Genomic DNA, 55,634 nt, shown 5'->3' on the forward strand with positions numbered 1-55,634 from the left:
TGCGGATCGCGGCGCATGCGCTGCCAGAGACTGTGAAGACCCCACATCGCAAAGAGCGCGATGACCACGACAATCGCGATCACGCGCGCTTCGGCGGAAGCGAACGGTTTCGCTTCGCCGAAGCTCAGCAGAGGCGCGGCATGCCATATCAACAGACACAGCAGCGCGCCAAAGACGATCGCCGTCGACCAACCGTTGATCCACAGCAACGCGCCGCACAGCAACAAGGCGATGAGCACGACCCTTAACGCGATGCTTTCCAGGGGCCTCAATCCACCGAACGCGACGTAGGGGCCGAGGAACCATACGCCCAGCACGGCCAGGATGAACGCGACGGCCGCAAGAAACCAGCGCGAGCGCAGAAACGACAACAACTTCTTCATTCTTCAAGTTCCGTTCGGCGAAAGGGGGCGCTAGGAGAGGGCGAAAGGCAGACAACGCGCGCTAAGGCGTCACGTTGATGGCGACGCGACGGTTCAGCGCCCGGCCTTGCGCGGTGGCGTTGTCTCCGATGGGATCGGCCTCGCCCTTGCCGACGGCTTCCAGGCGGCCGGCCGGAACACCCGACATCTGCAGCATCTGCATCACCTGCGTGGCTCGTTCCAGAGAAAGGGCATCGTTGGAAGCGAACTGGCGGCTCTTGATGGGCACGTTGTCCGTATAGCCCGTGATCGACACTTTGCCCGGCACCTTCGCCAGTTCGCGCGCGATCTTCGCGATGAGCGGTGCCATCGATGCATTGACGCTGACGCCGCCCGGCGGGAACATCGCGTCGCCGCGAAAGGTGACGGCGCTGTGTCGGGCGTCTTCATCGACACTGACTGTGCCCACGGCGATCTCGTCTTTCAGGAGTTCGAGCAAGCGCGGCAGGCGCGGAGCGGGCGGCGGCGCCATCCTGCCGATATCGACGATCTGCTTCTCGACGTTCGTGCCCTGCGCGAGCAGGTGATATTTGAACCAGCCGAACAATACAAGCAGAACAACGCCGGACAACGCGAATGAAATCCACACCGGAAAGTCGTAGAACGACAGGCGCTTGCCCCGCGCATCGGAGTGCGCGTGCGGCGACAACGCAACGGGAACCGCTTGTCGGTTGGCCTGGATTTCATGGTAGAGGCGCTGTCGCACGGCGTCATGCTTGCGTGCGCCGTCCGCCTCTTGTCGATAGCGGCCCATGAAGCCGAGGCTCAGGATGCGGAAGATCACTTCGAGCAGATCGAGATGCTCATGCGATTGACTCATCAGCCGGCCGATCAGCATGTAGATTTTTTCGCCGCCCTTCGGGTCTTCATGAAACTGGATGGCGAGGCTATTCTTGATCCATGCGGCACCCGAATCGCCTTTGCCCCATGCGGATTGCATGGCCGCTTCATCGAGCGCCGTACATAGGCAATAGCGCGCACCGAGCATATGTTCGCGTCGCAAGTTGGCTTGCTCGCACAAGCGCTGGAAGTTTCCGACTTCTTCCTCGAGCAGCGCGTGCAGCGCGTCGATCTGCTTGTTCGACAACGTGTCAGGCATCTCGGCGAGCGCGCGCAAGAGGGGGCGCGCCGCTTCAAGCAGCGGATTGCGTGCCTGCTTGATGGCGCTCAGGCGCGCGAAAGCCTGTTCGCCCGGCGGAATCTGGCTGAGCAATGCCGCACCGCGCCCGGGTTGCGCTGTGTCTTCCGTGTTCAACGGCGTGATCGCCGGTGCATCCATATTCACGTTCGTCCCCCGACTTCATCGTGATGTCTTTGCTCAACCACGTACGCCCCACAGTTGCAGCTGTAACGACGGGAACTCGCCCGCGACGTGCAATCCGATGCCACCGTGCTTCGTCACCATGTCCCAAAGCGGTCCGCCTTGCGCAATTTCGTAATAGACGAACCCAGCATTGAATGGAATCTGACGCGGCGGAACTGGCATGGACTGAATCGGAATGCCAGGCAAATGCCCGCGCACGAGATCCGGAAGGCGTTCCGACGGACCCACCTTGGCCTTGTTGACGAACTGTTGCGCTAGTGCATCGAGCGGCATCTGCGCCGACGCCGCAAGCACCAGCGCCGAAAAACTCCGCAACTCGGCGGGTTCGATGGAAGCGTTCTTTACGCCGTAACCCGCATCGACCAATGCGATGCCTTGCGCGCTGCGTACGAGCACCGCATTGAGCAGCCATTGCGTATCGTCGAAGAGCGGGCGAAGACAAACGTGCGGCTGCTCGTGCTGATACGGCGGATGCGAGTCGAGCGGACGGCGCGTACTGGGCCGTACATACGTCGATAGCTCACCGGCCATGCTCAGCAGCACCGCGTAAAGTTCGGCGGGAGAGGTCGTCGGGATGCGACGCAGATGTTGCAACAAAGGCTCGTAGCGATTGAGTGTTTGCAGAAGCAGGTAATCCGATGCTTCCGCCACCGATCCCGCTTTTCCGTCGCTGCCGGTGAGTCGTTCGGCGAGCCGATTCGCGCGCATGCGCGCAAGCTCGTGGATGTCGCCGAGCCAGTTGCTGAGCAACGGACTCGCACCATAACCCGAGACGGGCGGTATGAGCGTCGTGTCGAGTTCGACGCTGCCGTCCGCGCGCAAGGCTTTGATCCTGGTGAGCGGCAAGCCGATCCACGCGTCCGTCAGTTCCTTGCGCGGCAGCAGCCGCAAGCGAAGGTTCGACAACTGCACGGTCTTGAATCCCTGTCCGATGGAGTTGGCGTCGCGTACTTCGGTATCGAAGACGGCATAGCGGGCGAGCGAATCGGCGGCGTTCTCGAACGTCGTTTCTTCGCCGTTCGGCACGCGGATCGGCACGGCGAGATAGATGACCTGGTCGAGATGTTCCTGGCGAATGGTCAGCGGCGCGGGCGGCGGCGTGCTGCCCGGCATATCGAAAGGCGTGCCATCGGCGAACACGCCGCTCGCCGACTTGACGATGACCTTGCCCAGGGCGAGCGCTTCCTCATCGATCTCGTAACGCGAGAAGCCGAAGAAGAAGGGCGAAAGCGGCGCGGCCCGCTTGTGTGCGAAATGCTCCAGATAGCGCTCTTGCTGCTGGAACAACTGCGGGCGCAGAAACAGGCCTTCGCTCCAGGTGATTTTGTTATGCCAGCTCATACGGAGAGTACTTATCGGGTTTGTGATTGCGCATCGCTGATGGCGATCGCATTGGCGCCGACATCGACGATGAGTTTGAGTTTCGGCGCGCGGCGATACCACGCGGCCGTAGGAGTCGCAGGCAGCGGCCAGGTGGCGCGCCATACGGAGTTGGGCAAATCCCGATAGCTTGCGATGACGCCGAGCGCCGTGCTGGTATCGCTCGCGTTGCGGGCGATCGTCTTGCTCTCACCGGGACGCAGCAGGAACTGGTCGCGCGCGACGAGGTCGTCGGCGAGCACGGTCTTATCCTTGTCTTGCAGAGAATAGAAGTCGGCTTGATCGAATGTGTCCGCGTTCTTCAGTTCGTACACGCGCACGAGAATGGGTGCAGGCCGCTTTTGGTCGTCGGGGTTGACGATCGAGACGGCGTTGATCGATACGGTCAGTCTCAGCGGTTCGCGCAATACGGGCGCGCTGCTCGTGCAGGCGGCAAGCATCGACAAAGACAGATAAAGAGAAGGGCGGATCGACAGAAGGCGCATGGAAAGATTGCGGGCGCTGAACCCCGCGAAGGTGCTGAAACGGGGCTCAGCCAAGAAACGGCGACGAAACGAGGAATTAAACGTCCATGTTGCCCTTGATATCGAACGCCGCGGTCACCGCACCGCCGCTGCCGCCTTGCGCATTCTGCACGATGTACTCCTGCTTGACCTTGGAGAAGGAGAGGCGGACTTGCTCGTTAAGGGCCGTATCGCTACGGCTTCCGGACGGTTGGACGTGGGTGACGATCACGTCGCTCATGGTGATCTTCAGATACTCGAGCGGACTGCCGCCCGCCTTGCGCACGGTCAGCACGGCCTGATCGATGTGCTTGCCTGTCAGGCAGTACTTCATCAGATTCGGACTGGCCCGGTCGACGAAGTGTTCAAACGCGAGATCTTCGACTGTCGCCTTGCCCGCACCGCCCCCGCTGCCGGAGTGCATCGAGGAATTCTGCGATGCGGCCCATCCCCAGTGGGTTACTTCGATTTCGCCCTTGTGCGACGCGTCTTGCGATTCGCCGTCGATTCCGTTGATCTTCAGAAAGAAGTCCATGGTCATGGTTTATTGCTCCATTAGTGTGTGAGCGGGTTGGTGAAATCAAACCTTGGATGCCGCAGCAAATGAAATAGCGGCATCCTTTTTTCCGAGCCATCAGGTGCCTGAGCGTCCGATCATCAGCTTCATGGAAGAATTGCGAAGCGTTCGATCGGAACGGACCAAATTCAGTTGTCGCAGCATCTCGCCATACAGGGTGAAGCGCTCATGCGCGAGCCTCCGCGGCGATCAACGTTCCAATCAAGCGGTGTCTTTCACGGACGGCAAGCGCGCCACCAGTCGCAACGACACCGTCAAACCTTCGAGCTGGAAATGCGGGCGCAGGAAGAACTTGGCCGAGTAATAGCCTGGGTTGCCTTCGACCTCTTCCACCACCACCTCAGCGGCCGCGAGCGGACGGCTCGCTTTGGTGTCTTGTGACGAATTGGCCGGATCGGCGTCGACGTAATTCATGATCCAGCCGTTGAGCCACTGCTGCATCTCCTCGCGCTCGCGGAAGCTGCCGATCTTGTCGCGCACGATGCACTTGAGGTAATGCGCAAAGCGCGAGCACGCAAAAAGATAAGGCAGACGCGCCGAAAGATTCGCATTGGCGGTCGCATCCGCGTCGTAGTATTCGGCGGGTCGCTGCAACGACTGCGCGCCGATGAAGGTCGCGTGATCGGTGTTCTTGCGATGAATCAGCGGAATGAAGCCGTTCTTCGAGAGTTCCGCTTCACGGCGGTCCGAGATGGCGATCTCGGTCGGGCACTTCATGTCGATGCCCCCGTCGTCGGTGGGGAAGGAGTGGCACGGCAAGTTTTCCACCGTGCCGCCCGATTCCACGCCGCGAATCAGCGAACACCAACCGTACTGCTTGAACGAACGGTTGATGTTCACGCCCATCGCGTATGCGGCGTTCGCCCACGCATAATTGCCATGATCGGCGCCGTTGGTCTCTTCCTCGAAGTCGAATTCATCGACCGGATTGGTTTTCGCGCCATAAGGCAGCCGCGAAAGGAAGCGCGGCATGGCAAGTCCGATGTAGCGCGCATCTTCGGTGCTGCGCAACGAATTCCAGGGCGCGTATTCCAGGTTCTGCGCAAAAATCTTGGTCAGATCGCGCGGATTGGCGAGTTCCTGCCATGATTCCATTTGCAACACCGAAGGCGATGCGCCCGAAATGAACGGCGTATGCGCGGCCGCCGCCACCTTGGCGATAGAACCGAGCAAATCGACGTCGCGCGGCGTGTGGTCGAAGTAGTAATCAGCGACGAGACAGCCATAGGGTTCACCACCGAGCTGTCCGTACTCTTCCTCGTAGATCTGCTTGAAGAGCGGACTCTGGTCCCACGCGATGCCCTTGTAGCGCTTCATCGTGCGACGAAGTTCGTCCTTCGCGACGTCCATGAAGCGAATTTTCAGGCGCTCGTCAGTCTCCGTGTTCGAGACCAGATGGTGCAGCCCGCGCCATGCCGACTCGAGCTTCTGAAAATCCCCGTTATGGATAATCAGGTTAATCTGTTCGGATAACTTATGATCTATCTGAGCGATAATGGCTTCGATGCTCTTGTAAGCGTCGTCGCTCACGACGATCGACTGCTCCAGCGCCTGCTCGGCGAGCGTCCGCACCGCCAGTTCAACGGATTCGCGCGCATGCTCGGTCTTGGGGCGGAATTCCTGTTCGAGCAGTTGCGCGAACTCGTTGTGCGTGGCGTGTGCCTGAGTCTGTGTGACTGCTGTGCGTGCTTGTGCCTGGTTGGCTGCCATAGGTATCCTCTTGTTCGTTCGATCCGGTCAAACCGCGGAACTGCCGTAGCAGTCGCGATTAGTTGAGCGTGGGCCCGGCGTCTTCGCCGTCCGCTATGGCCTTGGGCTTGGGTGCCGCAGCCAGCGATTTGAGCAGCGCCGGATCGGCAAGCAGCGAGCTGACGAGGGATTCGGCACCCGACTTGCCGTCCATGTAAGTCTGCAAGTTGGCAAGCTGCGTGCGCGCTTCGAGCAATTGACGCAGCGAATCCACCTTCTGCGCAACCGCCGCGGGAGAGAAGTCCTCGATACTTTCGAAAGTCATATCGACCATCAGCTGACCCTCTCCCGTGAGCGTGTTCGGCACCGAGAATGCGACGCGTGGCTTGATTGCCTTCATGCGTTCATCGAAATTATCGATATCGATGTCGAGAAAACGCCGATCCGACACCGCGGGCAGTGGTTCGACGGGCTTGCCGGAGAGATCGGCGAGAACGCCCATTACAAAGGGCAGTTCGATCTTCTTCTCGGAACCATAGACCTCGACGTCGTATTCGATCTGCACGCGCGGCGCGCGGTTTCTAGCAATGAACTTCTGCGAACTGTTGTTGCTGGACTGGGACATGCGTGTCTCCGTGAAAGAGGAAATGTTAGTGAACCGCGTGTGTCGCAGCGATTGCGAGCTCGATTACGAGCTCGATTGCACTCGATGGCGCCGCCTGCGCATCTGAAATTGCGATGTCGATTCGCCTGATCGAACGCTTTTGCGTGACGGCATCGAGCCAGACTGCGGAAAGGCGCGGCAGCACATGCTGTTCGATGAAGCCGATCAGCACGCGCGCGCCGGTCTCCTGCACGAGACACCGTGAGACGATGTAGTCGACGAGGCTGTCGCCATAGGCGAGGACGATACCGTGCGCGTCGACCATGCGATGCGCGACACGCTCCAGATGCAGCCGCACGATGCTCGCAAGCGATTCGTGCGCGAGCGGGCGATACGGCACGGTCGTCACGCGGCCGAGAAACGCCGCGGGAAATGTCTTGAGCAACTCGGGCGCGATCGCGGCGCGCAAGGCGTCTTGATCGGGGGCTAGCGCCGCGTCGGCGCACAGGCTGACCGTGAGATCGGCGGCGGCGTTGGTGGTCAGCAGGATCGTCGTGTTACGGAAGTCGATGTAGCGGCCATCGCCGTCTTCCATGTAGCCCTTGTCGAAGACCTGAAAGAAGACTTCGTGCACGTCGCGGTGCGCCTTTTCGATCTCGTCGAGCAAGACGACCGAGTAGGGACGACGCCGCACCGCTTCGGTCAGGACGCCGCCTTCGCCATAACCGACATAGCCTGGCGGCGCACCCTTGAGGCCGGAGACAGTATGGGCCTCCTGATACTCGCTCATGTTGATCGTGATGAGATTCTGCTCGCCGCCATAGAGCGCTTCGGCGAGGGCGAGCGCCGTCTCCGTCTTTCCGATAACCTCGGACGCAGCACGCGCTTCACGCACGATGCGCGCGGCAACCTGCTGTGCCGTGAATCGCCGGGAGAGGAGCCGACGAAGTACGTCTGGGATGCCAAGGACCGCTTGCTGCGCTGTGCGTTACCGGGCGCGCGTGACGTGAGTTGCGAGTATGACGGCGAAGACAATCTCATCGGTTACGTGGACGAGGCCGGTCGAAAGACAAGCTTCACGTACTACGGGCAAGGCCAACTGCACACGCGCACCGATCCGGACGGCACCGTCACGCGCTATCACTACGACACCGAAGAGCAGTTGATCGGCGTGAGCAATCCGCTCGGGCAGAAGTGGCAACTCAGGCGAGACGCTGTGGGGCGGCTTGTCGAGGAAGTGGATTACTGGGGGCAATCGCGACATTACGGTTACGATGCCGCGGGGCATCTGAGGCAATGCATCGATCCACTGGGACGGGTGCTGGCTATCGAATGCGATGCGCTCGGGCGTATCACACGCAGGAGCACACGCGAGGACGAAGCGGAACAGTACGTCTACAACCGCCGCGGCCAACTGATCGAGGCGAGCAACGCGCACGGCAAGGTTGAACGAAGCTACGACGCCGATGGTCGGCTCATGCGCGAAATGCAAGGCCAGGGCGAGATGCTCGGCACGATTGCGTGCGAATACGATGCCATGGGTCAACTTCAGACGCAGCAGCGCGAGATGTTGTTGTCGGCTGCGTCGGCCTATCGGCAAACACTCAGCTATGAGTACGACGCGCTGGGCCAATCGAAGACGCTGCAAATCGATGATCACGAGCCGATCCGATTCACGCGCGATCTAGCACAGCGGCTGGGCGGCATCAGTTTCGCGCCGGGGCTGGAGAGCGTGTTCGAGTACGACCGCGCGGGGCGGCTCGCGCGACAGGCGACGCGACGCGCGGGGCATCGCGAGCAACAGGTCGCGTATGGCTATGACGTCAGCGGCAATTTAGTCACGCGCAGCGATGCGCGGTTGGGCGAGGACCGTTATCGCTACGATCCGCTGGGCCGCATCATCGCGCATACGGACCCGGCGGGGCGCCTGCAGATCTTTGCCTACGATGCGCAAGGCGACCGTTTCAGGACCGAGCGCGAGGATGCGCAAGGCAGGCAGTTGCAACACGCCGATGGCGCGCGCTGGTGGCTCGATGCGGCGGGCCAGTTGGTGGATCGCCACGATACGGAAACCGGGGTGCAGCGCTTCGAGTGGGATGCGTTCGGGCGGCTGGCGCGTTTCGAGAACACGAAGAACGAGCGGTGGGTGTACCGGTACGACGCGTTGGGGCGGCGTATCGGCAAGCTGGCGCTGGGTGGTGGGCGGGAGCGCGTCGTTTGTGAGGCGCCGGAATCGCACACGTGGTTCCTTTGGGACGGCGATGTGATGGTGGGCGAGGCGACGCGCGAGACGGGAACTGCGCGGGGATGCTTCTATGCGTATCGTCAAGATAGCTTCGAGCCGCTGGCGATGCTGGCGCTTGAATCGGTGGCTGATGATCGGGCTTCCGATTCGGTGCTTGAAACGCGGCTGTACTTCTACGAGAATGAGCCCAATGGGGCGCCGGTGCGCCTACGAAACGAAAGCGGTAACGTTGTTTGGGAAGCGCATTACAGCGTCACTGGGAAGGTCGACTTTTTAGAGGCGAGAAGAGTCGAACAGCCGATTCGGTTGCAGGGACAGTATCATGACGCTGAATCCAATCTGCATTACAACCGCTTCAGATACTTTGATCCGCGCACCGGGCAGTTCATCTCGCAAGACCCCATCGGGCTGAACGGCGGCTTCAACGTATATCGCTTCGCTCCTAATACCTTTGGATGGACTGATCCGCTTGGTCTAGCTCCATGGGAGCATGGAAAGTTTGCTGATTGGTTTAACAAAGCCTCTATCAAAGACGTTATGGATAATAAAACTTCTGTTTCTGCAGCATTAAGAGGAAGCGGTGGAATGCACGAGTTTTTCCCTGTGTCATTGGCACCCAAAGCAAAAGAATTGGGTTTTTCAGCCGAAGAATTGCTGAGTATGACGAGGCCAACGAAGGATATTACATTTACTGGGGTCAAGGATAATGACGGAAACACTATTTCGGATGGTGGCCATCATTGCTCTAGCGCAGGCCGACATTTTCACAATCAGCTTATAGCTAAACTCAAGAATGCGACGAGTAAGGCAGAAGCTTTAGGCATTATTTCCGCAATGAATGCGGCTCACATTAAATAGTTTTGAGGGAAATATTCAAATGAATGATGAATTGGCATTTAAATGTCACCTGTGGATCGGTACTTCGTTCATAAGCGAGGAAGAGTATCTGTCATATTTCGAGTTGGATTATTCAACGCAAGGCGATTTCGATCATCCTAACTACAAGCGGTGTCAATTTTGCCTTGATGTGGCGATTGACTGGTACGACGAGGATTACATTAGTATCATTCCGCGCCTTGGTAAAGAGGTCGATTTGGATATGCTATTAAGTGAGGCGCCTGTCCGTTCAGGAGAAAAAGAGAAAATAAAAGAACAATGCTCTAGGTTGGGTATTGATAAGGCAAATGCAATTTTTTGCTATTCGGAGCCGGAATTTACTGTTCCTCAGCCGCATAAAACTAATTTCAATGGGCTGAAATATATAGGGGTGTTCGAAGGGTAAAATAACCAAGGGCCGTTGCAAAAGCGGCCCTTGGTTCTTACTCGACGGTAATCACAAGCCGCCCCTGTTCAACATTGACCTTCACGCGCTGTCCCGGTGCGAAGCCAGCATGTTCAAGCCATCGCCCGGCGAGGCGAATCCACGGGACATAGGGCGAAGACTTGCGTTTAGGCGGTCGCTGGCCGCTCGCATCGTGAGCCCGCGATACCACCCGAAAGAAAGGGTTTCGCGGATTTTTCTAACGCGTTAAGGTGCGTGTATCGGAATAAATCGATACGAATCGCTTACATGACCCGGTCCCGCCTGCTGCACATCACGCCCGAAACGCACTACGTCCAGATCGATCTCGTCTACGCGACGGATCGCAACTTCACCGGCAAGCCGATCTACAAGGCGCAGCATTGCCTGCTGCTGGAACCCGCCGAAGCCGCGCTAAGAAAGGCCGTCGATATCGCACGCAGCATCGGCATGACGCTGCGGATCTTCGACGCCTATCGTCCGCCGCAAGCGCAAAAAGTGCTGTGGGACTTCCTGCCCGATCCGACCTTCATTGCCGAACTCGGCCGCGGCTCGAACCATAGCCGCGGCACGGCAGTCGACCTGACGCTCGTCGATCGCGATGGCAACGCGCTCGACATGGGCACCGGATTCGACGCGATGGTCGTCGAATCCGAGCATTTCCACTTCGGCCTGCCGGAGCACGTTCAGCGCAATCGAACGCTGTTGCTCGGCGTGATGCACGGCGCGGGCTTCACGCACATCAAAAGCGAGTGGTGGCATTACGAATTGCCAGGCTCGCGCGAACTTGCTCTGATCGACAACGAAGAAAGCGGCCCGCTGCGGCTGATGTGAACCCGACACCAACAGGACGACATCACATGAAAAAGGCATTGGCGGCGGTCATGCTCGCCTCGGCGCTGACGGCATTCACCGGCTTGCAAAGCGCGCAGGCGGCCACGCCGAAGGACATGTTCGTCATGGCGACGCTGCTCGATGAATTCACCTCGCTCGATCCCGGCGAAATCTACGAACTGGTGCCGGAGGAATACGTCGCGAACACGTATGACCGGCTGGTGCGCGTCGACCTGAAAGATCCGTCGAAATTCAATGGCGACGTCGCCGAGTCCTGGAAAGTGAGTCAGGACGGCCTCACGTTCACGTTCAAGATCCGCCCGGGCCTCAAGTTCCACTCCGGCAACCCGCTCACGGCCGACGACGTCGCCTGGTCGATTCAACGCACCGCGCTGCTCGACAAGGGCGCGGCGGCGGTGCTCGCGGGCATCGGCCTCACCAAGGCGAACGCGCTGCAGAACGTGAAGAAGATCGACGATACGAGCGTCTCCGTCACGACCGATCAACGTTACGCGCCGACGTTCGTGCTGAACGTGCTCGGCTCGTGGCCGGCGTCGGTGGTGGATCGCAAGCTCGTCGAATCGCACGCGAAGGGCAACGACTACGGCAACGAGTGGCTCAAGACCAGCGAAGCGGGCTCGGGCGCCTACAAGCTCGTGAAGTGGACCGCGAACGACAGCATCGTGCTGCAGCGTTTCGAGGGCTATCGCATTCCGCTCGCGATGAAGCGCATCGTGCTGCGTCACGTGACCGAGGCGGCGAGCCAGCGCCTCATGATCCAGAACGGCGACATCGACGTCGCACGCGATCTGAGCCCCGACGATCTCGATACGCTCTCGAAGAGCGGCGTCATCAAGGCGACGGCCGTGCCGCAGGCGACGCTCATGTATCTCGGCCTCAACAACAAGAATCCGAATCTCGCGAAGCCCGAAGTCTGGGAAGCGATGAAGTGGCTGATCGACTATCAGGGCATCCAGAAAAACGTGATCCGCACGACCTACAAGGTCCACGAGACGTTTCTGCCCGAAGGCTTTCTCGGCGCGCTGAACGAGAACCCGTATCACCAGGATGTCGCGAAGGCGAAGGCGCTCCTCGCGAAAGCCGGCTTGGCGAACGGGTTCACCGTGAAGATGGACGTGCGCAACGACTACCCGTACAGCGAGATCGCGCAGGCGGTGCAGGCGAATCTCGCGCTCGCCAACATCAAGGTGCAGCTCATGCCGAGCGATAACAAGCAGACGCTCGGACGCTATCGGGCTCGCGCGCACGATATCTATATCGGCGAATGGTCGGCGGATTACATCGATCCGCACAGCAACGCGCAGGGTTTCGTGTGGAACCCGGACAACTCGGATGCATCGAGCTACAAGATGCTCGCGTGGCGCAACGCATGGGACATTCCGCAACTCACGAAAGAAACCAACGCGGCGCTCGCCGAAAGCGATACGAAAAAGCGCGCCCAGCTCTACGAGAAAATGCAGCGTGAAGTGCTCTCGAAGTCGCCGTTCGTGATCATGTTCCAGAAGGTGTCGCAGGTGGCGGCGCGTCCCGGCGTGACCGGTCTGGAAGTCGGGCCGATCAACGATCTCGTGTCGTACCGCGACATCAGGAAGCAGTGAGCACGGTCACGTTCATCGATCGCGTGCGTGCGGTGAGCGCGCATCGGCGCGGCGTGCGCATTGCGCTGGCGCTCGTGCGCTGGATCGCGATGCTCGTCATCACGTTCACGGGGCTGCTCGCGATCACGTTCTTCATCGGCCGCAAGATTCCGATCGATCCGGTGCTCGCGATTCTCGGCGATCGCGCGTCCGCGGGCGCTTATGCCGCCGCGCGTTTGAGGCTCGGGCTCGACAAGCCGCTCATCGATCAATTCGTGGTCTACGCGCGCGACGTGTTGCACGGCAATCTCGGCATCTCGTTGCTGACGGCCAATCCGGTGCTCGACGACATCAAACGCGTCTTTCCCGCGACGCTGGAACTCGCGACGCTCTCGACGTTCATCGGCATCGCGATCGGCGTGCCGCTCGGCGTCGCGGCGGCGGTGAAGCACAATCGCATCGTCGATCACATTGCGCGCGTGATCGGGCTCGCGGGCAGTTCGGTGCCGGTTTTCTGGCTCGCGCTGATGGGCCTCCTGCTATTCTATGCGCGGCTGCATTGGGTATCGGGGCCGGGGCGCATCGATCCGGTCTACGACGGCATGGTCGACACGCGCACGGGCAGTCTGCTGATCGACTCGCTCGTCGCCGGCGAATGGGATGTCTTCAGGAACGCGTTCTCTCATATCGCGCTGCCGGCGAGCGTGCTCGCGTTTTATTCGATCGCGTATCTGTCGCGCATGACGCGCTCGTTCATGCTCGAACAACTGAGCCAGGAATACGTGACGACCGCGCGTGCCAAAGGCCTGCCCGAACGCCGCGTGATCTGGCGGCATGCGTTCGGCAATATCGCCGTGCCGCTTCTGACGGTGATCGCGCTCGCGTACAGCTATCTGCTCGAAGGTTCGGTGCTGACCGAGATCGTGTTCGCGTGGCCGGGCATCGGTTCGTATCTGACGGGCGCGTTGCTCAATGCCGACATGAACGCCGTGCTCGGCAGCACGCTCGTGATCGGCGCGACGTTCATCGCGCTCAATCTTTTGACCGACGCGCTCTACCGCGTGTTCGATCCGCGCACGCGCTGACATGGAGGACTTTGCGCAGATGAAACCGGCGCGAACGGGCTTGCGCACGTGGCTGCTCACCGATACGCCCGCGTCGCCACGTCAGGCCGCGCTCGGCCGAGCATATCGGCGGTGGCGGCGGTTCTCGTCGAATCCTTTGAGCATGCTCGGGCTCGCGATTCTGCTGTTGCTCGTCGTGGTCGCGGCGGTCGGGCCGATGCTCGTCGCGCAAGATCCGTTGCAGCAAGTGCTCGCCGAACGTCTCACGCCGCCGGGCGCGGCGCACTGGTTCGGCACCGATCAGCTCGGCCGCGACATCCTCTCGCGGCTCGTGCACGGCTCGCGTCTGACGCTGGCCATCGCCGTGCTCGTCGTCGTGCTCGTGGTGCCGGTCGGCCTCGCGATCGGCACGGTGGCGGGCTATTGCGGCGGCATCATCGATACGGTGCTGATGCGCGTGACCGATGTCGCGCTCGCGTTCCCGAAGATCGTGCTCGCGCTCGCGTTCGCCGCGGCGCTCGGGCCGGGCGTACTCAACGCGGTGATCGCGCTGTCGATCACCGCATGGCCGCCGTATGCGCGTCTCGCGCGCGCGGAATCGCTGCGGCTCGCGCAGGCCGATTACATCCACGCGGCGCGTCTGCAAGGGGCATCGCATCCGCGCATTCTGCTGCGCTATATCGTGCCGCTGTGCTCGTCGTCGGTGATCGTGCGCGCGACGCTCGACATGGCCGGCATCATTCTCGCCGTCGCGGGTCTCGGGTTTCTCGGGCTGGGTGCGCAACCACCGAGCCCGGAATGGGGCTACATGGTTGCGTCGGGCCGCAATGTGCTGCTCGATGCATGGTGGGTCGCGACGATTCCCGGCCTCGCGATCCTCGCGGTGAGCCTTGCTTTCAACCTGCTCGGCGACGGTCTGCGCGACGTCTTCGATCCGCGCCATGGAGGCTGACATGTCGGACGTGCTCGCGCAGATCGACGGACTCGAAGTGGCCTTCGCGGGTCACGACGGCGTGCTCGTGCCGGCGGTGCGCGGCGTGTCGCTGACGGTGCGGCGGGGCGAGCGGCTCGGGATCGTCGGGGAATCGGGATCGGGCAAATCGCTGACGGGACGCGCGCTGCTCGGGCTTCTGCCGCCCGAGGCGGAATGGTCGGCGAAGGCGCTGCGCTTCGAAGACCGCGACCTGCTCGCAATGCGCCCGAACGAGCGCCGGCGCCTGTGCGGCACACGCATGAGCATGATCCTGCAAGACCCGAAGTTTTCGCTCAATCCGGTGATGACCGTCGCGCAGCAGATGCGCGAAACCTTCGTGCGGCAAGACGTTAAAGAGAGCCGGCGCACGCTGCGCGAGCGCATCGTCGCGGCGCTGGAAGCGGTGCATATCCGCGATCCGCAGCGCGTCGCTGATGCCTATCCACATGAACTTTCGGGCGGCATGGGCCAGCGCGTGATGATCGCGATGATGGTCTCTTCCGGCCCGCGCCTTCTCATCGCCGACGAACCCACGAGCGCGCTCGACGTGCTCGTGTCGATGCAGGTGCTCGCGGTGCTCGACGAGATGATCGAACGCCACGACACCGGGCTCGTGTTCATCAGCCACGATCTGCCGCTCGTGATGTCGTTCTGCGATCGCGTCGCGGTGATGTATGGCGGACGCGTGGTCGAGACGTGCGCCGCGCGCGATCTCGCGCACGCGACGCATCCGTACACGCGCGGGCTGCTCGAAGCAAATCCGCCGCTCGACAATCCGCCCGACGAATTGCCGGTCTTGCGCCGCGATCCGGCGTGGCTCGACGAAAGGACCGCGCGATGATCGACATCGAGCGCGCGAGCATCCGCTTCAAGACGAAGACCGGCCACGTCGACGCCGTGCGCGACGTTTCCTTGCGCGTGCAAGAGGGCGAAGTCTTCGGGCTCGTCGGCGAATCGGGCAGCGGCAAGTCGACGCTCTTGCGCGCGCTCGCCGGACTGACGCCGCTCGCGGACGGCAGCATACGCATCGGTTCGCGTCCCGTGAGGCGCGACGTGCAGATGGTGTTTCAGGATCCGTACGGCGCGCTGCATCCGCGCTTCACCGTCGACAAGACCTTGCGCGAGCCGCTCGCGATCAACGGAATCGGCGACGAAGATGCGCGCATCCTCGATGCGCTCGCCGAAGTCGGTCTCGGCGCGGCGTTCCGCTTTCGCTATCCGCATCAGTTGTCGGGCGGACAGCGTCAGCGCGTGTCGATTGCGCGGGCGCTGATCGTCGAGCCGCGCGTCCTGCTGCTGGACGAGCCGACATCCGCGCTCGACGTCTCCGTGCAGGCCGAGATTCTGAACCTGCTGCGGCGTCTGCATCGCGAGCATAAGCTGACGATGATCCTCGTGAGCCATAACCTCGCGGTGGTCGGCTTTCTTTGTCAGCGCGTCGCGGTGATGCGCAACGGCGAGATCGTCGAGCAATTGGGCGTCGATGCGGTGCGCTCGCACGATGTCGCGCACGGATACACGCGGCGGCTTTTGCTCGCGACGCAAGGATACACGCGCGAGAGCGCCGCGCGGCTGGAGCGCGGGTAGGCGGCTAGTCATCGTACAAGCACAGTTGCCACAAGGCAGTCAACGCATGTTGCGCAAACGACGCATACGAACCGCGATAAGCCCCGTATACGGTGAAGCGCCGCGAACAGGCGTGCGTTGCGCGAAAACCCCTCAGCCGCCGCTGATAGAATAGTGTTTGGATTGTCGAGACGTGCCGAACAACGCGCGAGCGTGGTTTTCCGGCTGCCTTCCGACTTCGAGCTAACCAACGGAAATCGTGACAGACCGCGCCCGTTCGCGGGTGAAAGCCGGTCGTAATCCCCGATGAAATTGCTAGATGCTTTGGTCGAACAGCGGATCAACGAAGCCGCTGCACGTGGCGAGTTCAACAACCTGCCGGGCGCGGGCGTTCCGCTGCACTTCGACGACGACGTCCTCGTGCCCGAGGAAGTGCGTGTCGCCAATCGAATCCTGAAGAATGCGGGCTTCGTCCCGCCCGCCGTCGAACAGCTTCGCGCGCTGCGCGGGCTTCAGGAAGAGTTCGACAAGGTGACGGATCCCGCGGCCCGTTGCCAGTTGCAAGCCAAGATGCTCGCGCTCGACATGGCGCTCGAATCGCTGCGCGGCGGCGGCTGCGTGCCGCACGAATACCGCCGGCGCATCGCCGAGCGGCTCTCCGAGCGCGCACAGTCGCGCGTGGCGGTGGAGGCCAAGTGATCGGGATGCCGGACGCGCCCGATCCCGCGCCGAACGCTTCCATCGCCGAACCTTCCAGCGAACGCGATCGCCGTTTCATGGCGCTCGCGCAACGCGCCGCCGACGAAGCCCGTCGCGCGGGGGAAGTGCCCGTGGGCGCGGTGATCGTGCTCGGCGATGAAGTCATCGCCACCGGTTTCAATCATCCGATTCGCGGACACGATCCGTCCGCGCATGCCGAAATGGCCGCGCTGCGCGCCGCCGCTCAAACGCTCCGGAACTACCGTCTCCCAGGCTGCGAACTCTATGTGACGCTCGAACCCTGCCTGATGTGCGCAGGCGCGATCATGCACGCGCGGATCGCGCGCGTCGTCTATGGCGCCACGGACCCGAAAACGGGCGCGTGCGGCAGTGTCGTCGACATGTTCGCGAATGCGCAGCTCAATCATCACACCAGGGTGACGGGCGGCGTGCTGGCCGACGAATGCGGGCACGCGCTCAAGAATTTTTTTGCCGAGCGTCGCCGACTTGCGCGTGAAGAGCGCGATGCGGGCCGAGCGCGCGAAGCTGATCCGATAACTCCAATAACGAATCCAACGACAACATCGTGAAATCACGCACAATCGATCTCGTCGCACCGTCCGGCTATCCGCAAGATCCGGCGGCTGTGGAACGCGCTCTCGGGCGATTGCGCAGGGAAGGGCATCGGCTGGAGAACGTCGAAGCGACGCGGCGGCGCTTTCAGCGCTTCGGCGGCACCGACGCCGAGCGCGCGGCCGATCTCAATCGCCTCGCGGACGCGTCGCGCCCGTTGCCCGACGTCGTCCTTGCGGTGCGCGGCGGTTATGGCGCGTCGCGCATCCTGCACGGACTCGATTATCTCGGCTTGCGACGGCTCGCCGATCAGCCGGTCGCGATCGTCGGCCACAGCGATTTCACGGCGATCCAGTGCGCGCTCTTCGCGCACGCCGGCGTGAAGAGCTTCGGCGGTCCGATGTTCGCGGGTGATTTCGGCGCCGAACAGGTGAGCGCGTTTACGATGCAGCACTTCTGGAACGCGATCTCGCATTCGAGCTTCACCGTGACGAGCCACACGCCGCAGCGCCAGCCCGTGGACGCGACCGGCATGCTCTGGGGCGGCAATCTCGCAATTCTGGCGTCGCTGGTCGGCACGCCGTATATGCCGCCGATCGACGACGGCATTCTCTACATCGAAGACGTGAACGAGCATCCGTTCCGGATCGAGCGGATGATTTACCAGCTGCATCAGTCGGGCATGCTCGGGCGTCAGCAGGCGATCGTGATGGGCGAATTCTCGGGCGGCCGGCTTTCGGATTACGACAACGGTTACTCGCTCGACGCGATGATCGAGCAGGTCAGATCCGTGATCGGCATTCCGGTAGTGACAGGGTTGCAGTTCGGACACGTCGAAAATCTTCTGACGCTGCCTTTCGGTGCGACGGCGCATCTCGTCGCGACCGAGCGGGGATTTACGATGAAGCTCTCCGATTACCCGCATCTGGCTTGAGATGGACGAACAAGGCGCTCCAGTGAGCGCCTTGTTTTAAAGTTAGACCGCAACTAAAGGTCTTTTTTGTATAGCATCAACGAAACGTCCGGCCCCCAAGCGCGTCGCGAACATTGTCGACAAAAAAGTGATGGCAATGCTGACAAAAACGTGCGAATTTCGCGGAGAGGCCCGTTCCCATTAGACTAAAGCCGCATCCGGCGCGCGCAAAATAGCTTTCCACCGGCGATTTTTAAAATGAATTGTTGACAATCTTTATGTCGATTCTAAGATGCTTAACATGCAAGCGAGCACATCATGTCCGACGCCAAACCTAGCGCTGCATCCGATGCTTCACCGGTCGCTCCGAACGGGGCGAATGCAGAGTCGATCGCCGAAAGTATCCGCGCCGCGATCCTCGAGCATCGCCTGGCACCGGGCGCGAAGCTGACCGAAGCGCAGCTGTGCGAGGTGTTCGCCGTGAAGCGCGGCACGGTCCGTCAGGCGCTTGCGCAGTTGTCGAACGAGCGGCTCGTCGATCTGGAACCGAATCGCGGGGCTTTCGTCGCGAGCCCGTCGCTGCAGGAAGTGCATGAGGTGTTCGAGATGCGCCGCATCATCGAGTTGGCGGTGGTGGAGCGAATCGCGCAGGGACACGGCATGCGTCGGCTTAAGTCGATCAGCGCGACCATCGGCAAGGAACGTCGCGCATTCGAGAGCCACGATTTTTCGTCGTGGATCCGACTCTCCGGCGAGTTCCACACCGAACTCGCCGCGCTCACCGGCAACACGGTGCTGTGCGAATGTCTGTCGGGACTCGTCGCGCGCTCGACGCTGATCTCGGCGCTGTATGAATCGCTCGGAAAGAGCTCGTGCTCGTTCGAGGATCACGAAGACATTCTCGCCGCACTCGATGCCGGCGACGCGGCGAAAGCAGCCGACCTGATGGCGCGGCATCTGCGCGATGTCGAGCTGAAAATGCTGGAGCGGCCGGCGCGTGGCGCGGTCGACTTGAAGGAAGTATTCACAAGGCCCGGCGAGCGCGAAAGAGCGCTCGATACGTAGACAGCAGTGACAGGGCGGATCGCAGATTCCGCCATCGGCTTAAGATAGCAGGACTAAATAATTGAAGACCGTGCCCTGCGCTCTCGCGCCGGGCGCGCGGAGAGTCGCACGCGCAAATGATCCGCAGCGTGGGCCACATCGAACAAGACGCTCAGTGAGCGTGAGATGAAAGTCGCCGCAAGGCGAAAACGCAAATCCGAAGAATGCCGCGCTGAATCGACATGTCAGCGAAGGTATCCGATCGAAGCTCGTCACATCAGCATTTGCAGTTTTTTTCTTACGCAAGCAGCCAATGAAGGAGACGTCATGGCCCAGATCAGTGCACCCGGCAGCTCAGCCCTGCCGCAATACGAAGAGCAGACAGCGGGACACGACCCGAATCTGCCCGCCGGTTACAGCGACCGCCTTTACAACGAAGACCTCGCCCCGCTCAAGAATCAGACCTGGGGCGCGTACAACATCTTCGCGTTCTGGATGTCGGACGTGCATAGCGTCGGCGGCTATGTGTTCGCGGGGAGCCTCTTCGCGCTCGGCCTCACGAGCTGGCAAGTGCTGGTGTCGCTGCTGATCGGCATCGGCCTGGTGAACGCGCTGTGCAACATGATCGCGAAGCCGAGCCAGGTCGCCGGCGTGCCGTATCCCGTCGCGTGCCGCGCCACGTTCGGCGTGCTCGGCGCGAACATTCCAGCCGTGATTCGCGGGCTCATCGCGGTCGCGTGGTACGGCATTCAGACGTATCTGGCTTCGAGCGCGCTCGTCATCGTCGTGCTGAAGTTCGTGCCGTCGCTGATGCCTTACGCCGATGTGCACAAGTACGGCTTCGTAGGTTTGTCGGCGCTCGGCTGGGCGGGCTTCATGCTGCTCTGGGTGCTGCAGGCCATCGTGTTCTGGCGCGGCATGGAGATGATCAAGAAGTTCATCGACTTCGCCGGTCCGGCCGTCTATGTCGTGATGTTCCTGCTTGCCGGCTACATGGTGTGGCGCGCGGGCATCAAGAATATCGGCCTGAATCTGGGCGGCGTGAAGTATCACGGCATGGAAGTGATTCCCGTGATGATCACCGCGATCTCGCTCGTCGTGTCGTACTTCTCCGGTCCGATGCTGAACTTCGGCGACTTCTCGCGCTACTGCAAGAGCTTTCGCAGCGTGAAGCGCGGCAACTTCTGGGGCCTGCCGGTCAACTTCCTGGCGTTCTCGCTGGTGACCGTCATCACGACCGCGGCGACGTTGCCCGTGTTCGGCCAGCTGATCACCGATCCGGTCGAAACCGTCGGCCGCATCGATCATCCGACGGCCGTGATTCTCGGCGCGCTGACCTTCACGATCGCGACCATCGGCATCAATATCGTGGCCAACTTCGTGTCGCCGGCCTTCGACTTCTCCAACGTCGCGCCGAAGCTCATCAGCTGGCGCATGGGCGGCATGATGGCCGCGACCGCGTCGATCTTCATCACGCCGTGGAACCTGTTCAACAATCCGGCGGTGATCCACTACACGCTGGATATCCTCGGCAGCTTCATCGGACCGTTGTACGGCGTGCTGATCCTCGACTTCTATCTCGTGAAGCGCGGCAAGCTCGCGGTGGACGATCTCTACTCGGTGTCCGAGCAAGGCAAATACTGGTACACGAAGGGCGTGAACCGCCGCGCGGTGATGGCGCTCCTGCCGGCCGCCGTGATCGCGATTCTCTGCGTGATGCTGCCGTCGCTCGAAGGCGCCGCGAACTTCTCGTGGTTCATCGGCGCGGGCCTGGCCGCGGTGTTCTACTACTTTCTCGCGGATCGCAAGCGCCCGGTCTGACGCATCGCCTATAACACACGATAGAACCTGAGAGAACCTTCCAAAGCAGTGTGGAGAACAGCAATGCGCATCAAACTGATCAACCCGAACACGACGCAGCGCATGACCGACTCGATGGGCCGCTGCGCCCGCGAGGTCGCCGCGCCCGGCACGGAGATCGTCGCCGTGAGCCCGACGATGGGCCCGCCGTCCATCGAAGGCTATTACGACGAGGCGGTCGCGTCGCTCGGGCTTCTGGCGGAAGTGGAAGCGGGCGAAAAGCAGGGCTTCGACGGTTACGTGATCGCCTGCTTCGGCGATCCGGCCCTCTACGCCGCGCGTGAACTGGCGCGCGGTCCGGTGATCGGCATCGCGGAAGCGGCGATGCACGCGGCGAGCGTGATCGCGCCGGGCTTTTCCGTCGTGACCACGTTGCAGCGCACGGTCGGCATGGCTTGGCATCTGGCGGAGCGCTACGGCATGACGCGCTTCTGCAAGAACGTCCGCGCGACCGACGTCCCCGTGCTCGAACTCGACGTGCCGGGCTCGCCCGCGCGCCGGACGATCATCGACGAATGCCGGCGCGCGCTCGACGAAGACGGTTCGGACGCGATCGTCCTCGGTTGCGCGGGCATGGCGGAGTTCTGCCGCGAGGTCGAGGACGCAATCGGCGCGCCGGTGGTGGAGGGCGTGACGGCGGCGGTGAAATGGGCGGAGGCGCTCATCGCACTGAAGCTTCATACGGCGAAACGCGGCGACTATGCGCGTCCGCTCGCGAAACGGTATGACGGCGTGCTGGCGGATTTCAGTCCGCGCTGAGGGCATTTCCGAGGGACACATACGGACGACGTGACCCGGATTATCTGCCCTGATGTATGGGCGCGTCCGGGTCTTTTAGCTACACTGGATCGTCAACAATCCCGTTTTTCAACGCTTGAGCTCAACGCCCGCCATGTCACTCGATCCGAAATATCCACGCGACCTGATCGGCTACGGCCGCCATCCGGTGCAGGCAAACTGGCCGGGACGCGCGCGCGTCGCCGTGCAATTCGTGCTCAATTACGAAGAGGGCGGCGAGAATTGCGTGCTGCACGGCGATCCGGGCTCGGAGCAGTTTCTGTCGGAAATCGTGGGCGCGGCGGCGTATCCGTCGCGGCACATGAGCATGGAGTCGATTTACGAATACGGCTCGCGCGCGGGCGTGTGGCGCATCCTGCGCGAGTTCGAAAAGCGCGGCATGCCGCTGACGATTTTCGGCGTCGGCATGGCGATCGAGCGGCATCCGGAACTGGCGAAGGCGTTCGTCGAGCTGGGGCATGAGATCGCGTGTCACGGGTATCGCTGGATTCACTATCAGGACATGTCGCCGGAGCGCGAGGCGGAGCACATGCGCCTCGGCATGGAAGCGATCGAGCGCGTGACGGGCGTGCGTCCGCTCGGCTGGTACACCGGGCGCGACAGTCCCAATACGCATCGGCTGGTCGCGGAATACGGCGGCTTCCTCTACGACTCGGACTACTACGGCGACGACCTGCCGTTCTGGACCGAAGTGGAAGTGACGGGCGGCGAAAAGAAGCCGCATCTGATCGTGCCGTACACGCTCGACACGAACGACATGCGCTTCGCGACGCCGCAAGGTTTCAACACCGGCGAGCACTTCTTCACGTATCTGAAGGACGCGTTCGACGTGCTCTACGAAGAGGGCGACGAAGCGCCGAAGATGCTGTCCATCGGCATGCACTGCCGCCTGCTCGGACGCCCGGGGCGTTTCCGCGGCCTGCAGAAATTCCTCGATCACATCGAGAAGCACGATCGCGTGTGGGTCACGCGGCGTGTCGACATCGCGCGTCACTGGCGCGAGCAACATCCTTTCGAAAAAATCAACAACGGGACGGCGGCATGAAGGCGATGCAATACACACTCGACCAACTCAACACCATGCCCGCCGACACGTTCGTGACCGTGCTCGCCGGCATCTTCGAACATTCGCCGTGGGTGCCGGAAGCGGCGGCGCAACAGCGTCCGTTCAAGGACATCGACACGTTGCACGCGGCGATGTCGCATATCGTCGAAAGCGCGGGCGATGACAAGCAGCTCGCACTCATCAACGCGCACCCGGAGCTCGCGGGCAAGGCGGCGGTGCGCGGCGAACTGACGGCCGAATCGACGCGCGAGCAGAGCGGCGCGGGCCTCGATCTGTGTACGCAGGAAGAGTTCGACAGGCTGCAATCGCTCAACACGCAATACCGGGAGAAATTCGGGTTTCCCTTCATTCTCGCGGTGCGCGGGTATGACCGTCACGGCATCATCGCGAACTTCGAAGAGCGCGTGAATCACGATCGCGCCGAAGAACTGCGCACGAGTCTCGACCAGATTTACCGGATCGCGCGTTTCAGGCTGAACGACCTCATCCAGCCCGCGTAATCCGCGTCAACCGTCACAACCGAACGAAAAGCAAGGAAGAAGACAAATGGCAATTCCGACACTCGATCCCAACGCGCCCGAATTCACGCGCCGCTATGTGAACCTCGCGGACCCGCGTCTGGGCGCTCAGGCACTCGAGGCGAGCGACGATTTCTTCGCGCCGAAGGAACGCATGCTGAACCCGGAGCCGGCGGTGTTCATTCCCGGCAAGTACGACGATCACGGCAAGTGGATGGACGGCTGGGAAACGCGCCGCAAGCGTACGACGGGCTACGACTGGTGCATCGTCAAGCTGGCGCGCCCGGGCGTGATCAAGGGCATCGACGTGGACACGAGCCACTTCACCGGCAACTTCCCGCCGGCGGCGTCGATCGAAGGCGCGCATGTCGCCGAGGGTTCGCCGAACCAGTCGACGCAATGGACGGAAATCGTCCCGTCGACGACGCTTCAGGGCAACCATCACCACTATCTCGACGTGAAGGCCGAGCAGCCGTTCACGCATCTGCGTGTAAACATCTATCCGGACGGCGGCATCGCGCGTCTGCGTGTGTACGGCCAGCCACAGCTCGACTGGAGCAACGCGGACCGCAACCAGCTCGTCGATCTCGGCGCGATGGAAAACGGCGCTTACATGGTGGGCACGAACAACCAGCACTTCGGTCTCGCATCGACGCTGCTGATGCCGGGCCGCGGCGTGAACATGGGGGATGGCTGGGAAACGCGTCGTCGTCGCGAGCCGGGCAACGACTGGTGTATCGTCGCGCTGGCGCAGCCGGGCATCATCGAGAAGGTCGAAGTGGACACCGCGCACTTCAAGGGCAATTTCCCGGATCGCTGCTCGCTGCAGGCGGCTTACGTGAAGGGCGGCACGGACAGTTCCCTCGTGACGCAGGCCATGTTCTGGCCGGTGCTGCTCGGCGAGCAGAAGCTGCAGATGGACAAGCAGCATTTCTTCGAGTCGGAACTGGCGGCGCTCGGCCCGGTGACACATGTGCGCTTCAATATCTATCCGGACGGCGGCGTGTCGCGTCTTCGTCTCTTCGGAACCCTCGCATAATGAAAAAGCTTGCTATCGAACCGTTGACGCGCGCTGCGTTCAAGCCTTATGGCGATGTCATCGAACTCGATGGCGCGAAGCAGATCCCGATCAACCTCGGCACCACAATCCGCTTTCACGATCTGTGCAACGTGGACGTGACGGATCAGAGCGGCCATGCGATCGTCAATCTCTTTCGCGGCCAGCCGCGCACGCTGCCGTTCGAATGCAAGATGATGGAACGGCATCCGCTCGGCAGCCAGGCGTTCATTCCGCTCGATGACCGGCCGTATCTCGTCGTCGTCGCGCCCGCGGGCGATCTCGACGAGTCGAAGATCCGCGCATTCGTCACGAGCGGCTGGCAGGGCGTGAACTATGCGAAAGGCGTGTGGCACCATCCGCTGCTCGCGCTGGGGAAGGTGAGCGATTACATCGTCGTCGATCGCGGCGGCGGCGAAGGACACAACCTCAACGAGCAGGATCTGAAGGAATCGCTGTGGCTGACGGAAGAGGCGATGCGTTAAGGCGCTTCTTTCGGGCAAGGGAAGGACCGGTGCGTTGAGGCCGGTCCTTTTGCTTTTGGGGCGTTAAGATAAGCAGTTCATATCCGACGACAACCCCGACCCAACGATGATCGATCTCCGCAGCGATACCGTCACCCGTCCCAGCCAGTCCATGCTCGCCGCCATGTCGGCCGCCGATGTCGGCGACGACGTCTGGGGCGACGATCCCACCGTCATCCGCCTTCAGGCCACGCTTGCCGAACGTACGGGCAAGGAAGCGGGCCTCTTCTTTCCGAGCGGCACGCAAAGCAATCTGGCCGCGTTGATGGCGCACTGCGCGCGTGGCGACGAATACATCGTCGGGCAGGCCGCGCACACCTATAAATACGAAGGCGGAGGCGCGGCGGTGCTCGGCAGCATTCAGCCGCAGCCGATCGAAAACGCGCCCGACGGCTCCTTGCCGCTCGACAAGATCGAGGCGGCGATCAAGCCGATCGACAATCACTTCGCGCGCTCGCGCTTGCTCGCGCTGGAGAACACCATCGGCGGAAAGGTGTTGCCGGCGGATTACGTGGCGAAGGCGACGCAGCTCGCGCGCGATCGCGGTTTGTCCAGGCATCTCGACGGCGCGCGCGTGTTCAATGCGGCGGTGGCGTCGGACAAGCCGGTCGAGGATTTGTGCGCGCCGTTCGACAGCGTGTCGATCTGCTTTTCGAAAGGGCTCGGCGCGCCGGTCGGTTCGGTGCTGGTCGGATCGAAAGCATTGATCGATGTCGCGAGCCGTTGGCGCAAGGTGCTGGGCGGCGGCATGCGTCAGTCGGGTCTGCTCGCGGCGGCGTGTCTCTATGCGCTCGATCACCACGTCGAAAGTCTGGCGCAGGACCATGACAACGCTGCGCGTCTCGCGGCGGGTCTTGCGCAGATCGAGCCGGTCAGGGTGCTGGCGCACGCGACCAACATGGTCTTCGCGCAGATTCCCGACGCCCATTGCGCGCCGCTCGAAGCGTTTCTCAAGGAACGCGGCATCCTCTCGCAGATGCTTTATGCGTCGCGCTTCGTCACGCATCGCGATGTGTCGCGCGACGATATCGACACGGTGATTCGCGCGGTGAAAGACTATTTCGCCCGTTGAATGAAAAATGCCCCGCTCGAACGTGAGCGGGGCATTTCGCGGCGCTGACCGGCAGACTTATTCGACGGCGCCGCCCGCAAACCACGCCGCCACTTTCTGACGCTCGGCATCCGTCATTTGCGTGACATTCCCGAGCGGCATCGCCTTCAGCGTCACGGCTTGCTGATGCACGCGCTGGGCGTTCTGCTTGATCTCGGCGGGCGTATCGAGCAACACGCCGGCGGGCGCGCTGCCCATCATCGTCGGATGCGCGGAGTGGCACGTCGCGCAACGTTGCTGGATGATCGGCTGAATGTCGGCGACCTTGATCGTCGGCGCGCCCGCGGCCTGTGCGACCGGCACGCTCGGCGCGGGCATCGTCCAAGCGAACGCGCCGAGCACCAGCACCAGACCCGCGACCGGCATGTACCACAGCACCTGGCCGCGATGGCGCATCACGAAGAACTGGCGAATGAGCGCGCCCGCGAGCATGATCAGCACGAGAATCAGCCAGTTGAACTTGTGCGTGTAGGTCATCGCGTAGTGGTTCGACAGCATCGCGAACACCACCGGCAGCGTGAAATACGTGTTGTGCACGGAGCGCTGCTTGCCACGCTTGCCGTAGATCGCGTTCGGCGTCTCGCCCTTGAGCATCGCGGCGACCATCTTGCGCTGGCCCGGAATGATGACGAAGAACACGTTCGCCGACATGATCGTCGCGATCATCGCGCCGGTGATCAAATAGGCGGCGCGGCCCGCGAACACGTGGCACGCGATGAACGCCGCGATCAGCACGTAGATGCCGACGCAGATGCCGAGCAGCTTGTCGTTGGTGCCGAGCAGGCGGCACAGCGTGTCGTACACGATCCAGCCGGCCATCAGGAAGCCGAGCGCGGCGGACACGGCGACGACCGGGCCCATATCGAGCACGCTCTTGTCGATGAGATACGTGCTCGGCGACAGCAGATACAGCACGAAGAAGAGGCCGAAGCCCGACATCCACGTGGTGTACGACGGCCAGAACGACCAGTGCAGATTTTCCGGCATGTCCTGCGGCGCGACGGAATACTTCTGCATGTGATAGAAGCCGCCGCCGTGGACGTGCCAGAAGTCGCCGAATACGCCGCGACGGCGCGCATTCGGATCCGTGGGCGGTTTCAGACTGTTATCGAGCGCGACGAAATAGAACGATTCGCCGATCCACGCGATCGCGACGATGACGTGCAGACAGCGCAATACGAGATTGAGCCAGTCGGTGACAAAGCCTTCCATGTACTCCTCCACTACCGATTCGTTATGCGCGGGGACGGCGCGATATGTATGTTTTAGCTTCCGCGATACGTGCTATAGGCCCACGGCGAAACGAGCAGCGGCACGTGATAGTGCGCGCCGCAATCCGCGATGCCGAAGCGCAACACGACGCGATCGACGAAGCGCGGCTCGGGCACGTTCACGCCGATCGCGGCGAAATAATCGCCCGCGTGGAACACCAGTTCGTATTCGCCGGTTTCGAGAGCGGCGCCTTCGAGCAGCGGCGCATCGGCGCGGCCGTCGTCGTTGGTGTGGATGGTCTTGATCGCGCGGCGGGCGTCGCCGCTAAGCGCGAACAGCTCGACTTTGATGTTCGCGCCCGGGCGGCCGTGCGCGGTGTCGAGGACGTGGGTGGTGAGCTTGCCCATTCGCAGTTTCCTTGAGTTGTGCGAGATCCGGCTTTGCGCATCGATCCGAAATTCGGCACCTTGGAACGTCAGTGCGTTGCGGCGGATCGAGGCTCCACGTCAGTGGCTACATACCCGTCGGCGTTTCAGATGCGCGCCGTGTACAGCATTGTAGGAATTTGAGACGCGCTGTGCGCCCGCGATAGGAAAGATAAAGCCCAACGCATGACAGGGGCGCGTAAGCCTTGCCGCAATGGCTTAGCGGACGTTCCGGGCGGCCTTTCGACGACTTCCCGACGGCTCTTCCGGCGATGCTACCCGCGCCAAAATTCGGGAATATATCGCCACCGTGAATACGACTATGACGGCTGCTTGATTGCGTCGGATTTTTTGGTTGCGGACAGTGGCGAGGCGCGCAATATCTGATGCATATTTGCGGCGTCCCGAAGACGGCGGCATACGCTGGGTAACCGGGGCTTTAACTGGTTTCCCTAACCGTCTCCGGAGAAAACGCCGATGCCACGCAGTCTTTTGGTCAAGAACGCCCACATGCTCGTCACGATGGACGAGAACCGCCGCGAGATTCGCGACGGCGGCATGTATATCGAAGACAACCGGATCGTCCGGGTCGGACCGACGAGCGAGCTGCCGCCATCCGCCGACGAAGTGCTCGACATGCGCGGCCATCTCGTCATTCCGGGCCTCGTCAACACGCACCATCACATGTATCAGAGCCTGACGCGCGCGATTCCCGCAGCGCAGAACGCCGAGCTTTTCGGCTGGCTCACGAATCTCTACCGGATCTGGGCGCATCTCACGCCCGAGATGATCAACGTTTCGACCAAAACCGCGATGGCCGAGTTGCTGCTTTCCGGCTGCACGACGTCGAGCGACCATCTGTATATCTATCCGAACGGCAGCCGGCTCGACGACAGCATCGCGGCGGCGCGTGAAATCGGCATGCGTTTTCATGCGGCGCGCGGCAGCATGAGCGTGGGGCAGAAGGACGGCGGTCTGCCACCCGATTCGGTCGTCGAAAAGGAAGACGCGATTCTGAAGGACTCGCAGCGCCTGATCGAGACGTACCACGACGAGGGCCGCTATGCGATGCTGCGCGTGGTCGTAGCGCCTTGCTCGCCGTTTTCGGTGAGCCGCGAATTGATGCGCGATGCGGCGCTGCTCGCGCGTGAGTACGGCGTGTCGCTGCACACGCATCTGGCCGAGAACGTGAACGATGTTGCATATAGCCGCGAGAAATTCGGCATGACGCCGGCTGAATATGCCGAAGATCTTGGGTGGGTCGGCCACGACGTGTGGCATGCGCACTGCGTGCAACTCGACAAGGCGGGCATCGAACTGTTTGCGCGCACGGGCACGGGCGTCGCGCATTGCCCGTGCTCGAACATGCGTCTCGCGTCCGGCATCGCGCCGATTCGTGCGATGCGCGACGCGGGCGTGCCGGTGGGCATCGGCGTGGACGGGTCGGCATCGAACGATGGCGCGCAGATGGTCGCCGAGGTGCGTCAGGCGCTGTTGCTGCAGCGTGTGGGCTTTGGTCCGGACGCGATGACCGCACGTGAGGCGCTCGAGATTGCGACGCTCGGGGGCGCGAAGGTGCTCAATCGTGATGATATCGGCGCGCTCGCGCCTGGGATGGCGGCGGATTTTGTGTCGTTCGATCTCTCGCAGGCGGCGTTTGCGGGCGCGTTGCACGATCCCGTGGCGGCGCTTGTGTTCTGCGCGCCTTCGCAGGTGGCGACGAGTGTCATCGATGGGAAGATTGTGGTGAAGGAAGGGCGGTTGACGACGGTCGATCTTGGCGTGGTGGTGGAGCGCCATAATCGTCTGGCGCGGGGACTGGTTGACGGTGCTTGATGTTCGATGCACGGGGGGCGGGGGGTGGTGTTCGGTCGTGAAACCTGTGTTTGTGTTGGTTTATTAGCACTGCCCCTGTGCGGGGCGGCAATCGCTTTCTTTGGCTAGCGAAAAAACAACCAGAGAAAGCAGCTCGAGAAGCCCGCGGTTACACGCAACTTGACCATGCTTGCCAGCCAATCGTGGGCGGCTCAGGTGTCGCCCTCAAAGCAAAGGATACGAGTTCAGCGTCAAATAGCTTCGGCACAGCGCTACGCGCTGCCGTTGGGTCCACAAGGGAAACTATCGTTGTTCGTATGCAGTGCGTTGAGATGGCGGCGTTAGCAAGCAAAGAGTGGCGGACCCGATGGACCGGTCGGCCGCGAAGCGGGCTGGCGCTATTTGGTGCTGAACCAGTGAAGCAAGCGGTGCGGGCTGTCAGACCGTGCGCGATCCAAGCTCTGTTCTGCTTGTGAGGGCACTCGCTACTCTGGGTGCCATTAGGTCAATCGCCTGTGCCGCGGCCGGTGTGAAGTGCTTAGGCTGCGGATAGCTGCTTTCTTTGGTTACTTTCTTTGCTGCTGCAAAGAAAGTGCCCCCCGCCCCGGGGAGGGGCAGAGCAAACGGACCGACACGAACACAAGTTTTACGAACGACCGAACGACCGAACGACCAAAGAGCCACCACAGCTTAAGGCTGATCGATCAACGACCGAGTCGCTTCGGCAACCAGCCCCCGCAGCCAGCGAACTTCATCGGAATAATGACACCGCTCATGCCACAACTGGTAGTACTGCATCGGCGGAAAATCGAGCGGCGCGGGCACGACGGCGAGTGGCAAGAACCGCGCGTAATGATCCGCGAAAAGCCGCGTCGTAGTGAATACGAGATCCGACTTGATCAGCACATAAGGGGCGAGATTGAAGTAAGGCAGCGTAACGACGACATGGCGCTTCAAACGCTCTCGCGCAAGATGCACGTCGATCGCACCACGCTGGCCCACGGAATAGGGCGTCGGCGCGAGATGCGGCGCATTCAGATACTGATCGAGGGTGAGCCCGCCGCGCTTCGCGAACGGATGCGTGTTGCTGACGAGACACACGATCTTGTCGACGAACAAATTGGAAAGGTGCAACTGCTCGGGCGGCTCGGGCCAGTTGCCGACGACGATATCGAGCTTGCCGTCCTCAAGTGCGAGCTCGTAGTCGAACGCGGGGCCGAGCGAATGGAACTCGAGCGTCGCATTGGGCGCCGCCTGCCGAAATCGTTCGACGACGGTCGGCACGAATAGCACGTTCAGATAGTCGGGACAGCCGATGCGATAACACCGCACCGATGTCGAAGGATCGAAGTTGTGCTGCTGGACCTTGATGCGCTCGATTTCGCGCAGCGCGTTTTGCGTGGGTTCGAGCAGGCGCAGACCGTATTCGGTCGGCACCATGCCGGACTTGCCGCGCACCAGGAGCGGATCGCCCGTGATATCCCGCAGCCGGCGCAAGGCGGCGCTGATGGCGGGTTGCGACTGATTGAGCTTGACGGCGGCACGCGTCACGCTGCGTTCCATCAAGAGGGTATGCAAGACGCGCAACAAATATGTATCGATCGCCTCGCGTTGCTGACTCATGTTCTCTCCACTATATGTTTTGGCTGATCGATGCGGCGGTACAACATATCATTTTTAATATGACGTACAAAATTCGTCAAGGTGTGAGTTACCCGCAAACACTGGCTTTAGCGGGACGCAACACATAATTTTGAGTTATCGACTTAGCGCCGCGAATTCTGTAAATTCTGCCCGCGATATGAGTTTGTGCGACATGACCGTGTCTCACGCTCGTGAGCGGTAACTTTTCCAGCCTGGCCTGCTCGGTGGCCGGGCGCATTCCTGGATTTCAATGGGCGACGCCATTTCCACGTCGACGACGCCACCGCGCCTGGCGCTGTCGGGTATCAGCAAGCAGTATCCGTCCGTCAAGGCGAACGACGGCGTGAATCTCGTCGTCATGCCGGGGGAAATTCACGCCGTGCTCGGCGAGAACGGCGCGGGCAAATCCACGCTGATGAAGATCATTTACGGCGCGGTGCGTCCGGACGAAGGCGAGATCCGCTGGCAGGGCGAAGCGGTGGAGATCGGCAGCCCGGCCGCCGCGCGCAAGCTCGGCATCGGCATGGTGTTCCAGCACTTCTCGCTGTTCGAGACGCTGACGGTCGGCGAGAACATCGCGCTCGCGCTCGACGAGAAGTTCGACATGAAGGCGCTCGGCAAGCGCATCCGCGACGTATCGAAGGACTACGGTCTCGATGTCGATCCGCAGCGGCACGTGCACAGCCTCACGGTCGGCGAGCGGCAGCGCGTGGAAATCGTGCGATGCCTGCTGCAGAATCCGCGTCTGCTCATCATGGACGAGCCGACCTCGGTGCTCACGCCGCAGGCCGTCCAGAAGCTCTTCAAGGTGCTGCGACGCCTCGCGTCCGAGGGGTGCAGCATTCTCTACATCAGCCACAAGCTCGACGAAATCCAGTCGCTCTGTGAAAACGCCACCGTGATGCGCGGCGGACGCGTGACCGGCAACGTCGATCCGCGCAAGGAAACGCACGCATCGCTCGCGCAGTTGATGGTCGGCCATTCGCTGCCGGACTACACGCGTCGCGAGCACAATCCCGGCGATGTGCGGCTCGCGGTGAAGAACCTGTCGGTGGCCAGTCCCGATCCGTTCGGCACGTCGCTGGAAAACGTGTCGTTTTCCGTGCACGCGGGCGAGGTCTTCGGCATTGCGGGCGTGTCGGGCAACGGGCAGGCGGAATTGCTCGCAGCGCTCTCCGGCGAAATCCGCGACAGGCACGTCGCGCCCGATGCCGTCTCGATCTGCGGCAAGGCCGCCGCGCGTCTGAGCGCGGGCGGACGGCGCCGCCTCGGCTTTGCGTTCGTGCCCGAAGAACGGCTCGGCCGCGGGGCGGTTCCGGCAATGTCTCTCGCCGATAACGGCCTTCTCACCGCGCATCGCGAAAACATGGTGCGCGGCGGCTGGATCAAATCAGCGGCGGTGAAATCCTTCGCCGAACGCTGCATCAAGTCGTTCGACGTGCGCTGCGGCGGCAGCGGCGCGCTCGCGCAAAGCCTGTCGGGCGGTAACTTGCAGAAATTCATCGTCGGGCGCGAGATTCTTCAGGAGCCGAAGGTGCTCGTGGTCGCGCAACCGACCTGGGGCGTCGATGTCGGCGCAGCGGGCTTCATCCGCCAGCAACTGCTCGATCTGTCGGCGCGGGGCGTCGCCATCCTCGTCATTTCCGAGGAGCTGGAAGAACTCTTCGATATCTGCGACCGGCTCGCCGTAATCGCGCGCGGCAAGCTCTCGCCGGTGCGCAAGACGAGCGAAACCAACGCGGAAGAAGTCGGCCTCTTCATGGCCGGTCTTTTCGAAGGCAAGCCCGCGCCTGCCGCCGAACCCGACTCACTCTTGAAGCACTAAACTCGATGATCTTCCCTTATCGACTCGAAGCGCGCCCGACGCCCTCGCGCGTCATGCAGCTCGCGGTACCGGTGGTCGCCGCCGTCGCGACGCTCGTCATCGGCTTTCTGATTTTCAGTCTCGTCGGTCAGGACCCGCTACGCGCGATGCACGCGTTCTTCATAGAGCCGCTGTCGAGCATCAACGGCTGGTCCGAGCTCGTGCTGAAGGCGTCGCCGCTGTGCCTGATCGGGCTCGGGCTCGCGGTCGGCTATCGCGCGAACGTGTGGAACATCGGCGCGGAAGGGCAGATGCTGCTCGGCGGCATCGTCGCGGGCGGCATCGCGATTCATGCCGGCGATGCGTCCGGCTGGTGGACGCTGCCGCTGATGATGTTGGGCGGCGTCGTCGGCGGCATGCTGTGGGCGGCGATTCCCGCGCTCCTCAAAAGCCGCTTCAATACCAACGAAATCCTGACGAGCCTGATGCTCACCTACGTCGCGACGCAATTGCTGATCTATCTGGTGAGCGGCCCGTGGCGCGACCCGGAAGGCATGAACTTCCCGATTTCGGCGATGTTCGGCGACGACGCGCTGTTCCCGCGCCTCTACGGCGACTGGCACTGGACGTGGCTCAAGGGCACGCGCATCAACGCATCGGTGTTTCTGACGGCGATCGCCATTCCGTGCGTGTGGCTCTTCATGCGCAAGAGTTTCGCGGGCTTCCGGATGAACGTCGGCGGTCTCGCACCGCTCGCCGCGCGCTACGCCGGTTTCTCCGACAAGAAAACGATCTGGACGTCGCTCCTGCTCTCCGGCGGACTCGCGGGCCTCGCCGGCATGGGCGAAGTGGCGGGCCCGATCGGCCAGCTTCAGGCGGGCTGGTCGCCGGGTTACGGCTTCACGGCGATCATCGTCGTGTTCGTTGGACGTCTGCATCCGGTGGGCATCGTGCTCGCCAGTCTGCTGATGGCGCTCTTGTATCTCGGCGGCGAAGCCGTGCAGACCTCGCTGCAATTGCCGCAAGCGCTCGCGGGCGTGTTTCAGGGCTTGCTGCTCTTTTGCCTGCTCGGCTGCGATCTGTTCGTGAATTTCCGCATCAAGCGCAGGACGCCTGCGCATCACGCCGCATGACGAGGCAATAAAAATGGACATCAATCAGGCCAGCAACCTCGCATCGAGCGCCGTGATCGCCGCCATCCCGCTGATGTACGCGGGCGCGGGCGAACTCGTCGCGGAAAAATCCGGCGTGCTGAATCTCGGCGTCGAGGGGATGATGCTGATGGGCGCCGTCACAGGCTATGCCGTCACCGCGATCACGGGAAGCCCGTGGCTCGGCATCGTCGCGTCCGTGTTCGCGGGACTCGCGATGGCGCTGCTCTTCGGCTTTCTCACCATCACGATGCTCGCCAATCAGGTCGCGACGGGCCTGTCGCTGACGATCTTCGGCATCGGCTTTTCGGCGTATGTCGGCAAGCCCTATACGTCGGCGGCGGTGCGCTCGACCATCGACGTGATGCCGATTCCCGGCCTCGCGAACATTCCCGTGCTCGGACCCGCGGTCTTCTCGCTCACGCCGCTCGGCTATCTCGCGTTCGTGATGTTCGCCGTGATCGGCTGGTTTCTCTACAAGACGCGTGCGGGCCTCGTGCTGCGCTCGGTCGGCGAATCGCCCGCGGTCGCGCATGCGGTGGGCTTTCCGGTCGTCGGCGTGCGCTACGGCGCGACGCTCTTCGGTGGTGCGATGGCGGGCATCGCGGGTGGCTACTACTCGATCGTCTATTTGCACGTCTGGCAGGAACAGTTGACGTCGGGCCGCGGCTGGATCGCGCTCGCGCTCGTCGTGTTCGCAACCTGGCGGCCCGGCCGATTGCTGATCGGCGCGCTGCTCTTCGGCGCGGTGATGGCGCTGCAGTTCTACGCGCAGGCGATCGGCGTGCCGGTGCCGACGCAGTTCCTTGCGATGCTGCCTTACATCGCGACGATCGTCGTGCTCGTGCTCATCTCGCGCAATCCGAACACGATCAAGCTCAACGCGCCGGCATCGCTCGGCAAGCCTTTTTTCGCGGCGAGTTGATGCTGTTGTTCTCGCGCAGCATCGCGGTTTCGCTCTCATTTTTGACCGACCACACTGATGCGGGGCTGCACTACCGCTTCACACACAACATCGACCAGGAGAATCACAATGAATAAACCATGGCTGAAGGCGATCACCGCGACGGTTGCATTGTCCGCCACCGTCGCGGCCCTGAGCGCGCAGGCGGCGGATGCGCCGGGCGTCGCGTTCGTCTATCTCGGCAATCCGGGCGATGCGGGCTGGACCTTCGCGCACGATGCGGGCAGCAAGGAGGCCGAAGCGAAGTTCGGCAACAAGATCAAGATCACGCGCGTGGAAAACGTGCCGGAATCGGCGGATTCGGAGCGGGTGTTCCGCGATCTAGCGAACAAGGGCAACAAGGTCATCTTCGCGACGAGCTTCGGCTATCAGGATTTCGCGCTGAAGGTCGCGAAGGATTTCCCCGACACCATCTTCCTGACGGCGACGGGCTTCAAGAAAGCGAAGAACTTCGGCACCTATGACGTGCGCATGTATCAGGGCGCGTATCTGGCGGGCGTCGCGGCGGGCTACGTGACGAAGACCAACACGCTCGGCTTCGTCGCGTCGGTGCCGATTCCGGAAGTCGTGCGCAACATCAACGCCTACACGATGGGCGCGCGCTCCGTGAACCCGAAGGTCCATACGAAGGTCATCTGGATCAACAGCTGGTTCGATCCGGGCAAGGAAAAGCAGGCTGCCGAAACGCTGATCGGACAGGGCGCCGACGTGCTGCTGCAGAACACCGATTCGAACGCGACGCTCAACACGGCGAACGAGAAGCACGTCTACGCGTTCGGCTGGGACTCGAACATGAAGAAGTTCGGTCCGAATGCGCATCTGGGCTCGGTGGTCGCGCATTGGGGCGTCTATTACAACGACGTCATCCAGAAGGTGCTCGACGGCAAGTGGAAGAACGATCCGGTGTGGCTCGGCATTCCGCAGAAGGCCGTGGATCTGGAAGACCTGAACACCGGCGCGATTCCCGCGAAGGCGGTGCAGGCGGTCGCCGCGAAGCGTGACGAACTGCACACGGGCAAGTGGGATGTGTTCAGCGGGCCGATCAAGGATCAGTCTGGCGCGGAGAAGGTGCCGGCGGGCAAGACGCTTTCGGATCCGGAATTGCAGCGCATCAACTGGTACGTCGAGGGTGTCGACGGATCGTTGCCGAAGTAACGTTTATGCGATGAAGTTGTGATCGTGCCGGTTATTCGCGCCGCCCCGCACAGGGCAACGCGAATAGATCGGCACGATCACGGGATCCGGCGAAAACCCCGAAGCGAAGGTGCCTGACATGCTTCAGGCATCAATCGATCCGCAATCCCACCTTGATCGTCACCTGCCAGTGCAGGATCTTGCCGTCCTCGATGTGTCCGCGTGTTTCCACCACTTCGAACCAGTGCATGTTGCGCAGCGTTTTCGACGCCTTGTCCAGCGCGACGCGCACGGCGTCATCGCTTGATTGTGTCGAGGACCCGGTCAGTTCGATCTGCTTGTAGACGTGCTCCGACATGATGTTCTCCTTGTAGTCGCCCGAGGGGCATGATGGATCGGGTAGGAAGCTTGCAATCCCGATACAGCAAGGCACGCGCCATCACGCGCGTGGCTCTGATTAAAGAACAGGAAGCGTGCGGGAGTAGTCGCGGTTTGCGCGACACGGCTCGACGCGCACGCGACGCCACGCCGGGCCTCGTTCAATAGGCCCGTGCGCATCGTGAAAGCATGGGAAAGGTCAGAGAGAAGTCACCTCAACGCAGCGGCCGCGAGGCGGCATCGCCCGCATCCTGCCGACGCGTGCCACGACGCCTGCGCGCTGAGACCGTCGCGCCGAATTCGCTCAGGATCTGCGCACGGGCGCGGCTCGCGAACACGAGGAAACCGAAGCCGTTCGCCTCGTACCAGTAGCCGCCGTTCTCCAGTCCGTCGAGCGGCTGCTCGAGCGCATTGGTGATCGATTCGACACAGCGCCGGTGCAGCTCGTCGATGGCCGGGTACGGTGGCTGTGCGCCGCGCACGCTGCACAGAAGGACATCGAGACCCGGCAGAACATGCGCATACAGCACAGGTTCGTCCTGGGCGCGAGCCCGGGCGATCTTCGTGTCGAGCTGACCAAATGGCTTGAAATGCCGCAGCACGGCGAGAAAAGACTCGTCGCCTTCGGCCTTCACGCGCTTACGCTTTTTCGGGAAGGACATAAAAACTCGCCTGAAAAAGAATTGCAAGAAACGCAGCGTCCTCATGCGGCCACTCCCGTCTTGCGCGCCGCACGTCGATCTTTTATAGCGCATCGATGTGATTAGGTCACGGTGAATCGGGCCAACATCTTCGTGACCGGCCAACTGCCGGTGCACGTTCCTGGCGCACGATTCGTGCCGATGACCGTTTGGCGGCCCGCTTGGCATCCCTCTGAGCATCTATCTCAATAATAGTCCTGCTGCTACGCGCGCGAACAGCTTTCGTAAAGAAAAAAGCGGGTGGGCGCACCAAGCGTGCGGGGTGGGCTATCCAGGCAGACCTGCGCGGCGCGCGCGGGTTCCACCCGTTTCGAACGGGTTTGCCCGGCTAGACGCGCGGCGAGTTCTTGAGCTCATCGCGAATTTCGCGCAGCAGCAGCACGTCTTCCGGGGTCGCGGGCGGTGGCGTGGTTTCATTGGGCTTGCGCAGATTGTTGATGAACTTGACCATCAGAAAGATGATGAACGCGAGGATGATGAAGTTAATCAGCACCGTGATGAACGAACCGTAGCCGAACACGGCGACGCCCGCGGTCTGCAAGTCCTTGTACGAATCCGGATTGCCTTTGAAGGTTGGCGGTATCTGTCCGAGTTTTATGAACAGGTTCGAGAAGTCGAGGCCGCCGGTGGCGAGGCCGACCACCGGCATGATCAGATCTTTTACGACGGAGTTCACGATCGTCGAGAATGCGCCGCCGATGATGACACCGACCGCGAGGTCCATGACGTTGCCCTTCAGGGCGAAGTTCTTGAATTCTTCGATCATGCTCATGCGCGGCTTCCTCCAGTTTGAATTAGACGGTTGTGCGGGCCAAAGCGGCAGCAAGGGCTATGCCATTGAAACGCCCGCGAAACGTGCAGCGACGCGTGTTTCATCGCGGACCCGTCAATGATAGTCAATTCGACTGCGGACCGCCCGCGCGCCGCAAATCGCATGCGCCAATCACGATGAAGCGGCCGGCACGCGGCCCACGCTGATCGCCGCACAAAAGGCGGCGTGATCGGCGACCGTCTGCGCGCCGTAACGCTCGGCCCAGTTCGCGTACGCCGCGTCGAGGCGATCCGAATTGCCGCAATAGCCTGCGATAAGCGCGGCGTCACCCGTGCGCGCGTGCGCGCGAGCGAGCAGGACGCCGAGACACCACGCGTAGAAGTCGAACGTGGCACCGTGCAGCCAGTCCATCGGAATCGAGCCGCGGATCTGTTTCATCTGTCGTACGTAGAAGTCGCGGCCGGCGATGGTCGTCCAGCCGAGCAGCGCATCCGACGAACTCTGCAAGAGCCGCTGGCCATGCACGACGCGCCGTCCCTGATGCCGATACGGCTCCTCGAGCGGCGGCACGAAAGGCGCAGCGGCGGGCACGATGCCTTCCTTCACCTGCATGAAAAGCGGATCGCCGAGCGCGCGGCTCAGCATCAGCACGAGATACGCGCGCGTGCCGACGCTGCCCACGCCGACGACGCGATGCGCCACATCCACGACGTCGTAGCGTTCGAGCATCATGCGCCATTCGCCCGCGATGGTCTGCAGATACGCCTTCAGGCCATCGATCACATGATTTTTCTCGGCGGCGTCGAGACTCGTGAGGATCGGCGGATCGACCTTGAAGCGATAGCTCTTGCCGGCCGGTTCCGCGACTTTCGCGAGCATCGTCGCGTGCGAGCGCTTCGTCGCGCGCTCGACGGTCTTTTCGATGGTCGCTTTCTCGTCGGCGTCGAGCTTCGTCGGGGCGTCCATGTGCAGCGCGCTCGCGTAGGAGCGCATCTGCCAGAGATCGTAGGGGCTCACTTGCCAGAGGCCGGCCATCGTCGTGCGATACGCGGAGCATGCCGAACGCACCGCGCGTTCGCGCCCGGCGGCGTCGACGCCGTTCTCGCGCGCCGCCACGTTGATGCTCGCCGTCAGGCGCTTCAGATCCCATTCCCACGGGCCGACGAGCGTTTCGTCGAAATCGTTCAGATCGAACACGACGTCCTGGCGCGGCGTGCGAAAGAGACCGAAATTATTGACGTGGGCGTCGCCGTCGATGATCACGTTGTGCCCGATCGACGGCGACTTCGCCAAGTCCCACGCCATCACCGTCGCTGAGCCGCGCAGGAACGCGAACGGCGACTCGGCCATGCGCTGCATGCGCAATGGAATGAGCCGCTCCTGCCGGCCGGCGTTGCCCGCGAGCACGCGCTCGACGGGATCGGGCCGGTCGGGCTCGGGCGACCACGCGCCGTGGGTGTCGAACGGAACGGCGTCGCGCAGCGCGCGGCCGTTCGCGCGGCTTTCTTCGGCTGTGCCGTTGACCGGGGAATTCAACGTGGCGGGACCTGGGCGTGTGGACAAGGCGTGTTCTCCTGCGGCGATGGATGGAACGTTTTACACGCGGCGCATTGCGGGCGTTTGGCTTCGGACATCACAACGATGTCCGAAGCAAGCCGCGCGCCGACACACGGCACGGGCACGCTAAATGCTCTTTACGAACCGGTTGAAGCCCCGCAATGCCAAAGCGCGATCCCGACGCACCGCGCGTCAACCACTCGAATAGATCATCTCATGCCGAACGACATCCGCATTGCTGAAGGCTCCCCGTTTCCGCTCGGCGCGACCTGGGACGGAAAGGGCGTCAATTTCGCGCTGTTTTCCGCGAACGCCACCAAAGTCGAGTTGTGTCTCTTCGACGAGAAAGGCGAGCAGGAAACACAGCGCATCGAACTGCCCGAATACACCGACGAAGTCTGGCACGTATACGTGCACGGGCTCCAGCCCGGCGCGGTCTACGGCTATCGCGTGCACGGTCCTTATGAACCAGAGGCCGGACATCGCTTCAATCCGAACAAGCTGCTGCTCGATCCGTACGCGAAGGCGCACGTCGGCGAGCTGAAATGGGATCCGGCCGTGTTCGGCTACACGCTCAACGCCGAAGGCGACGATCTTACTTTCGACGAACGCGACAGCGCGCCCTTCATGCAGAAGTGTCAGGTCGTCGATCAGAGTTTCAGCTGGACGCACGCGACGCGCGTGCGCGTGCCGTGGGAGCACACGATCTTCTACGAGACGCACGTGCGCGGCTACACCAAGCTGCATCCGGCGATTCCGGAGCACATGCGCGGCACCTTCGAAGGGCTCGGCCAGAAGGAAGTGGTCGATTACATCAAGAGCCTCGGCGTGACGTCGGTGGAGCTGATGCCGGTCCACGCGTTCGTCAACGACAGTTACCTGCTCGACAAGGGCCTCACGAATTACTGGGGATACAACACGATCGGTTTCTTCGCCGCCGATCCGCGGTTCTTTGCGCGCGGGCCGGGCGCCATCGCCGAGTTCAAGGAGATGGTCGACCGTCTGCATGAAGCCGGCCTCGAAGTGATTCTCGACGTCGTCTACAACCACACCGCGGAAGGCAACGAGCGCGGGCCGACGCTGTCGTTTCGCGGCATCGACAACGCGTCGTATTACCGGCTGATGCCGGAAGAATCGCGCTATTACATCAACGATACCGGCACGGGCAACACGCTCAATCTCTCGCATCCGCGCGTGCTGCAGATGGTCACCGACAGCCTGCGCTACTGGGTGACGGAGATGAACGTCGACGGCTTTCGCTTCGACCTCGCGACAATTCTCGGCCGCGAGCCGTACGGCTTCGACGAAGGCGGCGGTTTTCTCGACAGTTGCCGGCAGGACCCGATTCTCTCGAGCGTCAAGCTCATCGCGGAACCTTGGGATTGCGGTCCCGGCGGCTATCAGGTCGGCGGCTTTCCGCCGGGTTGGGCGGAATGGAACGACCGCTATCGCGACACGGTGCGCGAGTTCTGGAAGGGCGACGAAGGCGTCGCGCCGGAACTCGGCAAGCGCATCACCGCATCGGGCGACAAGTTCAACAAACGCGGACGCAGGCCGTGGGCGAGCGTCAACTTCATCACCGCGCACGACGGCTTCACGCTGAACGATCTCGTGTCGTACAACGAAAAGCATAACGAAGCGAACGGCGAGGACAACAAGGACGGCCATTCGGACAACAAATCGTGGAACTGCGGCGCCGAAGGTCCGACCGACGATCCGGAAATCCGCACGCTGCGCGAGCGCCAGAAGCGCAACATGCTCGCGACGCTCCTGTTTTCGCAAGGCACGCCGATGCTGCTCGCGGGCGACGAGTTCGGCCGCACGCAGAAGGGCAACAACAACGCGTACTGCCAAGACGACGACATCAGTTGGGTGAACTGGGACATCGATGACGACGGCCACGCGCTCACCGAATTCGTGCGCAAGCTGACGACGCTGCGTCACACGCTGCCCGTGCTGCGACGCCAGCGCTTCCTCACCGGCGAGTACAAAGAGGACATGCAGGTCGCCGACGTCAGATGGCTCGGCACGACCGGCGACGAACTCACGCAGGAGCAATGGGACGATCCGAACATGCGCTGCTTCGGACTCGTCTTCGACGGTCGCGCGCAGGCGACAGGCATTCGCAGGCCGGCTTCGGACGCGACGCTGTTGCTGATCGTCAACTCGTATCACGACGTGGTCGATTTTACGTTGCCGGATATTCCGGGCCCGGACGAATGGATATGCCTGATCGACACGAATGCGCCGATCCGCGAGGAATTGCCGGAGTTCGGCTCCGACGACGTATATCAGGTGACGGGCCGCTCGCTGCTGTTGTTCGCGCTCCAGCCGCGCGGCGCGACCAAGCGGATCTTCGACCGCCTGGAGGAAGCGCTGACGGACGAAGCGCCGCCCGAAAGCGAAGAGAAGAAAGCGGAGGGTTGAAGCGCCCATCGACGGAACGCCGTGTTCGAGCGGGTATGATGCGATTTTTGCGATAGAGACAGGAGGCGGCGCGAGCCGCCTTCTTTTTTCCACGATGGATGTTCCATTCACGCATGAACGCGCGCTCATCGAAGGCCGCGCGGCGCCGACGGCATGATCCTGCACGCCGTCCTGCACGTCGCGAGCTGGGATCAGCTCGAGCGCATCTGGGAGTTCATCGTCGGCTTTTTCAAGTTTCTGTGGGGCTTGTTGCGCTTTCTCGGCGGCGGATGATGCGTTGATTCCCGTCGCCCGAACGAAAAAGGCCCCGCACAAGCGGGGCCTTCGATTCATGCGTACGTGACGAGATCAGGAGTCGCGCCAGCTGTCGTCGTTGCTGCCGAGGTCGAGGCCTCCGCCGCCGCTGCCGCCATCGTTCCAGTCGTTCGAGCCGTTGCCGAAATCGAGACCGCCGCTGTTGCTGTTATTGCCAAAGTCGAGACCGCCGCTATCGTTTTGAGGCGGACGATCGACTGGCACTTCGCGTTCGATCACCCGATCGCGCCCATGCGACAGCGCTTCGCCGAGCAGCACGCCGGTGAGCAGCCCGCCCATGCCGCCGCCGAATCCGCCGCCGCCTTGCTGAATGACGACGGGCGGCTGCTGCCCCTGCTGCGGCGGATAAGGCGGATACGGCCCTTGCTGCGGATACTGCGGCTGGCCGCGACCGAAACGGTCGGCTTCCTGAGCATACGGCGAGCCGTTCGGCGCGCCCGTTTGAGCGTTGTTGCCGGCGTTCGGATCGGGGCGGCCCTCGGCGCGGGCCTTCAAACTCGCGACCTGGTTTGCCAAATCTTCGATCGCATACGGCGGCACCGGATTCTTCGAGTTCGACAGCGACTCGACCATCTCGCGCAATTGCGCCTCCGCGCCTTCGACATCTTTCAGAAGCGCCTCGTGACCGGGAGCGGTGGAGAGCCGCACGTCGAGCTTGAGCGTGCGCACGTCGTTGAGCAGTTCGGTCGCGCGCTTGATCTGCGCGCGGCGGTCGTTCTCGGCCTGACCGTTGTCGCGAGCACGGGCCCGTCGCAAGCCCCAGCGAAGCACGAGCGCGATCGCCGCGATCAGCAGCGCGAAACCGATCCACGCGCCCATGCCGATGCCGTGTTTCTGCGGCGCGGCGGCCTGATCCTGACTGAACGGATTCTGCGCGCTCGATGTAGCCGTGCCGTTGTTCGAACGCGGCGATATGTTCGCGCGCGTCGCATCGGCCCGAATGCGGGCTTGCGTGGCGGCGAAGCGCGACGGATCCGTGAAGCTCAGCGAAGGATCGAGCGATTTCGCCTGCTGCAGATGCGAAAGCGCATCGCTGTAGCGGCCTTCGCGGTCGAGCACCTGCGCATACAGATAGTGCGCATGCGCGTTCTTCGGATGCGCGCCGAGCACTTCGCTCAGCTGGGAGTCGGCCTGTTGCCAGTTGCCTTGCGTCATCGACTGCTCGACCTGCTGCGCGGTCGGCAAGGCGAACGCGAGCGGGGAAGCGAGCGACAGCGACAACGCCAGAGCCGTCAAAGTCTTTTTCATGATGCGGGCCGGACGCGATGAACGTCCGTCTCCTGTCGATGCTGCGAACGGGTGATGCATAGTCGTGCGACGCGTGGCGGACTCATGAGTTCACCGCGCGCCCACGCCTTTCAATACCAGCACTTACTGGGCCGGCGTATTCAACTGCTTCTTCAGCGCTTCGAGACGATCTTCGACCGAAGGCCCGCGATTGAGCGCGGCGAGCTTGTCGTCGAGCGCCTTGCCGGACTTCTGATCCGCCGAATTCAGACGCGCGTCCGAGCGCGCGTTGGAGAGCTGAACCTTGTCTTCGAGCTTCTGAAAGTCCTCGGAAAGATTCTTTCCGCCGATGCCGCCCAGCGCCGTCGCCGCGGTGTCCTTCGCCTGCGCGATCTGCTGCTTCGCCTGAAGAATATTGGAGCGCGCGTTGAGATCGTTGCGGCGCTGGCGCATGTCCGCGATCTGCTTTTTCAGATGCTCGACCGAAGGCTCCAGCGTCTGTAGTTCCGCCGCGAGCGCGTCGCGTTCGGTTTCGGCGTTCGCCTGTGCCGCGAGCGCTTCGCGCGCGAGGCCTTCATCGCCGGTCTGGAGCGCGCGCTTCGCGCCGTCCTCGTACTTCTTCGCCTTGTCGGCGGCGGCGTCGCGCTTGCTTTGCTGCGTCGCGACCTGCGCTTCTATCTCGATGAGCGAGTTCTCCGCCTTCGCGATGCTTTCGTCGAGCTCGCGCACGATCTGGCGTGCGTCGCGCGAAGGATCCTGCATGGTGTCGGCGGCGTCGTTCAAGAGGCCTTTGACCGTGCGCGTGATGGAATCGAAAAGCGACATGTATTTCTCCTGGATGAAGACGGCGGCGTGCGCTCACCTGCGTGCCACGCGGCTCGAATGTGAGGCGCAACGCGCGGGATTGCAAGCGGCGTGAGCTTCGCGTTCACGCCGGGTTTACCCGCTCATTAGATCATGCCGTGACTTAATCGGGACTTAACGGAAGGTTAAGGAGTGTAACGACGCGCATGGCCGCAGCGACGTGCGGCTAGCGTTCGGAACGCGTGTCGTCCGTTAGCGAGGCATCGTCGCCCTGATCCGTGTCGTGCTCGACTTGCTCTTCAGATTGGGGTTGCGAAACGGTGCGCGCCTGCGCGGCGCGTTTGGTCGCGTTCGCCGCGGCTTCGCGGGCCTCGCGCGCGGCGGCTTTCGCGGCGACGCTCTTCAGCGCGGCGTTGAGCGCGTCGGGCGCTTTCGGCGCGCGCAGCCGATCGACGATGCCCGCGACCTTGATCTGCTCGCTCGTCGCGTTGAAGTTCAGCACGGCGCGCCGCATGAGCTCGCTCACGCTGATGCCGAGGGTGTCCGCTGTCTTGCTGATGGCCAGCTTCTGCGCGGGGGTCACGAAAACAACGATGCGTTCGCTGGGTTTGGTCGTCATGAGCGGCTCGCAAACAGTAAGGCGATCGTATGGGACGATCGGGGCTTCGGTTCATCAAACGGCACGACATCTGTAGCGCAGGCTCGCCCGTAAGGGTGCGCGGAACCTGCGATCCATTCATCCATCATATCGGTTTGCGCGCGGCTGTGCGTGTGACTCACCTCGCATCGGACACGCGATGAGCGTTGCGCAGAAACGGCGCGCGATCAATGACTTGGATATTTTCTCATACGGTTGTCCACAAGGCTCTCAACACTTTCTGTGGGTAACCGGACATTCACGCGCATGACGGACCGGCGCGCGGCATTTACTTACAAAAAATTCGCGCGTGTTTTGTAGTGGCGCACGCGAATTCTTTAAAATGCGCAGTTATCCTCGGTCGAAACCGGGCCATATATACGCTCGTCCCGTCTTTGCAGTAGCGCCGCGGCTTCGGCGCATCGCATCGCAGCTCGGCAGCGCGCGCGCTTCACGGCGCGCCGAACGAACCCAGTCATGCCTATCATCAAACGACCCGACTCAAAGAATTCTTCGCGATACGATCGCGAACCGCGCTGGAACGACTCTCGCAACGACTCACGCAATGATTCGGGCGGCCGCGACGGCGGCGGACGCAACGGCGGAAACGGCCGCAATGGCCGCAATGGCCGCAATGGCCGTAACGATCGCAACGGCGGCGGGCGAGGCCGTTCGGTCTTCGCGCGCATCGCGCTCTGGTTTGCCGGGCTTGCCGCGATCGGCGTGGTGGTCGGTGCGCTCATCGTCGGCTATGCGCTCGTCGTCATGGGGCCGAACCTGCCTTCGCTCAACGCCCTCATCGACTATCGCCCGAAGGTGCCGTTGCGCGTCTACACGGCCGATCATGTGCTGATCGGCGAATTCGGTGAGGAGCGGCGCAGCCTCGTGCGCTTCCAGGACATTCCCGACCAGATGAAGAAGGCCGTCCTCGCGATCGAGGATTACCGCTTCTACGATCACGGCGGGGTCGACTTCGTCGGCATTTTGCGCGCGGGCGTGACCGATCTGACGCACGGCGGCGCATCGCAGGGTGCGAGCACGATAACGATGCAGGTCGCGCGCAACTTCTTCCTGTCGAGCGAAAAAACGTACACGCGCAAGATCTACGAAATGCTGCTCGCGTACAAGATCGAGCGCGCGTTGACGAAAGATCAGATCCTCGAGCTGTACATGAATCAGATCTATCTCGGCGAGCGCGCGTACGGTTTTTCGGCCGCGGCGCGCGTGTACTTCGGCAAGGATCTGAAGGACATCTCGCTCGCCGAAGCGGCAATGCTCGCAGGCCTGCCGAAAGCGCCGTCGGCGTACAACCCAGTCGTCAATCCGAAGCGCGCCAAGGTGCGTCAGCAGTACATTCTCAAGCGCATGCTGGACCTGAACTTCATCACGCGCGAGCAGTACGATCAGGCCATCGCCGAGGAGCTTCACACGAAGTCCGCGGGCACCGAATACGGCGTGCATGCGGAATACGTCGCGGAAATGGTGCGGCAGATGATGTACGCGCAGTACAAGGAAGAAACGTATACGCGCGGCCTCACGGTGACGACGACCATCGATTCCGCCGATCAGGACGCCGCGTACAAGGCCGTGCGCAAGGGCGTGATGGATTACGAACGCCGGCATGGCTATCGTGGACCGGAGGGCAACATCAATCTGCCGTCGAATGCGGACGATCGCGCCGAGGCGATCGAAGACGCGCTCGTCGATCATCCGGACAACGGCGAGCTCGTCGCGGCGGTCGTGACGAGCGCAAGCCCGAAGCAGGTGACGGCGCAGTTCGTCGGCGGCGATACGGCGACCGTGTCCGGCGAAGGCCTGCGCTTCGTGGCGACTGGGTTGCGCAATAACGCGTCGAAGGCGCTTGCGATCAAGCCCGGCTCGATCGTGCGCCTCGCGAAGGACGACAAGGGCAACTGGCAGATCACGCAGCTGCCGCAGGTCGAGGGCGCGCTCGTCTCGATGACGCCGCAGGACGGCGCGATCCGCGCACTCGTCGGCGGCTTCGACTTCAACAAGAACAAGTTCAATCACGTCACGCAGGCATGGCGTCAGCCGGGTTCGAGCTTCAAGCCGTTCATTTACTCGGCCGCGCTCGACAAGGGGCTCGGACCGGCGACCATCATCAACGATGCGCCGCTGTACTTTCCCGCGGCGGGCGGCGGCGATGCGTGGGAGCCGAAGGACGACGACCAGCCCGACGGCCCGATGTCGATGCGCACCGGCCTGCAGAAGTCGAAGAACCTGGTGTCGATCCGCATTCTGTCGTACATCGGCACGGGCTATGCGCAGGACTTCGTCACGCAGAAGTTCGGCTTCGACAAGGACAAGACGCCGCCTTATCTGCCGCTCGCGCTCGGCGCCGGGCTCGTCACGCCTTTGCAATTGAGCGGCGCGTATTCGGTGTTCGCGAACGGCGGCTATCGCATCAATCCGTATCTCATCGCCGATGTCGCCGATGCGCGCGGCACCGTGATCTCGCGCGCGAATCCGCTTAAGGCCGGCAGCAATGCGCCGCAGACGCTCGAGCCGCGCAACGCGTACATCATGAACAGCCTGCTGCATACCGTGGCGACGCAGGGCACGGGCTCGGGCACCAACGCGCTGAAGCGCAACGACCTGCAAGGCAAGACCGGGACGACCAACGACGCGAAGGATGGCTGGTTCGCGGGCTATCAGAAGCAGCTCGTCGCGGTCGCGTGGATGGGCTATGACCAGCCCAAGACGCTCGGCAGCCGTGAGTTCGGCGCGCAGCTTGCGTTGCCGATCTGGGTCGAGTACATGGGGCGCGCGCTGCGCGGCATTCCGCAGGAGCAGATGGCCAAGCCCGATGGCATCACGACCGTCGACGGCGAATTGTTCTACGCCGACCGCACGCCGGGCGCGGGCTTCGTCGCGAGCATCGGACTGGACAGCACCAACCCGATGGCGGGCGATGCAACCACGATGGGCGGCGTCGGACCCGCGGGCATGCAGGCGCCGCCCGCGCCGCAAGTCACGACCGACGAACGCAAGCAGATCATGGACATGTTCAGCAGGCCGTGACGTGACGCTGCATAGTCGCTAAAAAAAGCGCGCCGGGCTGCAAACCCGGCGCGCTTTGTTTTTTGGACAAGCGTGATTTCAGTGACCGACCGTCGCCGGCGATTTCACTTCGCAGTTCACGTTGAGCGTCGACTTGTCCGCGAACGAAAGGGTGAGGGGAATCGTCGAGCCGACCTTGAGCGGTTTGGCCGGCCCTTCGAGCATCAGGTGATAACCCTTCGGCGCGAAGCTCAGCGTGCCGTGCGCGGGAATGTCGACGGAATCGACGGGCGACATCGTCGCCGTGCCGTTCTTGCTCTCGGACTTGTGCATCATCGCCATGCCGAAGGCGGGCGTTTGCGCGGCCGTGAGCGTCGCGGGCTTGTCGCCGTTATTGGCGACGGCGAAGTAGCCCGATGACGGCAGATTTGGCGGCATCGCGCGAACCCAGCAATCGCGGGCTTCGAGCGTCGCGGCCTGGGCAAACGATGCGCAGGCGAGCGTGCCCACGAGTACAGCGATTTTTTTCATTGTGTCCTCACTTGACGGTGAAGTTGTAGTGACCTTGCGTGCGATGCCCGTCCGCCGCGACCGCGGTCCATTGCACCTTGTAGACGCCCGGCGCGAGATCGGGCAGCGCGACGCTTATGTGCTTCTTGTCGCTGGCATCGACGGTGGAATTTGCAGTGTTGACCTGCGTTCCTTGCGCGTTGGTCACGATGAGCTTGCTGAAAGTCGGCTCGAGCGCTTCGCCGAAGTCGATTGCGACGTCGTGCGGCGCGCTGACGGTCGCTCCGGGGCCGGGCTGTTGCAGCTTCGGCAATGCATGCGCGCACGCGAGCTGGGCCGAGCCGGCGAGCACCAGCGCGAGCGCGCGGCGCATGAACGATGATGAAAGCATGATGGTTCCTTGCGTGCTCGAAGCCGTTGCCGCTTCGAGCGATGTTTGCTGCGTGCCGAATAAGAGGCTTCATCCCGTGGGATGCGATGGACGAAGCCCATGCGTGGGAACTCGAATCAGGCGAAAGCGGGCGGGGCGCGCGGTTGCGCGGCGTTGAGCAATGCGCGGCGGGGCGCATCGTTGAGCGGAGCGGCGGCGAATACTTCGCGTGCCGGAAATGCGAAGAAGGCTCGATCGAGCGATACCGGCGGCGTGGGCGCATGCGCGATGAGATCGCAATACGCGCATGCCTGAAGATGACCGGCGACATCGTGCTTCGCGGTACGCGCATCGAGCGATGCCTGTGCATCGGAGGCGCACACGGCAGCGAGCAGCGACTCGATGCGCGCATGTTCGAACGCCTGCGATGCGGCGGGCGCGAGCGAAACCAGCAGGATCGCGCATATCGCCGCGAACCCGCCTATCTTCCCGATGATGCCCCGACGCAAGTGATGCATGCCGCGTTTGATCCGTTATCGATGGAGAGACCACGACGAACGGACGATTATGCCACGCGTGTTTCGACACGCTTCGCATCGAGACGAGACGCTTCGACGCAGCATCGCTTCTTCCTATTTCTTCTTTTTCTTCGATCGAAGCAAACAAGCTATTGCGATAAGGTAAGCGAGGACTTATAATCTTTTCTTCGACGGACGCGGGGTGGAGCAGTCTGGCAGCTCGTCGGGCTCATAACCCGAAGGTCGTAGGTTCAAATCCTACCCCCGCAACCAACACCGTTCAGCATCACGCAGAAGAGCCCGGTCAAGCCGGGCTTTTTGCTTTTCTGCGCGCGCATCGTGATGCGTCCACCGTGCCAACCGCAAAGTCGCATTAGAACCGGTTCATGACCGACGCACACGTGCGACTTCACATGCGCATGTCAAAATCGCAAGTCTGGGCTAACACACGCCAATCCCATTTCACGATCGCAAAAGGAGTCCTCGGTCATGGACATTCCACACGTTCTGCAGGCTATCGCGCATCAGGAACACACGCTCGTGTTCCCGCAGTTTCACGCCGAGCATGCATGGCAGCTCGGCGCGCAGTTGCGCGAGATGGCCCTCGCACGCGACGCGGCCGTCGTCATCGACGTGCGTACGTTCGGGCGCAAGCTCTTCTACGCCGCGATGGACAACACCACGCCCGACAACGCGCGCTGGGTCGAGCGTAAGTCGCGCACCGTCGAACATTTTCGCCGCAGCTCGTATGCCATCGGACTCACGCTGCAGCAAGCCGGCACCACGCTCGCCGATAAATACAGCCTCGATCCCGCCGACTTCGCGACGCACGGCGGCGCGTTTCCGTTGCGCGTATCGGGCGCGGGCGTGATCGGCTCGGTCGGGGTGTCGGGACTTCCGCAGCGCGACGATCATCAGATGGTCGTCGAAGCGCTATGCGCCGTGCTCGGCCAGGACTTCGGCAGTCTTTCGCTCGGGCGCGACTGACGCCATCGACATCTGCGAACCCACACGGCAACCAAGATGCGCTCAACCGCTTATGTGCTCCTCGCAATTGCGATCGTCGCCGAAGTCGTCGCGACCTCCGCGCTGCGCGCCTCCGACGGCTTCACGCGCGCGCTGCCCGCGGCCATCGTCGTGGCCGGATACGGGCTGTCGTTCTATCTGCTGTCGCTGACGCTGCGCGCGTTGCCCGTCGGTGTCGTCTATGCCGTGTGGTCGGGCGCGGGCATCGTGCTCATCACGCTCGTCGCGGCGCTGCTCTTCAAGCAGACGCCCGATCTGCCCGCGATGCTCGGCATGGGCCTTATCGTTGCGGGCGTAGTGGTGCTCAACGCGTTCTCGAAGATGAGCGCGCACTGACGCGCGTCGCCGCCTGCGGGCTTACTTGCAGCGCACGATCATCGAGCGATTCTTGACGTTCGCCGAAATCACGTTGGTGATGCCGCCGCCGGTCGGGCCGCCTTCCTCGTTGTCCTTCGAGACGATGTCATAACCCGTCGCGCCGCATTTCTTGCCGGCGAGGACATAGCAGCTCGCCCAGCTCGATCCGGCGTCGGCGCCGCTGCAGTTGACGGCGTAACCGGTCTGTCCGTCGGGCAGATTGATGAGCGATGCTTCGTTCGACGACGCGCACGCGCCGAGCCCGGATATCGCGACGATAGCCGCGCCGAGTGTCGCGGCACGCAGCCAGGAGAAGCGCGAAACGGCGCCGCCATGTGCGGCGCGAGCGGAGAGACGGCGCATGCGCCGGCCAGGTTCCTTCATCTTTACCTCGTGAGAGCGAATTGCGATGTGCGCCGCAAGCCTTCGATCCACGGCGAGGGCGCATTTTTTGAGATGTGCATTGTCCCATACGCGGCTTACGCGACACGTAAGCGGTTGTTATCCGCCGGCGCACGCGGGCAGGGCGGTCGTCGCGGGCGCGTTGCTTGCGAACACTCGATTCACAAGCAACGATCAGCAGCGTCGTTCGATGAACTATTTTCCGGATCGCGCACCTTATCCTGGTTGGATTTGCCTGTCGGCTAACAGGACGAATCTGCAAAAGCGCGGCGCACGCAACACGCGAAAAGGAGAGAAGTCATGGCGGAAAGAGTCACGGGTCCATATCGAGGGTATTACATCAGCGCTTCGGCGCGGCTCGTGCAGGCGCACGGTGACACTGACGGCGGTGCGCCGATCTACGTCGGCTCGGTCAGTCTCGCGCGAGGCGGGCCTGACGACGTGCATCGCTTCGAGGCGCTCGTCGATCTCGGACCCGAGCGGCGCTTTGCGACCGAAGGCGAGGCGCTCGCGCATGTCGAAAAGGCCGCGCGCGAATACATCGACCGCTTGCTGCAAGCAACGTGATGCGTCCCGTCCACCTTCGACACACCGTGCTGTACGACGTCGCGAACTGCCTGATCGATCTGTTTCCGAGCGGCGCGGATGTCGCGGAAGTCGGCCTCGAGGCGACGCCCGCGCTCTTCGTGAGCTGGCGCACGGGCGGCGTCGCGAATCATCCGGGCAATATCGCGTGGGGCGTGCACTATCGCTTCGACGCGCAGGTGTTGCGCGACTATCCGCATCTGTCGGAGGCAGCGCGGCAGCGCGTATGCGAACGCGTGCGCGAAATGAGCCGCCTGCTCGACTTCAACTACGCCGATCCGCTGGCGAGTTCGCTGCTCGTCGTGGATATCGACGAAACCGTGCTTGCCGCGTGAACGCCTCGGCGCTGGACCGCGCGGCGCGACCACGGTTACCATAGTCGCCGGATCGATTCATGCGATCGTTCGCGGCGCAGCAAACGTATTCGCATCGAATGGAGCGATGAAGCACTTGAACGTCTTCGCGTGACGCCGACCGATGCTCTCCCGGCCGCGCCGCGCATCAGCAACGAGACAATCATGGATATTCGATTCCTCCCGGACGCGCCCGATTACCGCGATGCCAATCTGACCGTCGAGTTCGCCGCGATCGTCGACGGCCGGCGCGTCTCATGCGCCATTTCCGTCGAAGCGCTGGAAGATCACTTCGGCGCGCAAACCTACGACAGCGCCGGCTGGATCGATGCGTTCGATGCGGGCCGCGCGCGCATCGAAGCCGTCGCACGCGAGCATCTGCGCGTGACCAACGGTATGCCGGTGCTCCTGAAAAGTGGGCATTTTCCGCCGGGGCGCGTCACGGTCTGACGCGCTGACGCAGGCGCACCTTCTTCTCTTACACGGCGCGATGTAAGACCTCCATCGCATCGTCTTCTTTATCGTCGATGAACGCATCGCGCCGCCTTCCGCGTGATCGCGCAAGGGAGTACCATCGCGGTATTCGCCGCACGCGATGCGATTCGCTCGGCACATAATTTGCTCAATGGCATGCGCTTTCTTGAGCATTCAAATATAAAAATCGCGCGGGGTCGTCATGCTTCATTCCTTTCTTCACTCACTTGTCGAGTCCAATGCGCTATGGCTCATCTGGGCAGCCGTTGGTGTGCTGATTCTTGCACTGTGCATCGTGTTCGCGTCGGTGCTGCTGAGCGACTCGGACGAGCCGCTCTATCGTGCGGCCTCGCGCCGGAACGACGACGGCAAGATGACCATCTGAGCGCGCACCCGCGCGCCATGATTTGACTTCGAAAGAGGCGGTGCCGACAATGCCTCGCATGGGACCGCAAGCGCGGCGCACCGAGCAAAGACGCGAGCAGCGCGAGGCGCTGCGCGAGCGCATACTCATGGTCTCGCGTGAGATTGTGAAGCGCGAAGGCTTCGCATCGCTCTCGATGAGAAAGCTGGCCGAGGCGATCGATTATTCGCCCGCCGCGCTCTACCTTCATTTCAAGAGCCGTGGCGACATTGCACGCGCCTTGCGCAAGGAAGGGCATGCGAGTCTGCGCGACGTGTTCCTCGCGCATACCTCGATCGCGGATCCGGCCGCGCGTCTGAACGCGATGGGGCGCGCGTATGTCGAATTCGGGCTGGCCGAGCCCGAGACGTATCGGCTGATGTTCATGGAGCCCGCGGGTTTCGCCGACGCAAACGCCGATGCCGGCGACAACGGCAACGGCCGGGCGGCGGAATCCGGTGCGGCGACGCTTTCGCTGATCGCGGATGCGTTCGTCGAGTTGCGCGCGGCCGACCGGCTGCCGTCGCGCGCCGCGCCGGTTGCGTGCGCGGAAGGGCTGTGGGCGAATCTGCATGGCATCGTCGCGCTGAAGCTCAATGGCGCGGCGTTGCCGGAGACGCCGGCTGCGATGCTGGTCGAGCTGTCGCTCGATGCGTGGTACGCGCCGGTCAACGGAACTGAACCTCGGGGAACCGAAACTCGATTCAACTCACCGGATCGATCCGACACTTCAACACGATGACCACCGAAGACATCCGTATCGACACCGCCAACGGCATCGGCTTCATTGCGCTCGATCGCCCGAAGGCACTCAACGCGTTGACGCCGCCGATGCTGCGCGCGATCAGCGAGGCATTGCGCGCGTGGCGCCACGATCAAGCGATTCGCGCCGTCGTCGTCTATAGCCCGCACGTGCGGGCGTTCTGCGCGGGCGGCGATATCCGCTTCCTGTACGAGTCCGCGCAGGCGGGCGCGCGCGATGCAATCGACGCGTTTTTCACCGACGAATACAAGCTCAATCACGCGATCTTCACGTTTCCGAAGCCCTATATCGCGGTCGTGAACGGCGTCGTGATGGGCGGCGGCATGGGCATCTCGCAGGGCGCGCATCACACGGGCGGCCTGCGCATCGCCACGCAGTCGACGAAGATGGCGATGCCCGAGACGCGTATCGGCCTCTTTCCCGATGTCGGCGTGAGCTGGTTCCTCGCGCGCGCGCCTGGCGCGATCGGACGCTATCTCGCGGCGACGGGCGCGAGTATGGCTGCCGCCGATGCGCTCTATGCCCGCATGGCCGACGCCTATCTCGACGATGGCGCGCTGCCGGGACTCGTCGAATCGCTTCGGCATCAGCGCTTTCTCGATGGCGTCGAGATCGTGCGCTTCGTTCAGAACGAGACGACGAAGTACAAGGTCGCGCCGATCCCCGAGAGAAGCGAGCTGGCCGCGGCGCGCACGATGATCGACAAGCACTTCGCGGCAGGCAACGGCGCTTCGATTCTGGCGTCGCTCGAACGCGAGGCGGACCTCGGCAACGACTGGGCAAAACGCACGGCAGCGCAGTTGCGCGAGCGCTCGCCGCTTTCCGTCGATGTGTCGCTGCAGCAAGTGGATCGCGCGAAGTTCTCGACCATGGCCGAGACATTGCGGCGCGATCTCGATCTCACGCGCACGATGTTCGAGCGCGGCGACGTGCTAGAGGGCATTCGCGCGCGCATCGTCGACAAGGACAACGAGCCGCGCTGGAAGATCGCGCGCGCCGAGGACGTGAACGCCGCCGATGTCGACCGCATGTTCGAGAGCGCGTGGACGCCCGCGGCGCATCCGCTGCGGCTTCTGAAGGACTGATGCCGCGCAGGCTTCGACGCCGGATCAGTCCGGCTCGCTGCCCGCCATGAATGCGCGCATGAAGACGAGCGCGCCCCAGCCCCAGATCGCGTTGGCGATGAAACTGGGCGCGAGGCGCGGCAGCATGTTGCCGCTCGGCCAGACGCCGCGCGCCGGATCGATCACGAACACGCCGACCGCCGTGAGCACGATGCCGCCGAAGACCAGCGCGCCGATCCACGGTGCGCGGCGCTCGGGCGCGACGCGCAGGAGCCACACCATCAGCACAGCGAAGATGGCGCTCCACAACGCATTGGCGATGAATTCGGGGATGCCGAGCGGAAGAAACGGTGCCGTGGAAAAGCCGGCCGGATCGACGAGACCCGCTGCATGGAGCAGCGCCAGGGTCGATTCGCGGAAAAAGAGCGCGGCGAGAAAACCGGAAACTAACGGCAGTATGACTTTTTGCATTGGCTAGACCGCTTGAAGCCGGAGGGCGCGGTTCTCTCCGATTGTCGTGACGAGCGCCATTATAGTGGCGTCGCGCGAGCTTCCAAGACGGGTCCGGCGTTGTCGCGG

57 protein-coding genes, 1 tRNA gene and 1 pseudogene (1 of these 59 only partly in view) are annotated in these 55,634 nt (G+C 62.5%); 35 read left to right on the plus strand and 24 right to left on the minus strand.

The window, feature by feature from the left end:
- The 8 genes and pseudogenes from tssM to NCS28_RS06075 form a co-directional block, all read right to left on the minus strand.
- A protein-coding gene (gene tssM / locus NCS28_RS06040; protein ID WP_250512928.1) for a type VI secretion system membrane subunit TssM crosses the window boundary here: on the minus strand, positions 1-383 show its beginning. Its footprint begins 3,613 nt before the window's first position; the window shows 383 of its 3,996 coding nt (coding positions 1-383); its start codon is at positions 381-383; its stop codon lies beyond the left edge, outside the window.
- Between the two features lie 61 nt (positions 384-444).
- Entirely contained in the window at positions 445-1,701 is a 1,257-nt protein-coding gene (tssL, locus tag NCS28_RS06045) for a type VI secretion system protein TssL, long form (protein WP_250512929.1), read from the minus strand.
- A gap of 39 nt (positions 1,702-1,740) precedes the next feature.
- Positions 1,741-3,087: a type VI secretion system baseplate subunit TssK gene (gene tssK, locus NCS28_RS06050; RefSeq protein WP_250512930.1), complete on the minus strand. Its 1,347-nt coding sequence runs from the start codon at positions 3,085-3,087 to the stop codon at positions 1,741-1,743.
- 11 nt (positions 3,088-3,098) lie between these two features.
- A complete protein-coding gene (tssJ, locus tag NCS28_RS06055) occupies positions 3,099-3,611 on the minus strand; it encodes a type VI secretion system lipoprotein TssJ (RefSeq protein WP_250512931.1) in 513 nt (170 codons plus the stop codon).
- 76 nt (positions 3,612-3,687) lie between these two features.
- Entirely contained in the window at positions 3,688-4,170 is a 483-nt protein-coding gene (locus NCS28_RS06060; RefSeq protein WP_250512932.1) for an Hcp family type VI secretion system effector, read from the minus strand.
- 237 nt (positions 4,171-4,407) lie between these two features.
- On the minus strand, positions 4,408-5,916 hold the full coding sequence (gene tssC / locus NCS28_RS06065) for a type VI secretion system contractile sheath large subunit (RefSeq protein WP_250512933.1): 1,509 nt from the start codon (positions 5,914-5,916) through the stop codon (positions 4,408-4,410).
- A gap of 58 nt (positions 5,917-5,974) precedes the next feature.
- Positions 5,975-6,520, minus strand: coding sequence for a type VI secretion system contractile sheath small subunit (tssB, locus tag NCS28_RS06070; protein ID WP_250512934.1), 546 nt, complete (start codon positions 6,518-6,520; stop codon positions 5,975-5,977).
- Positions 6,521-6,545: 25 nt separating this feature from the next.
- Positions 6,546-7,364: pseudogene (locus NCS28_RS06075) on the minus strand (AAA family ATPase); the annotation flags it as partial.
- Here NCS28_RS06075 and NCS28_RS06080 point away from each other — a divergent pair.
- Positions 7,266-9,602, plus strand: a complete 2,337-nt coding sequence (locus NCS28_RS06080) for an RHS repeat-associated core domain-containing protein (protein WP_502801148.1) — start codon at positions 7,266-7,268, stop codon at positions 9,600-9,602. The pseudogene NCS28_RS06075 and the gene NCS28_RS06080 overlap by 99 nt on opposite strands.
- Before the next feature lie 19 nt (positions 9,603-9,621).
- Positions 9,622-10,026, plus strand: a complete 405-nt coding sequence (locus NCS28_RS06085; protein ID WP_250512935.1) for an immunity 22 family protein — start codon at positions 9,622-9,624, stop codon at positions 10,024-10,026.
- 37 nt (positions 10,027-10,063) lie between these two features.
- On the opposite strand, the gene NCS28_RS33335 is transcribed toward NCS28_RS06085, so the two are convergent.
- Positions 10,064-10,237: a SymE family type I addiction module toxin gene (locus NCS28_RS33335; protein WP_250512936.1), complete on the minus strand. Its 174-nt coding sequence runs from the start codon at positions 10,235-10,237 to the stop codon at positions 10,064-10,066.
- 77 nt (positions 10,238-10,314) lie between these two features.
- On the opposite strand from NCS28_RS33335, the gene ddpX reads away from it, so the two are divergent.
- From ddpX to ltaE, 17 genes are all read left to right on the plus strand, one after another.
- Positions 10,315-10,878 carry a D-alanyl-D-alanine dipeptidase gene (gene ddpX / locus NCS28_RS06095; RefSeq protein WP_250512937.1) on the plus strand — a complete coding sequence of 188 codons (564 nt, stop codon included), beginning with the start codon at positions 10,315-10,317 and terminating at the stop codon, positions 10,876-10,878.
- Positions 10,879-10,928: 50 nt separating this feature from the next.
- A complete protein-coding gene (locus NCS28_RS06100; RefSeq protein ID WP_250513068.1) occupies positions 10,929-12,497 on the plus strand; it encodes an ABC transporter substrate-binding protein in 1,569 nt (522 codons plus the stop codon).
- A complete protein-coding gene (locus tag NCS28_RS06105) occupies positions 12,494-13,561 on the plus strand; it encodes an ABC transporter permease (RefSeq protein ID WP_250512938.1) in 1,068 nt (355 codons plus the stop codon). The genes NCS28_RS06100 and NCS28_RS06105 overlap by 4 nt, the downstream gene beginning before the upstream one ends.
- A gap of 19 nt (positions 13,562-13,580) precedes the next feature.
- Entirely contained in the window at positions 13,581-14,492 is a 912-nt protein-coding gene (gene nikC, locus NCS28_RS06110) for a nickel transporter permease (RefSeq protein WP_250512939.1), read from the plus strand.
- Between the two features lies 1 nt (position 14,493).
- Positions 14,494-15,354 (plus strand): ABC transporter ATP-binding protein, encoded by an 861-nt coding sequence (locus NCS28_RS06115; protein WP_250512940.1) that lies wholly within the window; start codon positions 14,494-14,496, stop codon positions 15,352-15,354.
- Positions 15,351-16,100, plus strand: a complete 750-nt coding sequence (locus NCS28_RS06120; protein ID WP_250512941.1) for an ABC transporter ATP-binding protein — start codon at positions 15,351-15,353, stop codon at positions 16,098-16,100. The genes NCS28_RS06115 and NCS28_RS06120 overlap by 4 nt, the downstream gene beginning before the upstream one ends.
- A gap of 285 nt (positions 16,101-16,385) precedes the next feature.
- Entirely contained in the window at positions 16,386-16,778 is a 393-nt protein-coding gene (locus tag NCS28_RS06125) for a DnaJ family domain-containing protein (protein ID WP_250512942.1), read from the plus strand.
- Positions 16,779-16,783: 5 nt separating this feature from the next.
- Positions 16,784-17,368, plus strand: coding sequence for a tRNA adenosine(34) deaminase TadA (gene tadA, locus NCS28_RS06130; protein ID WP_250513069.1), 585 nt, complete (start codon positions 16,784-16,786; stop codon positions 17,366-17,368).
- Positions 17,362-18,285, plus strand: coding sequence for a muramoyltetrapeptide carboxypeptidase (ldcA, locus tag NCS28_RS06135; RefSeq protein WP_250513070.1), 924 nt, complete (start codon positions 17,362-17,364; stop codon positions 18,283-18,285). Before tadA ends, ldcA begins: the two co-directional genes overlap by 7 nt.
- 297 nt (positions 18,286-18,582) lie before the next feature.
- Complete coding sequence (locus NCS28_RS06140; protein ID WP_250512943.1) at positions 18,583-19,329, plus strand: GntR family transcriptional regulator; 747 nt, start codon at positions 18,583-18,585, stop codon at positions 19,327-19,329.
- Positions 19,330-19,635: 306 nt separating this feature from the next.
- Positions 19,636-21,129 (plus strand): NCS1 family nucleobase:cation symporter-1, encoded by a 1,494-nt coding sequence (locus NCS28_RS06145; protein ID WP_250512944.1) that lies wholly within the window; start codon positions 19,636-19,638, stop codon positions 21,127-21,129.
- Between the two features lie 63 nt (positions 21,130-21,192).
- On the plus strand, positions 21,193-21,927 hold the full coding sequence (locus NCS28_RS06150; RefSeq protein ID WP_250512945.1) for an aspartate/glutamate racemase family protein: 735 nt from the start codon (positions 21,193-21,195) through the stop codon (positions 21,925-21,927).
- 133 nt (positions 21,928-22,060) lie between these two features.
- Entirely contained in the window at positions 22,061-23,011 is a 951-nt protein-coding gene (gene puuE, locus NCS28_RS06155; protein WP_250512946.1) for an allantoinase PuuE, read from the plus strand.
- Positions 23,008-23,532 (plus strand): 2-oxo-4-hydroxy-4-carboxy-5-ureidoimidazoline decarboxylase, encoded by a 525-nt coding sequence (gene uraD, locus NCS28_RS06160; RefSeq protein WP_250512947.1) that lies wholly within the window; start codon positions 23,008-23,010, stop codon positions 23,530-23,532. Before puuE ends, uraD begins: the two co-directional genes overlap by 4 nt.
- Before the next feature lie 46 nt (positions 23,533-23,578).
- The gene (alc, locus tag NCS28_RS06165) at positions 23,579-24,589 is read left to right on the plus strand and encodes an allantoicase (protein ID WP_250512948.1); all 1,011 of its coding nucleotides are present in this window, start codon (positions 23,579-23,581) and stop codon (positions 24,587-24,589) included.
- Positions 24,589-25,092 (plus strand): ureidoglycolate lyase, encoded by a 504-nt coding sequence (locus tag NCS28_RS06170; protein ID WP_250512949.1) that lies wholly within the window; start codon positions 24,589-24,591, stop codon positions 25,090-25,092. Before alc ends, NCS28_RS06170 begins: the two co-directional genes overlap by 1 nt.
- A 106-nt stretch (positions 25,093-25,198) precedes the next feature.
- Positions 25,199-26,203, plus strand: a complete 1,005-nt coding sequence (ltaE, locus tag NCS28_RS06175) for a low-specificity L-threonine aldolase (protein ID WP_250512950.1) — start codon at positions 25,199-25,201, stop codon at positions 26,201-26,203.
- Positions 26,204-26,260: 57 nt separating this feature from the next.
- Here ltaE and NCS28_RS06180 read toward each other — a convergent pair whose 3' ends face one another.
- Positions 26,261-27,454, minus strand: coding sequence for a urate hydroxylase PuuD (locus NCS28_RS06180; RefSeq protein WP_250512951.1), 1,194 nt, complete (start codon positions 27,452-27,454; stop codon positions 26,261-26,263).
- A 53-nt stretch (positions 27,455-27,507) separates the two neighbouring features.
- Positions 27,508-27,861: a hydroxyisourate hydrolase gene (gene uraH / locus NCS28_RS06185; protein WP_250512952.1), complete on the minus strand. Its 354-nt coding sequence runs from the start codon at positions 27,859-27,861 to the stop codon at positions 27,508-27,510.
- Positions 27,862-28,356: 495 nt separating this feature from the next.
- Between uraH and NCS28_RS06190 the strand changes: the two genes are divergently transcribed.
- The gene (locus tag NCS28_RS06190) at positions 28,357-29,715 is read left to right on the plus strand and encodes an 8-oxoguanine deaminase (RefSeq protein ID WP_250512953.1); all 1,359 of its coding nucleotides are present in this window, start codon (positions 28,357-28,359) and stop codon (positions 29,713-29,715) included.
- A 669-nt stretch (positions 29,716-30,384) separates the two neighbouring features.
- Here the strand turns inward: NCS28_RS06190 and NCS28_RS06195 are convergent.
- Positions 30,385-31,317: a LysR substrate-binding domain-containing protein gene (locus NCS28_RS06195; RefSeq protein WP_008349998.1), complete on the minus strand. Its 933-nt coding sequence runs from the start codon at positions 31,315-31,317 to the stop codon at positions 30,385-30,387.
- A 271-nt stretch (positions 31,318-31,588) separates the two neighbouring features.
- Between NCS28_RS06195 and NCS28_RS06200 the strand changes: the two genes are divergently transcribed.
- The 4 genes from NCS28_RS06200 to NCS28_RS06215 all read left to right on the plus strand — a co-directional run bounded on the left by NCS28_RS06200 (position 31,589) and on the right by NCS28_RS06215 (position 36,412).
- On the plus strand, positions 31,589-33,163 hold the full coding sequence (locus NCS28_RS06200; protein ID WP_250512954.1) for an ABC transporter ATP-binding protein: 1,575 nt from the start codon (positions 31,589-31,591) through the stop codon (positions 33,161-33,163).
- A 5-nt stretch (positions 33,164-33,168) separates the two neighbouring features.
- Positions 33,169-34,275 (plus strand): ABC transporter permease, encoded by a 1,107-nt coding sequence (locus NCS28_RS06205; RefSeq protein ID WP_106858083.1) that lies wholly within the window; start codon positions 33,169-33,171, stop codon positions 34,273-34,275.
- A gap of 13 nt (positions 34,276-34,288) precedes the next feature.
- Positions 34,289-35,218 (plus strand): ABC transporter permease, encoded by a 930-nt coding sequence (locus tag NCS28_RS06210; RefSeq protein ID WP_250512955.1) that lies wholly within the window; start codon positions 34,289-34,291, stop codon positions 35,216-35,218.
- Positions 35,219-35,326: 108 nt separating this feature from the next.
- Positions 35,327-36,412, plus strand: a complete 1,086-nt coding sequence (locus NCS28_RS06215) for a BMP family ABC transporter substrate-binding protein (protein ID WP_250512956.1) — start codon at positions 35,327-35,329, stop codon at positions 36,410-36,412.
- Positions 36,413-36,542: 130 nt separating this feature from the next.
- On the opposite strand, the gene NCS28_RS06220 is transcribed toward NCS28_RS06215, so the two are convergent.
- The 4 genes from NCS28_RS06220 to NCS28_RS06235 all read right to left on the minus strand — a co-directional run bounded on the left by NCS28_RS06220 (position 36,543) and on the right by NCS28_RS06235 (position 39,805).
- Entirely contained in the window at positions 36,543-36,749 is a 207-nt protein-coding gene (locus tag NCS28_RS06220) for a dodecin (RefSeq protein ID WP_061117521.1), read from the minus strand.
- Positions 36,750-36,984: 235 nt separating this feature from the next.
- Positions 36,985-37,476 carry a hypothetical protein gene (locus NCS28_RS06225; RefSeq protein WP_250513071.1) on the minus strand — a complete coding sequence of 164 codons (492 nt, stop codon included), beginning with the start codon at positions 37,474-37,476 and terminating at the stop codon, positions 36,985-36,987.
- A 322-nt stretch (positions 37,477-37,798) separates the two neighbouring features.
- Positions 37,799-38,242 (minus strand): large conductance mechanosensitive channel protein MscL, encoded by a 444-nt coding sequence (mscL, locus tag NCS28_RS06230; RefSeq protein WP_250512957.1) that lies wholly within the window; start codon positions 38,240-38,242, stop codon positions 37,799-37,801.
- Positions 38,243-38,413: 171 nt separating this feature from the next.
- On the minus strand, positions 38,414-39,805 hold the full coding sequence (locus NCS28_RS06235; protein WP_250512958.1) for a DUF2252 domain-containing protein: 1,392 nt from the start codon (positions 39,803-39,805) through the stop codon (positions 38,414-38,416).
- 210 nt (positions 39,806-40,015) lie between these two features.
- Here NCS28_RS06235 and glgX point away from each other — a divergent pair, with 210 nt between their 5' ends.
- Positions 40,016-42,226, plus strand: a complete 2,211-nt coding sequence (glgX, locus tag NCS28_RS06240; RefSeq protein ID WP_250512959.1) for a glycogen debranching protein GlgX — start codon at positions 40,016-40,018, stop codon at positions 42,224-42,226.
- A gap of 348 nt (positions 42,227-42,574) precedes the next feature.
- On the opposite strand, the gene NCS28_RS06245 is transcribed toward glgX, so the two are convergent.
- The 3 genes from NCS28_RS06245 to NCS28_RS33520 form a co-directional block, all read right to left on the minus strand.
- On the minus strand, positions 42,575-43,789 hold the full coding sequence (locus tag NCS28_RS06245) for a tetratricopeptide repeat protein (RefSeq protein WP_250512960.1): 1,215 nt from the start codon (positions 43,787-43,789) through the stop codon (positions 42,575-42,577).
- Between the two features lie 123 nt (positions 43,790-43,912).
- Positions 43,913-44,593: a PspA/IM30 family protein gene (locus tag NCS28_RS06250; RefSeq protein WP_250512961.1), complete on the minus strand. Its 681-nt coding sequence runs from the start codon at positions 44,591-44,593 to the stop codon at positions 43,913-43,915.
- Positions 44,594-44,798: 205 nt separating this feature from the next.
- Entirely contained in the window at positions 44,799-45,191 is a 393-nt protein-coding gene (locus NCS28_RS33520) for a plasmid mobilization protein (protein WP_502801149.1), read from the minus strand.
- A 495-nt stretch (positions 45,192-45,686) separates the two neighbouring features.
- Between NCS28_RS33520 and NCS28_RS06260 the strand changes: the two genes are divergently transcribed.
- Positions 45,687-48,251 carry a penicillin-binding protein 1A gene (locus NCS28_RS06260; protein WP_250512962.1) on the plus strand — a complete coding sequence of 855 codons (2,565 nt, stop codon included), beginning with the start codon at positions 45,687-45,689 and terminating at the stop codon, positions 48,249-48,251.
- Positions 48,252-48,329: 78 nt separating this feature from the next.
- On the opposite strand, the gene NCS28_RS06265 is transcribed toward NCS28_RS06260, so the two are convergent.
- The 3 genes from NCS28_RS06265 to NCS28_RS06275 all read right to left on the minus strand — a co-directional run bounded on the left by NCS28_RS06265 (position 48,330) and on the right by NCS28_RS06275 (position 49,628).
- A complete protein-coding gene (locus tag NCS28_RS06265; RefSeq protein ID WP_250512963.1) occupies positions 48,330-48,761 on the minus strand; it encodes a copper chaperone PCu(A)C in 432 nt (143 codons plus the stop codon).
- Positions 48,762-48,768: 7 nt separating this feature from the next.
- Positions 48,769-49,131 carry a copper resistance CopC family protein gene (locus tag NCS28_RS06270; RefSeq protein ID WP_250512964.1) on the minus strand — a complete coding sequence of 121 codons (363 nt, stop codon included), beginning with the start codon at positions 49,129-49,131 and terminating at the stop codon, positions 48,769-48,771.
- 116 nt (positions 49,132-49,247) lie between these two features.
- The gene (locus tag NCS28_RS06275; RefSeq protein ID WP_250512965.1) at positions 49,248-49,628 is read right to left on the minus strand and encodes a DUF2946 domain-containing protein; all 381 of its coding nucleotides are present in this window, start codon (positions 49,626-49,628) and stop codon (positions 49,248-49,250) included.
- Between the two features lie 196 nt (positions 49,629-49,824).
- Here NCS28_RS06275 and NCS28_RS06280 point away from each other — a divergent pair.
- The 3 genes from NCS28_RS06280 (at position 49,825) to NCS28_RS06290 (ending at position 50,990) form a co-directional block, all read left to right on the plus strand.
- Positions 49,825-49,901 (plus strand) — tRNA-Met (locus tag NCS28_RS06280).
- 216 nt (positions 49,902-50,117) lie between these two features.
- Positions 50,118-50,615, plus strand: a complete 498-nt coding sequence (locus NCS28_RS06285) for a heme-degrading domain-containing protein (protein ID WP_250512966.1) — start codon at positions 50,118-50,120, stop codon at positions 50,613-50,615.
- A 36-nt stretch (positions 50,616-50,651) separates the two neighbouring features.
- Complete coding sequence (locus NCS28_RS06290; protein ID WP_250512967.1) at positions 50,652-50,990, plus strand: DMT family transporter; 339 nt, start codon at positions 50,652-50,654, stop codon at positions 50,988-50,990.
- Between the two features lie 21 nt (positions 50,991-51,011).
- Here NCS28_RS06290 and NCS28_RS06295 read toward each other — a convergent pair whose 3' ends face one another.
- On the minus strand, positions 51,012-51,395 hold the full coding sequence (locus NCS28_RS06295; protein WP_250512968.1) for a hypothetical protein: 384 nt from the start codon (positions 51,393-51,395) through the stop codon (positions 51,012-51,014).
- A 318-nt stretch (positions 51,396-51,713) separates the two neighbouring features.
- On the opposite strand from NCS28_RS06295, the gene NCS28_RS06300 reads away from it, so the two are divergent.
- The 6 genes from NCS28_RS06300 (at position 51,714) to NCS28_RS06325 (ending at position 55,076) form a co-directional block, all read left to right on the plus strand.
- Positions 51,714-51,980 carry a hypothetical protein gene (locus NCS28_RS06300; RefSeq protein WP_250512969.1) on the plus strand — a complete coding sequence of 89 codons (267 nt, stop codon included), beginning with the start codon at positions 51,714-51,716 and terminating at the stop codon, positions 51,978-51,980.
- Positions 51,980-52,333, plus strand: a complete 354-nt coding sequence (locus tag NCS28_RS06305) for a hypothetical protein (RefSeq protein WP_250512970.1) — start codon at positions 51,980-51,982, stop codon at positions 52,331-52,333. Before NCS28_RS06300 ends, NCS28_RS06305 begins: the two co-directional genes overlap by 1 nt.
- A gap of 183 nt (positions 52,334-52,516) precedes the next feature.
- The gene (locus tag NCS28_RS06310; RefSeq protein WP_250512971.1) at positions 52,517-52,801 is read left to right on the plus strand and encodes a DUF1488 family protein; all 285 of its coding nucleotides are present in this window, start codon (positions 52,517-52,519) and stop codon (positions 52,799-52,801) included.
- 226 nt (positions 52,802-53,027) lie between these two features.
- Entirely contained in the window at positions 53,028-53,210 is a 183-nt protein-coding gene (locus NCS28_RS06315) for a hypothetical protein (RefSeq protein ID WP_250512972.1), read from the plus strand.
- A 49-nt stretch (positions 53,211-53,259) separates the two neighbouring features.
- Entirely contained in the window at positions 53,260-53,970 is a 711-nt protein-coding gene (locus NCS28_RS06320; protein ID WP_250512973.1) for a TetR/AcrR family transcriptional regulator, read from the plus strand.
- On the plus strand, positions 53,967-55,076 hold the full coding sequence (locus NCS28_RS06325; protein ID WP_250512974.1) for an enoyl-CoA hydratase/isomerase family protein: 1,110 nt from the start codon (positions 53,967-53,969) through the stop codon (positions 55,074-55,076). The genes NCS28_RS06320 and NCS28_RS06325 overlap by 4 nt, the downstream gene beginning before the upstream one ends.
- Positions 55,077-55,100: 24 nt before the next feature.
- Here NCS28_RS06325 and NCS28_RS06330 read toward each other — a convergent pair whose 3' ends face one another.
- The gene (locus NCS28_RS06330) at positions 55,101-55,526 is read right to left on the minus strand and encodes a hypothetical protein (RefSeq protein ID WP_250512975.1); all 426 of its coding nucleotides are present in this window, start codon (positions 55,524-55,526) and stop codon (positions 55,101-55,103) included.
- Between the last annotated feature and the right edge of the window lie 108 nt (positions 55,527-55,634).

Origin of the sequence: Caballeronia sp. INDeC2, assembly GCF_023631325.1 — a bacterium.
Taxonomy (GTDB): domain Bacteria; phylum Pseudomonadota; class Gammaproteobacteria; order Burkholderiales; family Burkholderiaceae; genus Caballeronia.

Excerpts from the sequence above, each read along its gene's own strand:
- tssL (WP_250512929.1), bottom strand. The coding sequence starts at position 1,701 with ATGGATGCACCGGCGATCACGCCGTTGAACACGGAAGACACAGCGCAA.
- tssK (WP_250512930.1), bottom strand. The coding sequence starts at position 3,087 with ATGAGCTGGCATAACAAAATCACCTGGAGCGAAGGCCTGTTTCTGCGC.
- tssJ (WP_250512931.1), bottom strand. The coding sequence starts at position 3,611 with ATGCGCCTTCTGTCGATCCGCCCTTCTCTTTATCTGTCTTTGTCGATG.
- NCS28_RS06060 (WP_250512932.1), bottom strand. The coding sequence starts at position 4,170 with ATGACCATGGACTTCTTTCTGAAGATCAACGGAATCGACGGCGAATCG.
- tssC (WP_250512933.1), bottom strand. The coding sequence starts at position 5,916 with ATGGCAGCCAACCAGGCACAAGCACGCACAGCAGTCACACAGACTCAG.
- tssB (WP_250512934.1), bottom strand. The coding sequence starts at position 6,520 with ATGTCCCAGTCCAGCAACAACAGTTCGCAGAAGTTCATTGCTAGAAAC.
- NCS28_RS06080 (WP_502801148.1), top strand. The coding sequence starts at position 7,266 with ATGGGCCTCCTGATACTCGCTCATGTTGATCGTGATGAGATTCTGCTC.
- NCS28_RS06085 (WP_250512935.1), top strand. The coding sequence starts at position 9,622 with ATGAATGATGAATTGGCATTTAAATGTCACCTGTGGATCGGTACTTCG.
- ddpX (WP_250512937.1), top strand. The coding sequence starts at position 10,315 with ATGACCCGGTCCCGCCTGCTGCACATCACGCCCGAAACGCACTACGTC.
- NCS28_RS06100 (WP_250513068.1), top strand. The coding sequence starts at position 10,929 with ATGCTCGCCTCGGCGCTGACGGCATTCACCGGCTTGCAAAGCGCGCAG.
- nikC (WP_250512939.1), top strand. The coding sequence starts at position 13,581 with ATGAAACCGGCGCGAACGGGCTTGCGCACGTGGCTGCTCACCGATACG.
- NCS28_RS06115 (WP_250512940.1), top strand. The coding sequence starts at position 14,494 with ATGTCGGACGTGCTCGCGCAGATCGACGGACTCGAAGTGGCCTTCGCG.
- NCS28_RS06120 (WP_250512941.1), top strand. The coding sequence starts at position 15,351 with ATGATCGACATCGAGCGCGCGAGCATCCGCTTCAAGACGAAGACCGGC.
- NCS28_RS06125 (WP_250512942.1), top strand. The coding sequence starts at position 16,386 with ATGAAATTGCTAGATGCTTTGGTCGAACAGCGGATCAACGAAGCCGCT.
- tadA (WP_250513069.1), top strand. The coding sequence starts at position 16,784 with ATGCCGGACGCGCCCGATCCCGCGCCGAACGCTTCCATCGCCGAACCT.
- NCS28_RS06140 (WP_250512943.1), top strand. The coding sequence starts at position 18,583 with ATGTCCGACGCCAAACCTAGCGCTGCATCCGATGCTTCACCGGTCGCT.
- NCS28_RS06145 (WP_250512944.1), top strand. The coding sequence starts at position 19,636 with ATGGCCCAGATCAGTGCACCCGGCAGCTCAGCCCTGCCGCAATACGAA.
- NCS28_RS06150 (WP_250512945.1), top strand. The coding sequence starts at position 21,193 with ATGCGCATCAAACTGATCAACCCGAACACGACGCAGCGCATGACCGAC.
- puuE (WP_250512946.1), top strand. The coding sequence starts at position 22,061 with ATGTCACTCGATCCGAAATATCCACGCGACCTGATCGGCTACGGCCGC.
- uraD (WP_250512947.1), top strand. The coding sequence starts at position 23,008 with ATGAAGGCGATGCAATACACACTCGACCAACTCAACACCATGCCCGCC.
- alc (WP_250512948.1), top strand. The coding sequence starts at position 23,579 with ATGGCAATTCCGACACTCGATCCCAACGCGCCCGAATTCACGCGCCGC.
- NCS28_RS06170 (WP_250512949.1), top strand. The coding sequence starts at position 24,589 with ATGAAAAAGCTTGCTATCGAACCGTTGACGCGCGCTGCGTTCAAGCCT.
- ltaE (WP_250512950.1), top strand. The coding sequence starts at position 25,199 with ATGATCGATCTCCGCAGCGATACCGTCACCCGTCCCAGCCAGTCCATG.
- NCS28_RS06180 (WP_250512951.1), bottom strand. The coding sequence starts at position 27,454 with ATGGAAGGCTTTGTCACCGACTGGCTCAATCTCGTATTGCGCTGTCTG.
- uraH (WP_250512952.1), bottom strand. The coding sequence starts at position 27,861 with ATGGGCAAGCTCACCACCCACGTCCTCGACACCGCGCACGGCCGCCCG.
- NCS28_RS06190 (WP_250512953.1), top strand. The coding sequence starts at position 28,357 with ATGCCACGCAGTCTTTTGGTCAAGAACGCCCACATGCTCGTCACGATG.
- NCS28_RS06195 (WP_008349998.1), bottom strand. The coding sequence starts at position 31,317 with ATGAGTCAGCAACGCGAGGCGATCGATACATATTTGTTGCGCGTCTTG.
- NCS28_RS06200 (WP_250512954.1), top strand. The coding sequence starts at position 31,589 with ATGGGCGACGCCATTTCCACGTCGACGACGCCACCGCGCCTGGCGCTG.
- NCS28_RS06205 (WP_106858083.1), top strand. The coding sequence starts at position 33,169 with ATGATCTTCCCTTATCGACTCGAAGCGCGCCCGACGCCCTCGCGCGTC.
- NCS28_RS06210 (WP_250512955.1), top strand. The coding sequence starts at position 34,289 with ATGGACATCAATCAGGCCAGCAACCTCGCATCGAGCGCCGTGATCGCC.
- NCS28_RS06215 (WP_250512956.1), top strand. The coding sequence starts at position 35,327 with ATGAATAAACCATGGCTGAAGGCGATCACCGCGACGGTTGCATTGTCC.
- NCS28_RS06220 (WP_061117521.1), bottom strand. The coding sequence starts at position 36,749 with ATGTCGGAGCACGTCTACAAGCAGATCGAACTGACCGGGTCCTCGACA.
- NCS28_RS06225 (WP_250513071.1), bottom strand. The coding sequence starts at position 37,476 with ATGAGGACGCTGCGTTTCTTGCAATTCTTTTTCAGGCGAGTTTTTATG.
- mscL (WP_250512957.1), bottom strand. The coding sequence starts at position 38,242 with ATGAGCATGATCGAAGAATTCAAGAACTTCGCCCTGAAGGGCAACGTC.
- glgX (WP_250512959.1), top strand. The coding sequence starts at position 40,016 with ATGCCGAACGACATCCGCATTGCTGAAGGCTCCCCGTTTCCGCTCGGC.
- NCS28_RS06245 (WP_250512960.1), bottom strand. The coding sequence starts at position 43,789 with ATGAAAAAGACTTTGACGGCTCTGGCGTTGTCGCTGTCGCTCGCTTCC.
- NCS28_RS06250 (WP_250512961.1), bottom strand. The coding sequence starts at position 44,593 with ATGTCGCTTTTCGATTCCATCACGCGCACGGTCAAAGGCCTCTTGAAC.
- NCS28_RS33520 (WP_502801149.1), bottom strand. The coding sequence starts at position 45,191 with ATGACGACCAAACCCAGCGAACGCATCGTTGTTTTCGTGACCCCCGCG.
- NCS28_RS06260 (WP_250512962.1), top strand. The coding sequence starts at position 45,687 with ATGCCTATCATCAAACGACCCGACTCAAAGAATTCTTCGCGATACGAT.
- NCS28_RS06265 (WP_250512963.1), bottom strand. The coding sequence starts at position 48,761 with ATGAAAAAAATCGCTGTACTCGTGGGCACGCTCGCCTGCGCATCGTTT.
- NCS28_RS06270 (WP_250512964.1), bottom strand. The coding sequence starts at position 49,131 with ATGCTTTCATCATCGTTCATGCGCCGCGCGCTCGCGCTGGTGCTCGCC.
- NCS28_RS06275 (WP_250512965.1), bottom strand. The coding sequence starts at position 49,628 with ATGCATCACTTGCGTCGGGGCATCATCGGGAAGATAGGCGGGTTCGCG.
- NCS28_RS06285 (WP_250512966.1), top strand. The coding sequence starts at position 50,118 with ATGGACATTCCACACGTTCTGCAGGCTATCGCGCATCAGGAACACACG.
- NCS28_RS06290 (WP_250512967.1), top strand. The coding sequence starts at position 50,652 with ATGCGCTCAACCGCTTATGTGCTCCTCGCAATTGCGATCGTCGCCGAA.
- NCS28_RS06295 (WP_250512968.1), bottom strand. The coding sequence starts at position 51,395 with ATGAAGGAACCTGGCCGGCGCATGCGCCGTCTCTCCGCTCGCGCCGCA.
- NCS28_RS06300 (WP_250512969.1), top strand. The coding sequence starts at position 51,714 with ATGGCGGAAAGAGTCACGGGTCCATATCGAGGGTATTACATCAGCGCT.
- NCS28_RS06305 (WP_250512970.1), top strand. The coding sequence starts at position 51,980 with ATGCGTCCCGTCCACCTTCGACACACCGTGCTGTACGACGTCGCGAAC.
- NCS28_RS06310 (WP_250512971.1), top strand. The coding sequence starts at position 52,517 with ATGGATATTCGATTCCTCCCGGACGCGCCCGATTACCGCGATGCCAAT.
- NCS28_RS06315 (WP_250512972.1), top strand. The coding sequence starts at position 53,028 with ATGCTTCATTCCTTTCTTCACTCACTTGTCGAGTCCAATGCGCTATGG.
- NCS28_RS06320 (WP_250512973.1), top strand. The coding sequence starts at position 53,260 with ATGCCTCGCATGGGACCGCAAGCGCGGCGCACCGAGCAAAGACGCGAG.
- NCS28_RS06325 (WP_250512974.1), top strand. The coding sequence starts at position 53,967 with ATGACCACCGAAGACATCCGTATCGACACCGCCAACGGCATCGGCTTC.
- NCS28_RS06330 (WP_250512975.1), bottom strand. The coding sequence starts at position 55,526 with ATGCAAAAAGTCATACTGCCGTTAGTTTCCGGTTTTCTCGCCGCGCTC.